Consider the following 56604-nt stretch of genomic DNA (forward strand, 5'->3'; position numbering starts at 1 on the left):
GGCGACCCGGGGTGAGCTGGCGACGAAGAGGCCGGTCAGCATCTCGCCGACGACGCCCGCCACGTAATAGCAATACATGAACGTCGCCTGGAGGTCGGGCAGCCCCATGACCTGCCCGCCCCCTCCATGCATCCGCTGTATCTGTTTCATGCCGCCGGTCATCGTCCGCACGCATCGCGCGATGGGCGGGTGGACCCAGGAGGGAAGCGAGGCCAGGGTTTCGAGCACGGCCGGTGTCTGGGAGACGAGCTCGGCCTCCGGGGGCGGCGCCTCGTCCCGCAGGGCCAGCCGCGCCCTTCGCGCGAAGGAGCGGGCACGGGCCTCCCAGCCCGGCTCCAGCGATACGAGGCTCCCCATTTCGTCCAGCAATGCACCGTGAAGTGCCCCGCGGGCCTCGTCCTCCAGCGTGTCCGCGATGCGGCACAGCAGGTAGGCCACCGTCACCGCCAGGTCCAGGGGCTCGGGCAACAGCGGGATGTTGAGCGCGAAGGTCCGGGAAACCTGGGGCAATTGCGTGCGACAGAATGATGCACCCTGCACCTTCATGCCTGCCTCCTTCGCGTGCGGCGCCGCGCTTCAATGGATAAGTCGTCAATGCCAGACATGGTGTCTGGGAACCGAGCGGGGGCCACGTGGGGGACACCGAGGTGGTGATAGCCGGGGGCGGGCCCGCGGGCTGCGCGGTGGCGGCGGCGCTCTCCGACCTGGGGTGGTCCGTCCTGCTGCTGGACGCGGGGGTGGACCGGCACAAGCAGCTCGCGGGCGAATTGCTCCACCCGCCCGGGGTGCGGGACCTGCGCGCGCTGGGCTTCGGGGACGTCGTGAATGGCTGGAAGGCCCACCCCGTGAGGGGCTTCGCGGTGCGCTTCCATGCCCCCGCCCGCACGCTCGTCCTGCCCTACGGTCGCGGGCTCACCGGCGTGTCGCTGGAGCACGCCGCCCTCACCCTGCCCCTGCAGGAGGCGGTGTCGCGGCGGCGCGGCGTCACCGTGCGCACCCGTGCGCGCGTGACGGCCGTGGAGCACAACTGCGAGCGCGGCGTGCGCCTGCGCTATTCGCACGAGGGCACCGAGCACACCGTGCACGCCCGGCTGCTGGTGGCCGCGGACGGACGCGCGTCGCCCGTGCGGCGGATGCTGGGCATCGCCGAGCACCACCAGCGCCTGTCCACCATGCTGGGCGTAACCGTGGACAGCGACTGCCTCACCCACCCCGAGCACGGCCACCAGTTCGTGGGCGGCGCCGTGCACGCGCTGGCGTACATCATCCAGCCCGGCGTGGCGCGCGTGATGGTGGACCTGCCGCTGGGCAGCACGGCCCGGACGCTGAAGGAACAACCGGAGTTGCTGCTCGCCCTGCCCTCGCGGCTGAGGGAGGCCGTCCGGCAGGCGCTGGAAGAGCGGCCCGCGGTGCGCATGGCCTCCAACGACGACTGGCTGGCGGAGACCGTCTGGATGGGGAGCGCCGTGCTCGTGGGCGACGCCGCCGCGTGCTGCCACCCGCTCACGGCCAGCGGCATGGCGTCGTGCTTCCACGACGCCCGCGCCCTCCAGGAGTCGCTGGACCGCCATCAGGGCCACGTCGCCCGCGCGCTGGAGCACTACGCGCACGCGCGGCGGCCCGCGCAGCGCACCCGCGTCGCGCTCGCGTCCGCGCTCTACAGCGCCTTCGCCAGGCAGGACGAGGGCATGCGCGCGCTGCGCATGGGCCTGCTGCACTACTGGGAGCACAGCCCCGGCGGCGCGCGCGCCTCCATGGCCCTGCTGTCCTCCGAGGAGCCCCGCATGCGGGTGATGGCCCGCGAGTACCTGCGCGTCGTCGCCCACGCCTTCGCCGCGATGCTCTCCCCGAAGGGAGCGGGGGGCAGCCTGCGGTCCGCCGCGCCGCTGTTGCGCTCCGCCGGACCGCCCTTGCGAGGCACCATGGCGAGCGCGGTGGAACAGGTGGGGAGCTGGCTCCATCGTCGCGTCCGCCGTCCCGTCTACACGCTGGCCCGGGCCGGCTGGGCTTCACCCAGGCGCGCCTTCGCATCCAACCGGTAGCCGCGGCCGCGCCAGTCCACCTCGCGAGACACCCGCGCGGACAGCGCCACGCCGGCCCCCAGCAGCGGCAGCACCGCCGGCACCCAGTAGTGCCGGGGCGCGACCCGGGGCCCGTGACAGGCCCGCTGGAGCCGCAGCTGGCTCCACACGGAGAAGCCGATGGGCACCGCCGCCAGGAGCGCCGGGCCCCAGGCCCTTCGCGCCACCGACGTCGCCAGCGCGCCCCACGACAGCCAGCTCACCGCGCCACGCACCCAGTGGGGCCGCGCGAAGGAGCCGGGGATGCCCGCCTCCGAGAAGAGGATCCACCGCCGGAAGATGCGCAGGAAGGCGGTAAGCCCCAGGCGCCCCGTGACGACGCGCAGGGGCGCGTGGACGACGCGGTTCTTCCACCCGGCCAGGTACAGCCGGCGCCCCAGGTACATGTCATCCACGAACTGCCCGGCGGCGCAGCGCACGCCCCCGATGGCCTCCAGCGCCTGGCGTCGGAACACCATCAACTGCCCCATGATGAAGGGCAGCGAGCCATCCGGCTCCGCGGTGCACGCGACCGACGCGCCGTACCACGCGTTCACCAGCAGCCCGTAGCCCACGTCGCCCGCCAGGGGCGCGTCCGCCGCCGCGTAGATGGGCGCGAACGTGGCGCCCGTTCCGCCGTCCTCCAGCAGCGCGCCCACCAGCGCCGTGAGCACCCCGGGCGAGGGCCGCGTGTCCGAATCACTGAAGGCCAGCAGCTGGCCCCGGGAGCGGGCCACGCCCACCTGCATCGCGTTGAGCTTGCCCGTCATGCCCGCCGGGGGCTCGCCCGCGACCAGCAGCTCCACCCGCCTCGCGCGCGTCGGGCGGGTGGCCACCTCCTCGCGGGTGGGGAGGAACGCCGGGTCGTCCTCGCTGTCGAAGACGAAGAGCACCTCCCACTCACCGGGATAGTCCAGCTCCAGCAGCGCGCGCACGTTCTCGCGCGCGTCCACGTCCAGGCCCCGGATGGGCCGGATGACCGTCACCGACGGTGGCTCGAAGCGCCTCTGGGGTGGGGCCTGCCGCCGCCGCAGGCCGGCCATCAGCGCCCGATGCCCGTGCACGAGCACGCCCAGCGCCGCCGCCGTCCATGCGAGATTTTGCGCGTTCATGGCCGCACCTCCGTCCCCTGCGCCCGTGGCCGCGAGCGCCTCCAGTGGCCGGGCCCCCACCAGTTGAAGTCCCCCATCAGCCGCATCATCGCGGGGACGATGAGCACCCGGACCAGCGTCGCATCCAGCGCGACCGCGATGGCCATGCCCAGGCCCATGGCCTTCACCACCACCACCGACGCCAGCGTGAAGGCCGCGAACACGGCCACCATGATGGCCGCCGCGCTGGTGATGAGGCCGCCGGTCCGCTCCAGCCCTTCGGCCACCGCGTGGGTGTTGTCGCCCGTGCGCAGGTACTCCTCGCGGATGCGGCTGAGCAGCAGCACCTCGTAGTCCATGGACAGGCCGAACAGCGCGCAGAACAACAGGATGGGCAGCGACGGTTCGATGGGCCCGGGCTCGAAGCGCAGCAGCCGGTGCAGGTGCCCCTCCTGGAAAATCCACACCAGGGCGCCGAACGAGCCGGCCAGCGACAAGAGGTTCATCAGGAGCGCCTTCAAGGGCAGCACCACGGAGCGCAGGAGCACGAAGAGGACGATGCACGTCATGCCCATCACGAACCCCACCGCCGCGGGCGTGTGGTGCTTCACGAAGGCCGCCGCGTCCACGTCCGCCGCGGTCTGCCCGCCCACCCACCACCGGCCATCGCCCACCGTGCGGTCCTCGCGCAGCGCGCGGACCAGGTCGCGCGCCTCCACGCTGCTGGGCGCCGACGACGTCAGCACCTGCATCACCGCCACGTTGCCGGTGATGTACGCGGCTCGCGCGGCCTGGACCTCCGGTGGAAGGAACTGGGGCGGCGCGGCGGCCATCCGCTGGACGGTCGCCCGGTCCATGCCGGGGCCCAGGTCCACCGCGCTCTCCACGCCGACGACGCCGGGCATCGAAGCCGCGCGGCGGCTGGCGTCGTACAGGGCGCCCGCGCGCTCCGGCGTGAGGGGATTGCCTCCCGGGAACTCCACCGCCACCAGGACGCGCGTGGCGGCCTCGCGGGGAAACAGGCGGGCCAGGGTCTCCGCGCCCTGGCGGGCCTCGGTGCCCTCGGGCAGCGCGGTGATGTCCGTGGCCGCCAGTTGCAGCCGGCGGAATGGTAGCCCCATGGCCAGCAGCAGCGTCAGCGTGGGCAACAGCACCCACCAGGGATGGCGCATCACCCAGGTGGCCAGCGCGTGCCATGCGCCGCCGCGCCCCTCCTTCCGGGAGAAGGGCAACCGTCCCCGGTCCACCCGGGGCCCCAGCCAGGCGAGCAGCGCGGGCAGCACGGTGAGCGCGAAGAGGACCGCGAAGGCCACCACCAGGGCCCCGCCCAAGCCCATGGCGCTCAGGTACGAGCCTCGGAAGAAGAGCAGGCCCCCCAACCCCACCGTGACGGCCAGCCCCGAGAACGCCACCGCGCGCCCGGCGGTGTCCAGCGTGCGCGTCAGGGCGTGCTCCGTGGAGAGGCCCAGGGCGAGCTCGGAGCGGAAGCGGCTCACGATGAAGAGCGAGTAGTCGATGGCCACGCCCAACCCGATGAGCGACACGACGTTGAGCGTGTACTGAGCCATGTTCGTGGCGTGCGACAGCAGCATCACGCCCGCCACGCCGCAGAGCACCGCCAGGCCGCCCACCACCAAGGGCAGCATCGCCGCCACCACCGTGCGGAACACCCACAGCAGGACCACCAGCGCCAGCGGGAAGGACAGCAACTCCGCGCGCAGCAGGTCGTGCTCCAGCAATTCATTGAGCGCGGCCAGGAAGGCCACCTTGCCCGTGAGCGTCGTCCGGAGGTCCGGGCTCTCCAGCGCCGCGCGCACGGCGGGGAACGCGGCGGTGGCCTCGCGCTCGCCGCCCTTGAGCCGCACCAGCGCCAGCAGGTCGTGGCCGGTCTTCGCCACGAAGCGGGCCCGGAAGGCCTCGGGCGCGCCAATGGGCGACACCACCGACGCGACCTCTGGCAGCCGCTCCACGCGCGACAGCACGGACGTCACCGCCTGGGCGAAGCGCGGCTCATCCGGGGTCCAGGTGTCGTGATGGAAGATGACGGCCAGGGTCTGGTCGTTCGACCCTGCGGCGGCACCGCGCGCGAGCGCCTCGGCCCTCGCGGATTCGATGCCTTCGATGGTGCCGGTGGTGAGGTCTCCGCCCCGGAGCAGGGCCCACACCGCAGCGGCGAGCAGCAGCAGCGCGCCTACCAGCACCCGGCCCCGGTGCCGGAACACGCCCATCGCCAGCCGGGCGAACAGGGACGGCTCGCCCCCCACCGGTGAGTCGTCCCCCCGCCCCGCCATGCACGTTCCCCCGTTCGCACGCCCCGCCCGTCACCAGGGAACTGGTGACGGAGGGAGCGCTTGGACAGGGGCTTCACCCTTGGGGGCCATCCGGAAGTGGACCGGCCTACTGGAAGGTCACCTTGCCGTCCCGTTGGTAGCAGACATGAGGCACGCCATCGGTGGGACGGATCGCCACGCTGGGCCGGGAGTTGTCCTGCACCGACCCGAGCTGCGTATAGGTCCAGAAGCCCTGCGCGTCCGTCGTTCCGAGCGCCAGCGACGTCCCATTGCGAAGAGCGATGACCGGCTTGCCTCCGCCGTAGGTCAGGTCCGCCGCGGAGTATTTGTAATCCACCGCCGAGACCCTCCGGGTGCTGGCCGAGGCAGGTATCCCCACCGTGATGTCCTCGATGGCGTTCCATTCGCCTTCGGAGATGTTGTTGGAGAGCGCCAGCAGGTGCGAGTCCGGTGCCCAGACCGTCGAGAGCCAGGGCCCGATGGAGCTGGTCTTCAACGGGAAGGACTCCACGGCCGAGCCCCGCAGGACCTGCAGCGACTGACTGACGTAGCCACTCGACGGCTGGTGCGTGATGAAGTGCAGCGCTCCGGCCGCGTCGAAGAGGGCGTCGCTCGTGAGCGCCTGGGAGGCGACGGAGAGCGGCACGGAGGACCACGTGTTCGCCCCCGTCCGGGTCGCGATCTTGACGCTCCCCGCGTTGCCGCTGCTGAAGACGATGACCGGCCGCTGCGCCTGCGCCGGGTTGAGCGCGATGCTGATGCGGGTCACGACCGAGGCGTCGACGTCCTCACGAACCCAGACACCATTGACGCGTGTGGCATAGCCCACCCGCATTGGCGAGGTGTTGATGTTGCCGGTGCCCTTGGAATAGGCGACATGCGGCGCGCCAGTGATCGGGTCGATGACCAGCTGGCTCTTCACGACGAAGACGCCCCCGTTGTTGAAGCCGGGGCCGTCAATCAACTCCGTCGTCCAGGCCGAGCCGTCCCAGCTCCCGTACCAGAGGCTGTTGTGGGTGTCGTTCGTGTAGATGACGTGGCCCTGGCCCGTGCTGTCGAACACGATGTCGCAGCTGCTGCCGGTGACATCCGGCCCCGTGTCGATGACGGAGCTGGAGGCGAGCGGCGCGGCCACCACGTTGAAGTGGAACGCGCCCTCCGCCGTCTTGCCGGACTCCGTCTCGACGGTGACGGAAAGGGAAGCCGTCCCCGCCGTGGGCAGCGTCCAGGTGACCCGCTCCTGGGAGGGCTCGATCGCACCCGCGTCGGCGCTCCAGCGCACGGACTTGATGGCTTCACCCGAGGCGACGACCCGGAAGCGCTCCGCCGTGCTCTCCACGTAGGGGCCCGCGCCGTCCTCGCGTTCAATCAGCAGCGCCACCGCGTCCGCACTTCGGGATTGGATGACCTCCACGGGGCGGGGCTCACGGCCGCAACCGGCGAGCAACGTCAGCCCCCCTAACATCAGGATCCTGGGGCCCCACATCTTCCGCATCGACATTCGAGTTCCTCTTTTCCGGGGGAGGCCACTCAAACGGATGCGTTCTTCGAAAGATTTATCAGAACCATTTTTCCAAGAAGTCCGCGTCATCCCGGCACGGGCATGCGCACCCCCGTGAGCTTCCGGTCCACCAACACGGAATGCAGCGCATGGATGCGTCCGCTGGCGTCCACGTCCACGCGAAGCACCATGCGCAGGGCCAACAGCGGGTCCCGTCCCGGCGGGTACACCGCCACCACGGCGGGCAGGCCATTGAGCATCCGCGCCTCCCACGCCACGGGCGGGCCTCGCATCTCCATCAACCGGCGCAGGAAGAGCATGACGCGCTGGGGGCCCACGATGGGCACGAGGGCCGCGCGCACCTTGCCGCCACCATCCGACAGTGCGCGCACATCCGAAGCCAGCAGCGCCTCCGCGGCGGCCACGTCTCCCGTCACCAGCGCGCCCAGGAAGGCCTCCAGCGAAGCCCGCGTGCGGGCCTGCACGTCGCGAGTGGGAACACACCGTGACTGGTCATACGTGGCCATCGCGGCACGGGCGCGGTGGTGCACGACCTTCACGTTCGCCTCGCTCATGCGCAGCGCTTCGGCCACTTCCAGCACCGAGTAATCAAAGACATCGCGCAGCAGCAGCACCGCGCGCTGCTTGGGCGACAGGGCCTCCAGCGCCAGGAGGAAGGCGAAGGAGACGCTCTCCAGCAATTCATAGCGCCCCTCCGTCGAGCCGCCGTCCGGGAGCCGCGCCTCCACCGAGGGAGGGACCTCTTCGTCCCCGGTCTCCACGGGAGAAGGCAGCCAGGGTCCGAGGTAGTCCTCACGCTGCCGCCGCCGCAGGTGGTCCCGGGACAGGTTCACCGCCACGCGGGTCAACCAGGGGCGCAGCGAGTCCAACCGCTTCGGTGGGGTCGCGAGCGCGCGCGCATAGACCTCCTGCACCAGGTCGTCCGCGTCCGCGGCCACGCCGGTCATCCGGTAACAGAGCCCCCAGAGAAAGCGCTCATGCTCACGCGCCGCCTGCCCCAGTGCACCTCGCGCCTGTGCATCCATCCCGTTCAAGCCCTCACGTTCCAACAATCCAAGAACCCCACCGGAGCCCCACATGGCCTGGTCCCAAGCCCCCGAACCTCCACCACGCCCCTCCGGGCCCGGACCGCGCCAAACCTGTCCGACTGTCGGACAAGTTTCCAAGGTCCGCAGCCAGCGCCCGGCGCTCCACCAAGGTCCCCAACCTGTCCGACAGGCCGCCGCCGACTGGATCCACGGTCTCCAACCTGTCCGACTGTCCGACAGGTTTCTTCGCTTCCCTGAAGCGGCGCGAAACCCTGCCGCGCTCCGCCAAACCTGTCCGACTGTCCGACAGCTTTTCCGCTGCCTGGAGGAGGAGGCCAGCCTTGGTCCGCCCAAACTTGTCCGGCTGTCGGACAGGTTTTCCGCGGACCGGAGGCGACAGGGGCCTGCCGCAGTCCGCCCAACTTGTCCGACTGTCCGACAGGTTTCTCCGTTGCTCGGAGGTGGCGGAGGTCCACCCAACTTGTCCGACTGTCCGACAGGTTTCTGCTCCGCGCCTCCGGAAGGGGCCCCTGGCCTGGATGCCCGGCCGCATCAAGTCCCCGCCGCACGGCGCTGAGTCGTCGCGGTGCGCGGCACCAGGGCCTGCTCCACGGCCTCGGCGCTCGCCAGGGATGCGTCCGCGAGCATTCCCTCCGCGCCCACCCAGTCACCCACGCGGAACAGTCCGCTCACGTGCGGCACCTCCACGGAGGGACGCCCGGCCAGCCCGCCGTTCACGGCCCGGGGCAGCCCAGCGCTGACGGTGAGCGAGGGCCGGTAGCGCCGCGCCACCACCTTCTCGCGCCAGCCCGGCTGGAGCGCGTCCATCACGGCTTCCAGTGCCGCCTCGCTCGCCTCCGTGTCCGCGCCGCCCAGGTACTTCGCCACGTGCACCATCGTTCCCCCTTCCGGGGCAAGCTTCGCGGAAGCCGAATGCACCGACGCGTACCAGGGCCCATCCAGCCCGAGAGCGAACAACGCATCCGGCCTCGACAGGGCCGACAGGCCCAGCTCCAAGGTCGCCGCATGGATGGGCACTGCCTCCCGCGCCTCCCGGGCGAGCACCGCGTCTCCCGGCATGAGCGCCGCCACGTCCGCGGGGCTCCCCGCCATCACCACCGCGTCCGCGCGGTGCACCGTGCCGTCCGCGAGCCGTACGCCCTCGACCCGCTTGCCTCCCTCCTGGAGAACGACAGCCTCTGCTCTCGCGGACAGCTCCAGCCGGGCACCCGCCTCGCGCCCCAGCCGCTCCACCGCGTCCACCAACGTGCTCCAGCCTCCGTCCACGTACAGCACGTTCGCGGCGGTCGCGCACTGGAGCTGCTTCAGCCCCGCCTCCGCGCTGAGCGCCTCGAAGTCCGCGCAGTACGAGGACACGCGGATCAGCGCGCCGACGAGCGCCCGGCTGTCCTTGCGCGTCAGGCGCGTCTCCAGCCACTCCCGCATCGGCATGGACGCCAACGGCTGCGTGTCGATGCGGGCCAGCCCCGCCAGCACCTTCGCCACCTCCAGCTTCGAGGCGAGCGACAACACGTCCGTCGTCATCAGCGTCACGGCCCCCCGAGGCAGCGTGTGCAGCCGGCCGCCGACCAGCGCATGGGAGCCCGTCTGATTCGGAATGCCTCCCGTGGGCCTCACGCCCAGGCGCTCCAGCACCCGATATGCCGCGCCCGCCCGGTACAGGGCATGCGGGCCCAGGTTGAAGCGGAAGCCCTCCACCTCCGTCGTCCTCGCCCGGCCTCCCAGGTGCTTGGAGCGCTCGTACACCGTCACCTCACAGCCGCCGCGCGCGAGCAGCGCCGCCGCCGTGAGCCCGCCCAGCCCCCCGCCCACCACGGCCACCTTCGTCGCCTGCATGTCCGTCCTCCGTCCCGGCGCCCGGCGCATTCCGGGCATCCATCGGCCACCACGAACGAGGACGAAAAAAGGTTACAGCGCCGGCCCCGTCAGGCGCCCCGGTCGACCGGCAGCCCCGAGCGCGCGAAGGAGAACACCAGCGACGTCTCGATGCGGCTCACCTCCGGACGGCTGGTGAAGGACTGGATGGTGAGCACGCGCAGGTGTTCCGTGTCCCGACACACGACGTGCACCAGGAAGTCCGTCGTGCCTCCCAGGCAGTAGACGGCCACCGTCTCCGGCAACGAACGCAGGTGGTCTCCGATGCTGCCGAAGTGCTCTCCCACGTGGAGCCGGAGCTGCACGCCGATGAGCGCCTGGAGCCCCAGCCCCAGCGGGCGAGGATCCAGCTCCGCCCGATAGGAGCGGATGACCCCGTCCGTCTCCAACCGCTTCACCCGCGCGAGGCATGACGAAGGGGCCAGCCCCACCTTCGCGGCCAGCTCCTTGTTGGACAGCCGTGCATTGTTCTGGAGGGCCTCCAGAATCGCGCGATCAATTCGGTCGAGTGCGGCCATTCGAGGCTCCCGGGCGAATTCCATTCGATGGATGCCGCTCAATCCTGGCCCGTATTCTGTCCGCATGCCACGACACAGAATCGCAGCATGCCTCGTCCTCCTGGCGGGCCCGGCCTTCGCGGCCCCCGCTTCGTCGCCGGAGAGCCTGCTCGCGCCCTGGTCCGGGCCTCATGGAGGCGTCCCACCGTTCGACCGCGCGCGGGTGGAGGACTTCGCTCCGGCGCTCGAAGCCGCCATGGCGCAGGCTCGCCGCGAGGTCGCCGCCATCGTGGACTCTAAGGAGCCACCCACCTTCGAGAACACCATCGCCGCGTACCAGGACTCCGGCCGGAGCTTCAATCGCGTCTACGAGGTCTACAACGCGTGGTCCTCGTTCGTGAGTTCACCGGAGTACCAGGCCGTGGAGCGCGAGATGGCACCGCGGCTGTCCGCGTTCTGGGATGAGGAGTCCCAGAACCGCAAGCTCTTCCGCCGCATCAAGGCGGTCCGGGACTCGGCCGCGAAGGCGAAGCTGACGCCGGAGCAGCAGCGCCTGGTGACGTCCTCCTACGATGACTTCGTGCGCTCGGGCGCCCTGCTGGACGCAGCGGGGGCGAAGCGAATGGCCGCGCTCAATCAGAAGCTCGCCACGCTCTACACGACGTTCAACCAGAACGTGCTCGCCGACGAGAAGCGCTTCACCCTCCTGGAGAACGAGGCGGACCTGGCGGGCCTGCCAGAGCCGCTGCGAAAGGCCGCGGCCGCGGAGGCCACGGCGCGCGGACAGCCGGGGAAGTGGGCCGTGGCCAATACCCGCTCGGTGGTGGCGGACTTCCTCACGTATTCGGAGCGGCGGGCGCTGCGCGAGAAGGTCTGGCGCAACTACGACAGCCGCGGCGACCACGGCGACGCGCATGACAACAACGCCGTCATCACGCAAATCCTCGCGGCGCGCGCGGAGCAGGCCAGACTCATGGGCTTCCCCACCCACGCGCACCGCCAACTCCAGCACGCGATGGTGAAGACGCCCGAGCGCGCGATGAAGCTGCTGGAGACGCTGTGGACGCCCGCGGTCGCGCGCGTGCGCGAAGAGGTCGCCGCGATGACTGTCATTGCCCGGAGCCAGGGCCAGGAGGAGCCCATCGCCCCGTGGGACTACCGCTACTACGCGGAGAAGGTGCGCAAGCAGGCGTATGACTTCGACGACAGCGAGGTGAAGCCCTACCTCCAGTTGGAGACCCTGCGCGAGGGCATGTTCTGGGTGGCGGGCCAGCTCTTCGGCTACACCTTCACGCCCGCGCCGGACGTGCCCGTCTACCACCCGGACGTGCGCGTCTTCGCGGTGAAGGACCGGGAGAGCGGCCGCGAGCGCGGGCTCCTCTACTTCGACCCCTACGCGCGCGAGGGCAAGTACAACGGAGGGCAGACGGAGACGTACCGCGTCCAGGAGCGCTTCCGGGGCGAGGTGCCGGCCCTGGTGGCCATCAGCATGCCGTTCGTGAAGCCGGGAGCGGGCAGCCCCGCGCTGCTCGGCTGGCGCGACGCGCAGACGCTGTTCCATGAGTTCGGCCACGCGCTGCACACGCTGAGCGGGGACGTGACGTACCCGTCGCTCGGGGGCAGCCGCGTGGTGAGCGACTACGCGGAGTTCCCGTCCAAGCTGTTCGAACATTGGCTCGCCACGCCGGAGGTGCTGAGCCGCTTCGCGCTGCATCACACGACGGGGCAGCCCATGCCGCGGGCGCTCGTGGCCCGCCTCCAGAAGGCGGCGACGTTCAACCAGGGCTTCTACACCGTGGACTTCCTCACCTCCGCGTTGGTGGAGATGAAGATGCATCTGGCGGGCGCGAAGCGCATCGACCCCGACGCCTTCGAGCGCGCCGTGCTCCGCCAGATGGGCGCGCCCGTGGAGGTCGGCATGCGCTTCCGCATGCCCCATTTCGGCCACGTCTTCGCCAGCAACGCCTACGCGGCGGGCTACTACCGCTACCTCTGGGCGGACATGCTGGCCTCGGATGCCTTCGAGGCCTTCCAGGAGGCCGGAGGTCCCTATGACGCGAAGGTGGCCGCGCGCCTGTATGAGCACGTGCTCTCCGTGGGCAACACCGTCGACCCGTTCGAGGGCTACCGGAAGTTTCGTGGAAAGGACGCGAGCCTCGACGCGCTGATGCGCGAGCGCGGCTTCGCGCCCGTACACTGAGGGCCATGATCGATCACACCGGCATTGGCGTCGCGGACGTCGCCCGCTCGGCGGCGTTCTACGACGCGGCGTTGGGGGCGCTCGGCCTGCGCCGCGCCATGCAGCTTCCCCAGGACACCGGAGCGGATGGCATTGGCTATGGCCGCGACTACCCCATCTTCTGGATCGACCGCTTCCATCCCCATGGCGTGAAGCAACACACGGCCTTCGCCGCCACCAGCCGCGCCCAGGTCGACGCCTTCCACGCGGCCGCGGTGGCGGCGGGCGGAACCGACAACGGGCCGCCCGGGCCGCGCGGCGCCCAGACGGGCTACCCCGCCGGTTACTACGCCGCCTTCGTGCTGGACCCGGACGGCAACAACATCGAAGCGGTCTTCCGGGAGCCGCCCCAGGGACTGTGACGGCGGCCTCACTGCACGGCGCGCGCGTACTGCCCCGGCGTGATGCCGACGATGCGCTTGAAGTGCCGGTTGAGCTGACTCTGGTCACAGAGCCCGACCTGGAGCGCGACCTCCGCGGGTGCCAGTCCCTGGGACAGCAGCCGCTGCGCTCGCGAGACGCGCAGGTGGGTGAGGTACGCGTGAGGCGGCATGCCCAGCGCCTCGCGGAAGGCGCGGCACAGGTGGAACCGGTTCCAGCCCACCTGATGGGCCAGCGACTCCAGGGTGATGCCCTCCGGGATGGCCTCGTGCAGGGCCTCCACCACGCGCTGGATGGGCCAGCGGTAACGCCGCTCCCCCGCGCCTGGATGCTCCAGACATCCGACCAGCGAGGAGAGGGCTTCGGCCAGGGCCGTCTGGAGCGAGAGCGCGCTGGAGCGTCCCTCCAGGCCCGCATCCAGCACGGCGTGGAGGCGCACGAAGTCGGCCGCCGAGGGCTGTGACGTTTCGAGTTGGAGTTGGCGCAGCCGCGCGGAGGCCGGCGCGCCCAGCGCCTCGCGGGCCTCGTCGACGAGGGACTCGTCGAAGGCGATGACCTGGAACCGGGCAGGTCCGTCCCGGCGTAGGTCCCGGTGCACCTCGCCCATCTGCTTGAGGTCGACCGTCCGGGGCGAGGAGGCGTGGACCTTGCCCCGCCCCCACCACTCCGAGTGCCCCCGCTGCGTCAGCGTCACGGAGAAACGCTCCTTCACGGAGCGCAGCAGCCGCCCGTCGGTCCGGTAGCGCACCAGCCGCAGGCCCGGCAGCTCCGGGAACAGGAAGGTCTGGATGGACAGGGGACCATCCACGACGGCGTAAGGGCGAGCGGTCACGGTTGGATTCTAGGGACGGGCCTCCCCCCTGGCTTGGGCGAAATTGACCTGCACGGCATGGCAACAACGCCCAAGCCCGGCGCGCCCCGGCATGGCCAAGTCTTGCATTGCACGCCCGGCCCTCCCTTCACCTGGCCGGGCAGGAAGGCGTCATGTCAGGCATCCAGGACAAGGTCATTGCCATCACCGGGGCCAGCAGCGGCATTGGCGAGGCGGCGGCGCTGCTGCTCGCCGGGCGCGAGGCGAAGGTCGTCCTTGGCGCGCGCCGGCTGGAGCGGTTGGAGCCGGTGGTGGAGCGCATCACGAAGGCGGGAGGAGAAGCCCTCTGCGCACGGACCGACGTGAAACGTCGCGAGGACGTCGACGGGCTCGTCCGCCTGGCCTGTGAGCGGTTTGGCAGGCTGGACGTGCTCATCAACAACGCGGGCAGCCTGGCGACCTCTCCGCTGGACGACCTGCGCGTCGACGACTGGGAGGACCTGGTCGACACCAACATCAAGGGGGTGCTGTACGGCATCGCCGCGGCGCTGCCGGTCTTCCGGCGGCAAGGCTTCGGGCACCTCATCAACACCGCGTCGACCTCGGCGCACCGGATCGTGCCCGGCCAGGCCGTGTACGCCGGGACCAAGTTCGCCGTACGAGCCATCTCCGAAGGCCTGCGCCAGGAGGCGGGTCCCAAGCTGCGGGTGACGGTCATCTCACCCGGGATGACCCGGACGAACTTCCTCGAGCACGTGAAGAACCCGGAGCTCCGGGCCAGGTTCGAGGAGGTCCGGGACAGGCTCGCGATCCCACCGGATGCGATTGCCCGGGCCATGGCCTACGCCATCGAGCAGCCCGCCGACGTGGACGTGGGTGAGGTGATTGTCCGTCCCACCGCGCAGGACTGAAGGCCGCGGCCGCGAGCCGGAAGGTGTCCGCCGAAAGCGAGCTGCCGTCCGCGACCGACACCGGCGCTCCGGCCGGGGCCCGGCGCGCCCGCTCCCCGTGCCTGGCGGAACGGAGGCGCGAGGCTCGCGTGTTTCACGACCTGGAGGGACCGTGGCACGCATGGAGTGCACGCACGCAGGCCAGGACACGGATGTGCTCTTCCGCTTCCTGGTCCAGAGCGCGAAGGACCGCGCCATCTTCGGCATCGACCTGCAAGGGCACATCATCAGCTGGAACACGGGCGCCGAGCACATCAAGGGCTGGCGCGCCGAGGAGGTCCTGGGCCAACACTTCGGCATGCTCTTTCCCGAGGAATACCGCCAGCAGGGACGTCCTCAGAAGGAGCTGAAGGAGGCCCTCGACACGGGGCACTTTCGAGGCGAGGAGCCCCGGCAGCGCAAGGACGGAAGCCTCTTCATCGCGGAGATAGACCTGTGGCTCCTGCGTGACGACGCGGGCCACCCCTGCGGGTTCGTGAAGGTCACGCAGGACGTCACCGAGCGCAGGCTGGCGGAGGTGGAACGCGAGGCGCTGCTTGCACGGGAGCGAGCCTCCCACGCCGAGGCGGAAGAGGAGCGCCACAAGCTCTACGCCATCTTCGAGCAGGCCCCCGTGGGCATCGCCATCTTCCGGGGCCCCCGGCACGTCATCCAGTTCGCCAACCCCGTCCAGTGCCGCTTCTGGGAGCGGACCAGGGAGGAGGTGGTCGGCAGGCCTCTCATCGAACTGCTGCCCGAGACGCTGGGGCCGTCCATCATCGCGAAGGCCTGCGACCCCGTCTTCCAGAAGGGAGAGTCCCGGGTCTTCATGGAGGAGCGCTTCGAGTTCACCCGCCCGGACACGGGCGAGCGGGTGGAGCGCTACTTCAACTACACGCACGTGCCCATGCGAGGCCGGGACGGCGCCGTCGAGGGGTTCATGGGAGTGGCCTGGGACACCACGGACGCGGTGAAGTCCCATCAGCGCGCGGCGGTCCTGACCCGGCAGCTCCAGGACCGCGTCGACTTCGAACAGCAGCTCATCGGCATCGTCAGCCATGACCTGCGCACCCCGCTCAATGCCATCCACCTGACGGTGAGCGCCATGGCCCGCCGCTACGAGCTCGACGCGCGCACCGCCCAGTCCGTGCTGCGCATCCAGTCCGCCGTGCACCGCGCGGGGCGGCTCGTGGGCGACCTGCTCGACTTCACCCAGGCCCGGCTGGGCGAGGGCATCCCCATCACGCCCCGGGCCTCGGACCTGAACCAGGTGACCCGGCAGGTGTTGGCTCAGGTGGATGCGGCGCACCCCGGCCGCACCCTGCGCGTGCAGGAGCGGGGCGACGCGACGGGCGTGTGGGACTCCGAGCGGATCGCCCAGGTGGTGCAGAACCTGGTCACCAACGCCCTCAAGTACAGCCCCGAAGCCAGCCCGGTGCAGGTGACGACGCGGGGCGAGGACGGATGGGTGTGCCTGTCCGTCCACAACCAGGGGCCGCCCATTCCGCCGGAGAAGCTGCCCCGCATCTTCGAGCCGCTCCAGCGCGCGACGTCGGAGGTGGACTCCACCTGCCGCAGCGTGGGGCTGGGGCTCTACATCGTGAAGCAGTTGGTGGAGGCCCACGGCGGCACCGTCGACGTCACCTCCACCCTCAAGCAGGGCACCACGTTCACCGTGCGCCTGCCCCGGCACGGGGACTCAGGAGGGCAGTGACTTCAGGAACGCCAGCAGCGCGGCGTTCACCTCCTCGGGGCGCTCCTGCTGAATCCAGTGGCCCGCGCCCGGAATGACGAGCACGTCCTGGAGCCGCGGCACCAGGGCCTTCATGGCGTCCAGCGGAGCGAAGGCGCGGCCCGGGTCCTTCTCCCCGGTGATGAACAGGGCGGGCTGCGGGATGATGGCCGTCGCCAGTTCGGGCAGCTCCTCCCAGTCTCGGTCCATGTTGCGGTAGCGATTGAGCCCGCCACGGAAGCCGCTGCGCTGAAGCTCCTTCGCGAAGTGCGCAAGGTCCTCCTCCGTGAGCCACGCGGGCAGCGACTCCGGCACCTGGAGGCCGGTGAGGAAGCCGTCGCCCTTGCGGCGTGACTTCACGGCCTCCGCCTGCGTGTCGAAGCCGGGGCTGCCGCCCAGCGTGATGCGGAGCGTCCTGGGGATGTCCGCTTCGAGCTCGGCCTCGGCGACGCCCGGCTCCTGGAAGTAGAGGATGTAGAACCACTTGTCCCCGAACACGTGCCGGAAGAGCTGGGTGGGCGGCATGGGCGTGCGGCCCAGGTGCGGCACGCTCATGCCCACGACGGCGCGGAAGCGGTCCGGGTGCAGCGCGGCGAGCGTCCACGCCATCGCGGAGCCCCAGTCGTGGCCCACCACCACGGCGGTCTTCTCTCCCAGCGCGTCCAGCAGGCCCACGAAGTCCGCCAGCAGGTGCTTCATGCTGTACGCCTCGATGGGCTCCGGCCGGTCGCTCTGGCCGTAGCCGCGAACGTCGGGAGCGACCGCGTGGTAGCCGGCGTCCGCGAGCGCCCGGAGCTGGTGGCGCCACGAGTACCCGGACTCCGGCCAGCCATGGAGGAACAGGACCAGCGGGCCCTGGCCGGCCTCGGCGAGGTGCAGGTGGATGCCATTCGTCCGGACGGTGCGGTGGGTGATGTCGGCCATGGGAGCGTTCTGCACGACGCGCCGCCTCCCTGCCATGCCCCGGACGACGGTGGGTTCGGATGATGACGGAGGGCATCGGGCCGGTGACACGAGTCACCAGGCACGGGCCCCGGCGCCTCTCCGCGTTGCCCGTGAAATCCATGGGTTGCCCATGGCCGCCGCGTCCCAGGGGGCTGGCACACCGGCTGCTATGGGGTCCCGCATCGCTTCACTGGAACCCAATCCCTTTCGAGGTCCCCCGCCATGGCCATCTCGCCCCTCCGCAGCCCCTCCGCCTCCGTGTCCCGCCTGCCGGTGCAGGACGCCGCCTCTCCCCGCCTCGCGGGTCGTCCGGGGGGCGTGGATGGGTTCTCCTCCGGCCAGAAGCCGGGCTCGCCGGGGCTCGCGGCGCTCCAGCAGGACGGCTTCGACATCGGCGCCGGCAAGGGCGCGGAGCTGGGCAAGTTGCTTCAGGACACGCTGTCCGCGCTGACGTCCATCGTGCAGTTGGTGGCGCAGGCCGTGCCGGGCGCCGCGCAGGCCGTCTCCGGAGCCCAGGGAGCCCAGGGCGCGCAGGGTGAGCAGGGCGTCCCGCGAAACAGGTGCGGCGCGGGTCCGCAGCCCTTCTCGGACAGCAGCTTCACGCCGCAGGACTCCAGCCGTCCTCCCGTGGCGCTCAACGGCAACACCGGCGTGGTGGGCCCCTCGGCGTCGCAGTCCCAGGCGTCCAACGGCAACACCGGCGTGGTGGGACCCACGACCTCCTCCTCGGGTGGCGGGACGAAACTGGGCGGCAACCTGCCCCCGGGGCTGGAGAAGTTCCGGGGCGCCATCGAGTCCGCGTCCGCCAAGACGGGCATGCCGGCGGAGATGCTGGCCGCGCAAATCTGGCAGGAGTCGCGCGGCAACCTGGAAGCCGTCTCCACCAACGGCGGCAACGGCCTGACGGACACCGGCCTGATGCAGGTCAACCCCAACACCTACGGGGAGCTGCAGGCGAAGCACCCGGAGCTCCAGGGCAAGAACCTCTCCGACCCGGAGACCAACATCCTGGCGGGCGCCTTCTACATGAAGGACATGAAGGAGCAGTTCGGCAGCGATGAGCTGGCCCTGCGCGCCTACAACTCCGGCCCCAACGGCGTGGACAAGAGCAACCCGGACGCCATCCCCGCCGGCACCGGCGACGCCACCTACGTGCAGAAGGTGAAGTCCTTCATGAACACGCTGGCCACCGGCCAGGGCACGCTGCCCGCGTAGGAGGCCGTGTCCATGACGCACCCGTGACGGAAGGATGGCACCCCCCGGGGGAAGGAGGCGGAGCCGGCGTCTAGCTTCCCCCTCATGACCTCTTCCTCCTTCCGTCCGGTCGTGTTGGCCGCGGTCTCCTCCTCCGCGCTGGTGCTGGGCGCGTGCGCGGGAGGCGCCGCAGCGACCCGCCCCGCGGAGTCCCTCTCCGTCCGGGAGCTGAACATCGTCGACGAGAACGGCCAGACGCGCATGCGCATCGCGGCGCCGATGCCCGACCCCCAGGGCCTCAAGCGCGCCGTCACCGCCTACGGCATCCAGTTCCTCAGCCCCACCGGGCAGGAGATTGGAGGCCTGGGGATGCTCGACTCCATTGGCGTCCGCGCGCTCTGCTTCGACAGCGAGGAGAGCTACGAGGCCATGTGCATGGGCCTGGAGAAGGAGAATCCCACCGTCACCTTCCGGAAGGACTGGAAGGAGCGCATCACGATGGGCGTGGTGGATGGCGTGGCGAGCATCGTCATCCACGACGCCCAGGGCACCCCGCGCCTCAAGCTGGAGGTGGACAAGGACGGGCAGGCGCGGACCGTCGGCGTGACGCCCGCGCCGGCCGCGCCCTGAGCCACGTCAGACCGACTCGGCCCGCGGTGCTCCGGGCAGGTGCACGCTGAAGCGCGCGCCGCCCAACGGCCCCTCCTCCACCAGGAGGGTGCCGCCGTGCTGGGTGACGATGGCGTGCACGATGGAGAGCCCCAGGCCGCTGCCGCTCGCCTTCGTCGTGAAGAAGGGCTCGAAGAGCCTCGCCCGCGACTCCACCGGCACGCCGGGCCCGCTGTCGTCCACGAAGAGCACCACCTCTTCCCTCCACGCGCTCGCGCTGAAGCGCACGCGGCCTCCCGCGGGCGTCGCCTCCAGCGCGTTGAGCGCCAGGTTCAGCAGCACCTGCCGCAGCCGCTCCTCCTCCCCCCACACGTCCAACGCGCCCGGCGGCTCCACCTCCAGCGTCACGCCGCGCTGCTCGGCCTGCCAGGCCAGGAGGCTGCCCACCCGCTCGAACAGCGGGGCCACCGCCACGGATTCCGACCTGAACTCGCGGGGACGGGCGAACTGGAGGAAGTCCTCGAGGATGTGGTCCAGGCGGCGGATTTCATCCCGCACCAGCAAGAGCGGCTCCAGGAGCGGCCCCTGGACGGACTCCTCCAGCCTGCGCACCCGCCGCTCCAGGACGGTGAGCTGCAGGCCGGCGGCGTTGAGGGGGTTGCGGATTTCATGCGTCAGGCCCGCGGTCAGCGTGCCCACCGCGGCCAGCTTCTCCGACACCTGCGCGCGCCGGGCCAGCGCCTGCTTCTCGCGGTGCAGCCGCACCTGGCGCAGCGCCTGCTCCAGCGTCACCAGCAGCTCCGGCGTGGCGCAGGGCTTGAGGAGGTACGCGCACGCGCCCGCGTGCACCGCGGCCACCGCCGCCTCCAGCATGCCCAGGCCCGTGAGCAGCACCACCTCTCCGTCCGGCACCAGCGCCTTGAGCCGGGGGGCCAGCCACGAGCCCTCTCCGTCCGGCAGCCGGACGTCCACCAGCGCCACGTCGAAGCCCGCCGGCGCCCGCTCCAGCGCCCCCGCGCAGCTCATCGCGCTGGAGACGACGTAGCCCTGGTCCTCCAGCAGCTCCTTCATGTTGTCCAGGAACGCCGCGTTGTCATCCACCACCAGCACCCGGGGACGCTCCCCCGCGCTCCCTGTCCCCGTCACGCGCGGTCTCCGTGCACGCGCTCCAGCGCGGCGAGCAGCGCCCCGGTGTCGAAGGGCTTGCGGACCCACCGGCCCTCGAAGTCCGCGGGCAGCGCCTCCGGGAAGGCCGTGACGACGAAGGGGGTGGTCGCGGGGAAGCGCTCCCGCACGCGGCGCAGCGCCTCGCCGTCCGGGCCGCCCGGCACGCGCAGGTCCACGAGCGCCGCGAAGGGGCGGACGGACTCGAGCCCCGCCACGTCCGGCACCGAGCGCGCGACCACGGCCGTGAAGCCGCGCTCGCGCAGCACCTCCGTGAGGTTGTCCGCGAGCTGGACGTCGTCCTCCACCAGCATGACGAGCCCGTCGCGGCGGGCCCGCGCGAGCAACTCCACCAGCGCGGGCACCGGCACCGGCTTGGGCAGCACCGCGAGCACACCCTCCGCGCGGGCCCGCGCGAGCTCGGCCTCGCCGGGGTGGGCGGTGACGACGATGGCCGCGAGCCCCGGGTCCCGCTGACGCAGGTGGTGCACCAGCGCGGCGCCATTCATCCCGGCCATGCACATGTCGGTGATGAGCACGTCGTAGCGCGTCTCGAGCGCGGCCTGGAGCGCGGCCTCGCCCCGGTCCACCACGGTGGCCTGGTGGCCCTCGTCCTCGAGGATCTCCGCCAGGTTCTCCGCGAAGGCCCGGTTGTCATCCACCAACAGGAAGCGGCCCATCAGGAAGGCTCCTGCGTCAGGGGAAGCTCCACCACGAAGCGGGCCCCTCCCGGCCCGGCTCCGGCTTCGGCGGGAGCGTATGCGATGCCGCCGCCGTGCCGCTCCAGGATGCGCCGCACGAGCGCCAGCCCCAGCCCCAGCCCGCGCGCCTTCGTGGTCATCAGCGGCTCGAAGACGCGCGCGCGGATGGCCGGGTCCAGCCCCGGGCCGCTGTCCTCCAGCACCAGGCGGACCCGCCGCGCCCCGTCCTCCGGGACGTCCGCCGTCAGCCGCACCTCGCCCTCGCGCTCGTCCAGCGCCTGCACCGCGTTCTGCAGCAGGTTCACGAAGACCTGCCGCAGCTGCACCGCGTCCCCTTCCAGCGGGGGCAGGGCCTCTAGGCCCTCCTCGCGCACGCGCACCCGAGGGGGCGGCGCGACGGCCTCCCGCGCGGAGGCCCAGACCTCCGCGAGCCGCAGCGGCGCGCGGACCAGCGGGCGGGAGCGGATCATGTCCAGCAGGCTGGTGACGATGTGGTTGGCGACCTCCACCTGTTCCCCGATGCGGTCCAGGTGCTTGGTCACGCGCGTGTCCTCCTTCGCGGAGGGGCGGCCCTTGAGGATGAAGAGCGAGGTCTCGATGACGCCCAGGGGGTTGCGCAGCTCGTGGCCGATGGAGCCCACGAGCTGGCCGAACGTCGCCAGCCGCTCGGCCCGGGCCGCCTGGGCCAGCAGGTCCTCGCGGTACGTGTGCAGCATGATGGCGAGCTCCAGGTCGAGGATCTTCCCCAGCGCCCGGTCCAGGCGGGCGGTCCGGGCGGGGTCGCCGCGCAGCGCCTCCTCCATCACCGCCGTCAGCTCCTGGCGCAGCAGGTTCATGGCGCCGAACATGTAGTGCTGCGGCAGGTGGATGCGCACGTGCACCCGCCCGATGCGGCAGCGGCGCTCGAAGTAGGCCTGGTCCCACGGCCCCAGCAGCAGCGACCCCATCCAGTCCTGGAGGGTCACCTTGAGGTGCCCCACCCGGCTCTCGCCTCCCTCCAGCGCCTCGCGCGCCCCCGGGTGTTCGAGGATGCGCCGGTAGAAGACATCCGCGATGCGCTCGAAGTGCGCGCAGGCGATGGGGTGCAGCTCCCGCAGGGCCTCCCCGTCAGTGGCGGAGAACCCCACGTAGCGCTGGAGCTCCTCCAGGATGTCGTCCGTCACGCCTCCAGGTCCGGCTTCCATGGCGAATCCCTTCCTTGCGCGCGGGGCCTCAAGACGCGGCCGGCTCCTCGTCCGGGCCGGCGCCCCCGCCGCCGTATTCCTTGAGCTTGTATTGGATCTTCCGCACGCTGATGCCCAGCACCTCCGCGGCGCGCGTGGTGGAGCCCTGCACCATCTCCAGCGTGCGGAGGATGGCCTCGCGTTCGATGGTGGCGAGCGTCGCGCCGGGGATGAGCCGGTCGCCGCTCCCGGCGCTGGGGCGGGGGCCGCGCAGCACGGGCGGCAGGTCGTCCGCCGTGAGCTCCTCGCCTCGCGCGAGCACCACGGCGCGCTCCACCGCGTTCTCCAGCTCGCGGATGTTGCCCGGCCAGTCGTGGCTCATCAGCGCCTCCAGCGTGCCGGGCGCCAGCCCCTTCACGGCCTTGCCGTGGACCCCGTTGCAGCGCTCGATGAAGTGGCTCGCCAGCGCGGGGATGTCCGCCTTGCGCCGGCGCAGGGGCGGCAGCGTCACCGCCACCACGTTGAGGCGGTAGTAGAGGTCCTCGCGGAAGCGGCCCGCCTTCACCTCCGCCTCCAGGTCGCGGTGGGTGGCCGCCACGATGCGCACGTCCACCTTCAGCGTCTGCGTGCCGCCCACGCGCTCGAACTCGCGGCCCTGCAGCACGCGAAGGAGCTTCACCTGCACGGCCGGGGAGATTTCGCCAATCTCGTCCAGGAACAGGGTGCCCCCGTCCGCCAGCTCGAAGCGGCCCTCCTTGCGCGCCAGGGCGCCGGTGAAGGCCCCCCGCTCGTGGCCGAACAGCTCGCTCTCCAGCAGGCCCTCGCTGAGCGCCGCGCAGTGCACCTTCACGAAGGGGCGCGCCTTGCGCGGGCTGAGCTCGTGCAGCGCCTGGGCCACCAGCTCCTTGCCCGTGCCGCTCTCCCCCAGGATGAGCACCGTGGCCCGCGTGGGGGCCGCCTGGTGGATGAGGGAGTAGACGCCCTGGAGTTCGGGCGCATCCCCGATGATGTTGCCCACGCGGAAGCGCTCCGCCACCCGCTCCCGCAGCTGCCGCGTCTCCTGCTTCAGCCGGCGCGTCTCCAGCGCCTTGGCCAGCACGACGAGCACGGCGTTCAAATCCAGCGGCTTGGTGAGGTAGCTCTCCGCACCCAGGCGCATGGCTTCCACCGCCGCCTCCACCGTGGCGAACGCCGTCATCATCACGAAGGCCGCGTCGCCGCCGTCCTCCTTCGCGCGGCGCAGCAGGGTGACGCCGTCCATGCGCGGCATCCGCACGTCGGTGAGCACCAGCGCGGGTGAGAAGTCCGGGAGCGCGGCGAGCGCCTCCACGCCGTCCGCGGCCTGCCGGACCTCGTACCCCTCTTCCGCAAGGAGGGTGGCCAGGGCGCGCCGCGCGTTCACCTCGTCATCCACGACCAGGATGCGTTCTGGGGCCATGATGTCCCTGCTTACCAGACCTGGACCCGGGGCATTCACGCGTCCACGTCCCGGGCCCGCGCGTCCGTGCACGTCAGGCAGCAGCGCGCCTCCGGGACGGCGAGCAGCCGCTGGCGGCCGATGGCGCCCCCACACCGCTCGCAGCAGCCGAAGCGACCCTGCTCGATGCGCTCGAGCGCCGCCTCCACCTCCTCCAGCTCGCGCGGCGGGAGGCACGCTGCCCGGGCGGGCGGGCGGGCCGCCACCGCCGCGTCCGCGCGCACCGTCCGCAGCGCGTCCCGGCGGGACAGGAGCATCCGCCGCGCCAGGGTCGTCATGGAGTCACCGTACATGGAGTCCTCGTTGCGCGCGGGCTTCAGGAGGCAGGGGGAAGCGACAGGGAGGCGGAGCGCTTGCGCCGCGCCGCGAGCACGCCCGGCGCCGCGAGCACCGCGACGGCCACCGTGACCAGCGCGGCGCCCGCCAGCTCCCGCACGCTCACGCCGGGCAGCCCCAGCCACGCGGCGAGCACGGCCGTCGCGCCCACGCCCGCGAACACACTGGAGGCGCGGTTGATGGGCACGGTGAAGGTGTTCTCCCGCGCATCCAGCAGCACCAGCCCCCCGAAGATGCCGCTGCCCTGGGAGAGCAGCCCCACGGCCAGCTCCACGGCCAGTGTGGGCCGCGTGAACATCCCGGTGAAGCCCTCGCGCAATTGCGCCGCCGCGCCCCCCACGCCCGCGAAGGCCCACAGCGACAGCAGGACGACGAGCGCGGGCGCGGCCACCATCTGCTCCTCCACGAAGTAGCGCTCGCGCGCGCCGGGCACGTGGTTCTTCGCCAGCCGGCTCATGAAGCGCAGCCGCACGAAGTAGCTGACGACGTACACCGCCCAGTCCACCCCCGCCACCAGCGACAGACGCGGCTCCGCGCCCGGCCCCGTCGCGACGAGCAGCGCCAGGAGGCTCACCCCCAGCGCGACGCGAGAAGGCCACGCGACGCTCCGGCCGCTCACCGCGTCCACCAGCGGCGCGAGCACCAGCACGCCGCCGCGCATCAGCAGCATCATGAAGACGATGGACGTCCCGTCGAAGGTGTACGCCAGCGTGGTGGTGGCGATGATGCCCGTGGTGCACAGGCCGGACAGGAAGGTCCAGCGCCCCGGCCAGGGCAGGCTCACCGGCCCGAAGCGCCGGCGCCCCGCGTGCTGGAAGGCGCCGCTCCACGCCAGGTACGCGAACATCCCCACGAGCGTGGCCAGCGCCGTGGAGGGCAGCAGCACGAAGCCGGGCAGCCCCGCGTCCATCCCCGGCAGCGCGCCCAGGCTCAGCGCCTTCGTCAGCGCGCTGTAGGGCAGGTAGCAGGCGAAGTACCCCAGCGCGAACCACCCGATGGCGACCGGGGCCTTGGGAGACGGGCTCATCGTCCTTCCGCCATGCACCCGGGGCAGCACCGGGCCTCGGGCACGACCCGGAGCCGCTCGGGTTCGATGAGCGCGCCGCAGTCCTCGCACCGGGGCAGGCCGTCCGGCGGCAGGTGCTCCAGCGCGCGCTCCAGCACCGCCAGGGCCCGCGCCTCGCGAGCGTCGAGCGCGTCGAGCAGCCGCGTCTCCTCCAGGGCCACCGCGCGGTCCACCCACTCCGGGGCCCCGGCGCCGGTGACCTCGCGCAGCAGCTCCCGGTGCTTGCGCCTCAGCTCCAGCAAGGCCCGCCACCGCTGGCGCAACAGCCGGTCCGCCTCTTCACGCGTGGCATTCATCGAGCATCCCTCCGTCTCCCGTATCGCGTCCCGGGCCCCCCACTTCGCGCGGCCCACGTCCGTTGCTCTACAGGATGCATGCCAGTCTTGTCCCGGGCCGTGCGCGGCGCGCCCCCGCAGGAGTTGCACGCGGGCCCCCGTGCACCGCGCAACGCTTGCGCCCCACCCGGCCCCTGGGGCCGGTGTCCCCACCGCGCATGGCGGATGCAGAGTCCGGCGAAGAGCCCGCGGCCGCCTTCGCGCGCCGCGCAGAAAGACGCCCATGCGCATCGCCTTCTTCGACACCCACCGCTTCGACCGCACCGCCTTCGAGGAGGCCAACGCCGCGTTCGGCCATGAGCTCACCTGGTTCGAGCCCCGCCTGACGCCGCAGACGGTGGGCCTGGCGGCGGGCTTCCCCGGGGTGTGCTCCTTCGTGAATGACCGGCTGGACGGCCCATGCCTCCAGGCGCTGGCGCAAGGGGGCACGCGGCTGGTGGCGCTGCGCTCGGCGGGCTTCAACCACGTGGACCTGGCGGAGGCCGCCCGGCTGGGGATGACCGTCGTGCGCGTCCCCGAGTACTCACCCGAGGCCGTGGCCGAGCACACCGCGGCGCTCGTGCTCGCGCTCAACCGCAAGGTGCACCGGGCCTACGCGCGGGTGCGCGAGTGGAACTTCTCGCTGGACGGGCTGGTGGGGTTCGACCTGCACGGCAAGACGGTGGCGCTGGTGGGGCTGGGGCGCATTGGCCGCGCCACCGCCCGCATCTTCCACGGCTTCGGCTGCCGGCTGCTCGCGGTGGATCCCCAGCTGAAGGACGAGGACGCGCGGCGGCTGCACCTGGAGACCGTGGCGCTCCCGGAGGCCCTGGCCCGGGCGGACATCCTCTCCTTGCACGTGCCCCTCACGCCCGGCACGCGCCACCTCATCGACGCGGCGGCGCTCGCGCGGATGAAGCCCGGGGCGATGCTCATCAACACCGGCCGCGGGGCGCTCATCGACAGCCAGGCCCTGCTGGCGGCGCTCAAGTCGGGCCACCTGGGGGCCGCGGGGCTGGACGTGTACGAGGAAGAGGAAGGCGTCTTCTTCCAGGACCTCTCCGGCCAGGTGCTCCAGGACGACGTACTCGCGCGCCTGCTCACCTTCCCCAACGTGCTCATCACCGCGCACCAGGCCTTCCTCACCCGTGAAGCGCTGGGCGCCATCGCTCGCACCACGCTTGAAAGCATCCGCCGCTTCGAGCGGGGCGAGCCCCTGGAGGCGACGGAGGTCCGGGCGGAGCAGGTGCTCCCGCGCTGAAGGCCCGGCCCGCCGCCGCCTCAACCGCCCACGGGCGCGCGCGCACGGCCTGACGCCCTGCCGCGCGGCACCAGCTTGCGCAGCTCCAGCACGCTCACCGGGATGAGCCCCAGGCCCAGGGCGAGCACGAGGTGCGCGGGGGCGAGCGGGACGAGCGAGAAGAACGCGGCGAGCATGGGCACCTCCGGCAGGGCGACCTGGAGCGCCAGCGTGTCGGCGACCACCGCGAGCAGCGCCCGGTTGGTGAACGACCCGACCTCCCAGTGGAGCATCCCGGCGCTGCGCGCGGCGAAGGCACGAAGCACCTGGCAGAACACCAGCACGGTGAACGTCAGGGTGCGCGCCTCCTCCAGGGACAGGTGCCGGAGCGCCCAGAGGAAGGTGCCCAGCGTGACGGTGGCGTCCAGCAGCCCCGTGGCCAGCACCGCCACCCACTCGCGCCGGCCCAGCATGGGCTCCTCCGGCCGCCGTGGCGGCCGCCGCATCACGTCCGGAGGGGCGGGGTCCATGACCAGCGCCAGGGCCGGCAGTCCGTCGGTGACGAGGTTCACCCAGAGCAGGTGCAGGGGCAGCAGCGGCAGGGGCAGCCCCAGCAGCGACGCGCCGAGCATCAGCACCAGCTCGCCGGCGTTGCCCGCCAGCAGGTAGACGAGCGTCTTGCGGATGTTCTCGTAGATGCCGCGCCCCTCGCGCACGGCCGCCACGATGCTCGCGAAGTTGTCGTCCGTGAGGATGAGGTCGGACGCCTCGCGGGTGACCTCCGCGCCGGTGCGGCCCATGGCGATGCCGATGTGCGCCTCGCGCAGGGCGGGCGCGTCGTTCACGCCGTCGCCCGTCATGGCGACCACCTCTCCGCGCGCCTTCCATCCGCGCACGATGTGGAGCTTCTGCTCCGCCGTCGCCCGCGCGTGCACGATGCCCTCCGGCGCCTCGCCCTCGCGCAAGAGGCCCAGCTCCCTCGCGATGGCCAGGGCCGTGGCGGGATGGTCGCCGGTGATCATCACCGTGCGCACCCCGGCCTCGCGCGCCGCGCGCACGGCCTCCACCGCTTCGGGCCGGGGCGGATCCGCGAGCCCCACCAGCCCCACCAGCGCGAGGTCCCGCTCTTCAGGGCCCTTCCCCTCCGCCACGGCCAGCACGCGCAGGGCGCGCCCCGCGAGCGAGGCCAGCGCCTCCGCCACGCCCGGAGGCACCTGCCGGCACAGCGGGAGGAGCACCTCCAGCGCGCCCTTCACGTAGAGCACGCCGTCCGAGCGCAGGACGCTCATGCGCCGCCGCTCCGAATCAAAGGGCTGCTCCGACACCCGGGGGCGCTCGCGCTCCACGTCCGGGCGCTCCACACCCCGGGCTCGCGCCGCCGCGAGCAGCGCCAGCTCCGTGGGGTCCCCGGCGCCGGGCTCCTGCCCCTGCCCCAGCTCCGCGTCGCAGCACGCCGCCGCCACCTCCAGCACGCGCTGCGCGGACTCCGGGGGCCACACCTCGCGCACCTCCATGATTCCCTGGGTGAGCGTGCCCGTCTTGTCCGTGCAGATGACGGTGGCCGAGCCGAGCGTCTCCACCGCCTGCATCCGCCGCACGAGCACGTGCCCCTTCACCATGCGCTGCACGCCCACCGCGAGCGCGAGCGTCACCACCGTGGGCAGCCCCTCCGGCACCGCCGCGACCGCGAGCGCCACCGCCGCGAGCAGCAGCGCCACGCCCGACTCCCCGCGCATCAACCCCAGCCCCGCGACCAGGGCCCCCACCCCCACGCACAGCACCAGCAGCATGCGGGTGACGCCCTCCAGGCGCTGCTGGAGCGGGGTCCGCGACACCTGCGCCGTGCGCACCAGGTGCGCGATGCGGCCCAGTTCCGTGTCCATGCCGGTGGCCGTCACCTCCGCCACCGCCGTGCCCGCCGCCACGGAGGTCCCCATGAAGACGCGGTCCCTGCGCTCCGCTAGCGGAGTGGAGTCCGGCAGCGCGCTCACCTGCTTGTCCACCGGCGCGCTCTCCCCCGTGAGCGCCGCCTCCAGCGTGAGCAGCGCGTGCGCCGACAGCAGCCGCGCGTCCGCCGCCACCACGTCCCCCGCCTCCAGCACCAGCGCATCCCCCGGCACCACCTGGGACGCCGGAATCACGGCGCTCACGCCGTCGCGCAGCACCCGCGCGTTGGGAGCGGTGAGCGCGCGCAGGGCCAGCACGGCGCGGTCCGCGCGGTACTCCTGGAGGAAGCCCACCAGCGCGTTGAGCACCACGATGGTGGCGATGGCCACTGCGTCCGCGCCCTCGCCCAGGAGCGCCGCCACGCCGCACGCGCCCAGCAGCAGCCACACCATGCCGGAGCGGAACTGGCGGCCCAGGAAGAGCCACGCGGATTGGGGCTGCTCGCGCGTCAGCGTATTGGGGCCGTGCAGGCGCAGGCGCGCCCCGGCCTCCCGCGAGTCCAGGCCCCAGCGAGGCTCCGGAGCCACCGCCGCCGCCGCCGCGCTCCCCACCGCGCTCATCGAGACACCGCCCGCGAGCCACGGCACGCCACGCGGTGGCGACGAGCGCCATGCCCACCACAGCCCCCTACGCGGTGGCCACGCTCATCACGGCGCGCCACGCGGTTGCCACGAGCGCCATGCCCACCACGGCCCCCTACGCGGTGGCCACACGCGCCACACTCGCCACGGCGCGCCACGCGGTGGCCTCGCTCGCCACGGCGCGCCACGCGGGGGCCTCGCTCGGGAATCAGCCAACCATGGAGGGTCATGACGATTGCTCCTGCGCCAGGGATGCCCCACCGGGTTGCGAAGCCCATGCCGTCAGGGGAGGCGTGAGCCGGGTCCCCCGGGAGGCGCAGCTTTTGCGCCCGCGACTCCGGGCGCCGCAACCCTTGCGCGGGCCGGGCCGGGGCGCCGGAGGGGCGCGGGACGGCACGCATCCTGAAGAGGCCTGGAAGCCATGGCGGGGCGCGCACCAGCGCGAGCCCACCCACCGGAAAGCCCCGGTGCGGCGCCTTCCCCCCGCCCGGAGCCTCGCCATGGCCATCGTCTGCGCAACCGACCTCTCCGAGGGTTCCCATCAGGCCGCGGAGGTGGCCGCGCGCGTCGCCGCCCGCCGCGGCCAGCCGCTCTGGCTCGTCCACCAGGTCCACCCGGATCAGCTCCGGGTCGCGGCCGAGCCCGTGCGCGAAGGCCTCAAGGCGCTGCTGCGCGAGGAGGCCCGGCGGCTGGAGCCGATGGGGGCGCGGGTGGAGTCCTCCCTGCTGGAGAGCGGCTCCTCGCGAGCCCTGGCCGTCTTCTGCGACGCGCACGAGGCGCGGCTGCTGGTGGTGGGGACGCCCCGCGAGGAGCCCGCCGCCCTGGGTTCGGGCGTCAGCCTGGAGCGCATCGCACGCAACTGCGCCGTGCCGCTGCTGCGGGTGCGTGACGCCGCCCCCTTCAAGGCCTGGCTCCAGGGGGAGCGCCCCCTGCGCGTGATGTTCGGGGTGGACCGCTCACGGGGCAGCGAGGCCGCCCGGCGCTGGCTGGAGGAGCTGGGCGCGGATGGCCCCATCGAGCTGCTGGCGGGGCATGTCTATTACGCCTTCGAGCAGTGCCGGCGCCTGGGACTGCCCACCCCCATGAACCTGGATGAGGTGGCGCCCCGCATCGAGGCCGTGCTCCACCGCGAGGTGGCCGCGCTGGCGGAGACGGGCCAGGGCAGCGCGCCGCGCGTGCACCTGCGCATGGCGGTGGGCCGCGCCGCGGACCACCTGGTGGACCTGGCCCGGGAGCAGGAGGCGGACCTGCTCGTGGTGGGCACGCACCCGCACAACGCCCTGGGCAACCTGGCCTCGGTGGCGCACCACGCCCTGCGGCTCGCGCCCATGTCGGCGGCGGTGGTACCGGTGAGCCCCGCGGCGTCCCGGGGCGAGGTGCCGCTGCCCCAGGTGCGGCGGCTGCTGGTGGCCACGGACCTGTCGCCGCTCGCGGACGAGACCCTCCCCTTCGCCTTCGCGCTGGCGCCCGCGGGCGCGGTGGTGCACCTGGTGACGGTGATTCCCGAGCGCGCCGGAGCGGAGCTCCACCGAGCCCTGAAGCAGCGCCTGCTGGAGCGCGTGCCGAGGGGACTGGACGCCCGGGAGGTCACCACGCGGCTGGAGGTCCTCCACGGCGAGGACGTGGCGCTCGCGCTCGTGCAGGCCGCGGAGCGGATGGACGCGGAGCTGCTCTGCCTGGGCTCGCGCGGCCACGGGGGCGTGAGGGAGGCCCTGCTCGGGTCGGTGGCGCGCAAGGTGCTCGCCCTGAGCCGCCGGCCCGTGCTGGTGCTGCGCCCCCCGCTGCGCTGAGAGCGCCAGGGGCCCGTCGCGAAGGCGCTAGAGACGAGCCGCGGCAGCCCCCGGGACTGCGTCCTCGTTCTCCACGGGGGTCTCCGAGCCCCGCCACGTCCAGGCGAAGGCGGCCAGGTTGAAGGCCATCATCGTCAGGGAGAAGAGCCACAGCCGCAGGCACACGGCGATGCCCGCGTGCAGCAGCAGTGTGGCCACCAGCCAGTGCCGCCGCAGCCGGGGGACCCAGAGCATCCCCGCGTAGCCCACCTCGATGAGCAGCGTGCCCCAGCAGGCGAGCTTCGCCAGCAGCGGGTAGGCCGCGAGCCAGGAGAAGTCGAAGGCCTGGAACTGCGGCTGCATCAGCGCGCGCCAGATGGCTTCGCCACTCCACCACTGGGCGCCCTGCGCCTTGGCCAGGCCGGTGTCCAGGTAGATGAAGCACAGGTGGACCTGGAGCGTGCGCAGCGCCACGCGGGCTCCAGACGACGGACCGGTGGAGACGCGGCCGGCTCGCGCGTCCAGGGACCAGCGCCCCGCGGACGGCATGAACACCAGGTAGAAGAAGAGCACGTGGAGCAGGGTGTCCACGCCGTAGAGCGACAGGTACGCGTTCGCGGACGTGAGGCCGTGCGTGAACCAGGTGAGCACCGCGAAGACGCGCGTGCGGTAGCCCAGCAGCAGGCCCCCCAGCCCCACCGCGTAGAGGACGAACACCGCGTACAGCGTGGTCATCGTGCTGACGCCCAGCGGCGCCAGGAGCCGCCCCAGCCACCCCAGGCTGGGCGCCCAGTCGCCCGCGCCCACATCGGTGATGACCCACTGGACGAGGCCGAAGTTGCCGTACAGCTCCGGCAGGTGCGGCCAGAGGATGGCGAGTTGGACGAGGGAGATGAGCGCGACGGCGATGCGCAGGAACGCGAGCCCGTCGGGCGCCACGGGCTCCAACCAGAAGCGCCGCGCGGAGGAGAAAAGACGGTTCATGGCGAGGCCTCGGCCCCCGGACCCTCTCGGCGGTCGAAGGTCCCGGTGTAGTGGAGCGTCCAGTCCGGCCGCTTCCCTGCGGCCCAGTCCTCCAGGGACGGGAGCACGTAGGACTGGGTGACGACGGTGACGCGGGAGGCCTCCGGATGGACGCCCAGCATCACCGCCGCCCACGACTGCGCCAGCACGTCCTGCGTCTTGCGGTTGGCGCGCAGGCCGGAGGCGACGATGCATTGGTAGCGCAGCCCCACCTCCAGCGACTCGGAGGCCAGGGGCTCGAACAGGGTGCGTCCGCCGGGCAGCGCCACGAAGAAACCGGTCCGCGTGTCGCTGGCCACCGAGGGCGCGAAGAAGCGGTAGTCGCTGATGACGCCGGACAGGCTCTGGTAGGTCCGGACGCCGCGGTCGAACGCGGCCTCCGACTTCGCGTGGGCCAGGTCCGTCCAGAGGAAGGAGCCCACCGCGGCCAGATGCAGCACCGCGATGCACGCCCAGAGGGCCGCCTGGCGCTCATCGCCCTCGGGCCGCGATGGGACGGTCCTCATGGCTACTTCAGGAACTGGTACGAGCCAGGGGTGATGTCCGCGAGGACGGCGTCGATGGCGAACGCCACGCGCTCCGACTTGGCGCCCGAGGCCTGCCCGGCCGCCGTGTTCGGATCCATCACCAGCCCCATGATGTTCGACTCCTCGTTGAGCACCACGTTCTGGGCGCTCGCCATGCGCCGCACATAGGCGAGGGGCAGCGAGCCGTAGAGGCGCGAGCCGTTGACCCCGCCCCGGGACGAGAACGTGGGCAACCGGATGTAGAACGTGTCCGGCGACACCTGGCGGATCTGCGCGACGATGGCGTCCACGTCCGCCTGCGTGAAGTCATGGGCCGGCGTGCGCGAGGACACGGACGCGAAGCTGATGGCGCTGGTGAGCGCCAAGCCCACCGTGGCGGCGACCGCCACCTTATTCCGAGACAGGATTTGTTTCATGGGGAGGACCTTCGGGTTGAATGCAGCGGCGGAAATGCGGCTGCTCCCCAGGTACGCCCCGGTGAAACATTATTCTCGCGCCCCGGGGTGCGCGGCGACCGGCCCCCTCACCCGGGGGAGGCAACCAGCGCGCGGATGGCCTACGGTGGGGGGCCATGAGCTTCGCCGACAAGATGCGCGCCTGGATGCCCCTGCACGAGAACGGGGTCAGCCGCGCGGCCCACTTCGTGGGGGCCTACCTCTTCACGTTCGCCCTGCTGGTGCCGCTGTGCTGGGTGCGCATTCCCGGCACGCCCCTCACCGCCGCGCACCTGCTGGTGGCCGCGGTGGCCGTGTACGCCCTGACGCTGGAGTGGACCGCCGGCCTGCTCATGGCCCTGCCGCTGGTGCCCACGCTGCTCGCCGCGGAGGCGGTGGCCCAGCTCCCCACGGGGACGGCCGCGGGCATCGCGGTGGGCGTGATGGTGTTCCGCTTCGCGATGGTGGTGGGCGCGCACGTCCTCTTCGAGAAGAAGACCCACGGCCTGTCGCTGGGCGGCCCGCAGCTCTTCTTCATCGAGCCCGTGTACCTGCTCACCCTGGTGCTCTTCTCGCTGGGCCTCAAGCAGGACCTGCGCGCGCGCGTGGCGGCCTCCAGCGTCTGACGTCATGGAAGGCCCCGGCATCCTCGTCCGGCGTCCCGCCGCGCGGTGGGGGCTGCTCACCTTGCTGTCGCTCCTCGTGCTCTGTGCCGTGCCCCTGTCCGGGGTGACGTCGCGGGGGACGCTGAAGGAGGGCTACACGGACCACGTGCGCCATCCGTACGTGGTCTGGGTGGGGCTGCATCGGGGGCTCCAGCCCCTCTACACCGCGTCGCTGGGCGAGCTTCGCGAGGGCGTCCCCTACCGACAGGCCATCGACCAGTGGCTGGAGGTGCCGTACGTCTATCCGCCCGGCGCGCTGGTGCTCTTCCTGCCCCTGGCGCTCGTGGGCGAGTGGGTGCCCCTGTCGCCCCAGGCCTTCGGGCAGGTGTGCCTGCTGTACCTGCTGGTCTTCGCGCACGTGGCGCTCTACGCGGCGCTGCGCCTTCTGGAGGGGCTCCCGGCGGGGGGACGCTGGGCGGTGGGGTTGCTCTGCTGGCTGGTGCTGATGCGGCTGGCGCTCCATGGCCAGTACGACGGCGCGTGGCTCGTCTGTGGAGTGCTGGCGTTGGCGGCGCTCGCGAAGGACCGGCCGGTGCTTGCCTTGCGCTGGCTGGCGCTCGCGGCGCTGTTGCACTACCGGGCGCTCGTCCTGGTCGCCGTGGGCGTGGTGGCGCTGTGGCGCGGGGTGCGGGGGCGGCCGGTGCGTCAGTGGCCGTGGGGCACGCTGCTCGGGGTGACGGTGGCGGGGGGCCTCTGCGTGCGCACGTTCCTGTGGATGGCGCCGCTGGCCGCGAAAACCGACGCGGCGACGCCTTCCATCCTGGGCGAGCCTGGCACCGTCGCCCTGGTGATGGGCTTGAGCGCGGCGGTGCTGGCGCTGTCGTGGCGTGGCGCGGACGGGCTGGTGACCGCGTCGGTGGGGCTGGGCGTGTTGCTCGCGGTCATCGACACGCGCCACTGGTGGCATGCGTCCGCGCTGATGCTGGTGCCCCTGTGCGTGGGCGTGCAGCGTGTTCCCCGCTGGCCCACGGCGGTGCGGCTGGGGCTCGTCGTCTGGGCGGGGGTGCTGGAGATGGCCGTGTGGTACGGCAATCCCCTCTGGTTGTTCCGCGACCTCAATCGCTTCCTGCGGCTGGTGTGAGGCGGAACCGCCGGCGGTGCGCTGACGCGGGGGAATGGTGGACCGGGGCCTCTACAGGCCCGTCGGATAGGTCTCCGGCGCTTCACCGCGCTCCCATCCGGCGGTGCGCTCCAGCGGTTCGAGCGCCCGCGTCTCGTCGATGTGCAACATCGCGTCGAACTGCTGCGGCAGCCGCGTGTGGAAGTAGTGGCTCCTGCGCTCCGTTTCAGGCCGGTAGATGACGCCGATGGCCCGCTGCAGGCGCCGCTCGCGGAGCGCCCCGGCGGCCTCGCCCAGCTCGCGGAGGTCCAGCAGGAAGCCCGGCAGGCCGACCTGATGGAAGAGGGACTCGCAGCTGCCCGCGAGCCCGTGGCGGACCTGCTTGCGCTCGGCGGCCCCGCCCCAGTTGGAGGCCGCGGTGACCGTGCCCCGGTACGTGCTGAAGCCGATGAGCCGCGTCGCTCGCGGGTGCCGCTGGCGCGTCAACTGTCCCAGGTTCACCTCGCCCGCCTCCCCCATCTCCGTCGCGCGCGCGTCCCCGACGTGCGAGTTGTGCGCCCAGACCACGATGCGGGCGGCCCCCAGCCGCCGCTTCAGGAAGCCCATCAGCGAATCCAGCGTGTCCGCCATGTGCGTGTCGCGCAGGTTCCAGGACGAGATGCGCCCATGGAACATGGACCGGTAGTACTCCTCCGCGTCCTGGACGACCCGCGCGTTCTGCTCCGCCTCGAACTGCGCGTCCTCCGCGATGAACCCGTCCCGGCGCAGCAGCGCTTCGCGCTCCCGTTGCAGCTCGCGGAGCTGGTCGACGACCTGCCGCTCGCAGTCCGGTGACAGGCCCAGGGACGTCGCGTGGCCGTAGTCCTGCGGGTCTTCGCCGAAGTGTTCGAAGCACGCGTAGCGGTTGCGGGCGCGCTTCGCGGCCTCTGGATCCGCCCGGTCCAGGTACTTCAGCACCGCGCCCATGGAGGCGTGGAGGCTGTAGAGGTCCAGCCCGTAGAACCCGACCTTCTCCCGCAGGGAGTGGCGGTCGTTGTGCGTCCGCAGCCAGCCCGCGAAGTCCAGCACGTCCGCGTTGCGCCACATCCACGCGGGGAAGCGCTGGAAGTCGGAGAGCGACTCCACCGCGTCCGCGTCGGTGCCCATGGCCCGCACGTAGCGGTTGATGCGGTACGCGTCCGGCCAGTCCGCCTCCACCGCGACGGCGTTGAAACCCTTCTCCTCGATGAGCCTCCGCGTCAGGAGCGCGCGCAGCCGGTAGAACTCGTGCGTGCCGTGGGTCGCCTCGCCCATCAGCACGCACGTCGCGTCCCCCACCAGGTCCATCAGGGGCCCGAAGTCCTCCCGCGTCCTCTGGAGCGGCTGCACGGAGTCCGCGAGCGCTCGCACCAGCAGTCCGTCGTCTCGGTGCGCCATGGTGTGTCTCCTCCCCTTTTCTTCAAGGGTTGGGTCGCGCACACCTGATGGAAGACAGCGGGCGGCCAGGCCAAGGCCCGTCCCACGGGTGCTCTCATCCTCAAAGAATCAAGCAACTCCCGCCTGGGCATGCCGATAACCTTCCCAAAGGAATCTTCATGACCCAGATCAAATCCCCCACGGGCTTCGTCTCCTCGCTGCAGACCGCCCTGAAGACGGCCAGCACGGCGGGCAAGGCAGTGGGCGCCCCGGTGCTCAAGAAGGCGCTCCAGGGCGCGGACGCGAGCCAGCTGAGCCCGCAGCAGAAGACCCAGGTGCGCGACGCCTTCGAGCAGGTGAAGCTGACCCCGAAGGCGCGTGAGCTCGCGGACAAGTTCGTGGGCGACGGCATTGGCCTCAAGCCGCCGAAGGACAGCGGCATGGTGAAGGTCATGATGGATGACCCGACCCGTGGCTCGAAGCTCCCGAGTTTCACGCCGCCGGATGGCGGCCGGGTGAAGATCCGCATGGATGACCCGACCGGTGGTGGCTTGAACCTGCCGGACTTCAAGCCGCAGGACGGCGGCCGGGTGAAGGTCATGATGGATGACCCGACCCGTGGCTCGAAGCTCCCGGACTTCACGCCGCCGGATGGCGGCCGGGTGAAGATCCGCATGGATGACCCGACCGGTGGTGGTTTGCAGCTGCCGGACTTCAAGCCGCCGGAGGACATCGGCGTGCTGAAGGTCATGATGGATGACCCCACCCGTGGCTCGAAGCTGCCGGACTTCACGCCGCCGGACGGTGGCCGGGTGAAGATCCGCATGGACGACCCGACCGGCGGCTTGAAGCTCCCGGACTTCAAGCCGCTGGATGGCGGCATCGTGAAGGTCAAGATGGACAGCCCGGTCTGAGCACCGGGCGGGTGAAGTCAGGGACCCCATGACGTCTCGCAAGAAGGTCGTGGTCATCGGCTCGCGCTCGGATGACGCCACCCGCTTCGTCGCCGAAGCGGTGGAGCGGCGCCGCGCGCGAGCCATCGTCCTGGAGACGGACCGGGTCCCGGACTCCGCCGCGTTGAGCTGGGAGGACGGCGAGGTGCACTGGGACGGTGAGTGTCTCAGCGACCTGCGCTCGTTCTACCTCAAGCTCGTGCGCCTCTCGCTCCCGGTCCCCGAGGCCGAGGCCCTGTCCGAGCGCAACTTCCCGCGCTGGCAGGAGCAGTACCTGGCGGAGCGGGAGCGCCAGTCGTTCCTCCACTCCGTGCTGCGTTCGCTCCACCGGCGCGGTGGCTCGTTCGTCAACCCGCTGGAGGCGGTGGAGCTGCACTACCTGAAGCTGCAACAGCTGGCCCTGCTGCGCCGCCACCGCGTCCCCATCCCCAGCACCCTGGCCACCGCCTCGCCGGACGCAGTGCGCGAGTTCGTCGCGCGCCACCGGGCCGTCATCTACAAGCCCCTGAGCGGCGGCGCGCTGGTGCGCAAGGTGGAGGAGGCGGACCTCACCGAGGAGCGGCTCCAACTGCTCGCCAACTGTCCGGTGCTGTTCCAGGAGCAGATCCAGGGCGACGAGTTCCGCGCCTACGTACTCGACGGCGAGCCCGTGTCCGCCTTCCACATCCCCACCGACGGCGTGGTGGACGCGAGGCAGAACCTGCACCGGGTGAAGCCCGCCCGCCTGCCGAAGGAGGCCTGGGCGGTGTGTCTCAAGGGCGCCCAAGCGCTGGGCATGGTCTTCACGGCGGTGGACCTGCGGCGCGGACCGGACGGCGCCTTCGTGGCGCTTGAATTCAACCCCACTCCCGCCATCTCCTTCTTCGATGACCCGCGCGACGGCAAAGTCATCTCCCGGCTCGCCAGCTACCTCGTCTCCAAGGCCTGAGCGCCCGAGCGGGTTCTTCATCACGGACTACGCCGAGAGCATCTTCGGCCCCGTCCCGCCCTCGAAGCCGGAGGTGTTCCCGGCGTCCGCGACCGCGTGGACGCGCCTGGCCTCCGTCTCCGAAGCCCTGCACGCCACGCTGCGCCGGGAGTTCATCGAAGGCGGACGGGTGCCGCACCTCTGCCTCACGGACGCCCTCTTCCCCGAGCGCGCCGAGGCGCTGCACCAGGCCCTGCGCGACGCGCGCTTCGTGCGCCACCACCACGGCCCCTATCCGCTGCACATCGCGCCGCTGCCTCAGCAGGAGCCCTCCGCCCTGACGGACTTCTGCGCGTGGCTCAAGAGCGCGGATGGCGCGGCCTTCCATGCAGCGCTGGTCGGCTGGCCCGAGCCGCTGGAGACGCGGCAGGTGCAGGTGTCGCGCATGGAGGTGGGCGAGTTCTTCCCGGAGCACCGGGACACAGACGAGGAGGGGCTCGCCGTCGTCTACAACTTCACGCGCCCGTGGGAGGACCGCTTCGGCGGCGTCCTCACCTTCCGGCATCCCGAGGTGGACGCGGACATGATGCGGGTCCCGCCGCTCTTCAACTCGGTGTTCATCTTCCGCGCGAGGGGCGCCCCCCACCGCGTGACGGAATGGACATCCGAGGCCCGGGGCCACCAGCGCTACTCCGTCACCGCGTTCATCCTCGCGAAGCGCTGAGGCACTCGCGGGCGGCGGCGCGGGCTAGACTCAGGGCCATGTCCCCACGCGCTGCCACGCTCTCTCCGTCCCGGCTCGCCGACGTGACCTCCGCCCTGCGAGGCCACGTCGAGCGCGGCGACCTTCCGGGCGTCGTCGCCCTGATTGCGCGCGGAGACACCGTGCACGTCGACGTGCTGGGCACGCAGGGCCTCACGCCTTCCGAGCCGCCCATGCGGCGGGACAGCCTGTTCCGGCTCGCGTCCATGGCCAAACCCATCACGGCGGTGGCCACGCTGATGCTCGTGGAGGACGGGAAGCTGTCGCTCGACGGCGCCGTCGACCCGTGGCTGCCGGAGTTGGCGGACCGCCGCGTCCTGCGAACGCCCGACGGGCCCGTGGACGACACCGTCCCCGCGAAGCGCGCCATCACCGTGCGGGACCTGCTCACGCTGCGCTGGGGCCTGGGCGCGGTGATGGCGCCTCCCGACAAGCACCCCATCCAGCGGGCCATGGCCGAGGCCCGTGTGACGCCCGGCTTCCACATGCTCACGGATCCGCCCGATGAGTTCATGCGGCGGCTGGGCTCGCTGCCGCTGCGGCATCAACCCGGAGAGCGGTGGGCCTACCACACCGGCTACGAGGTCCTGGGCGTGCTGGTCGCGCGTGCCTCGGGCATGCGCTTCGATGACTTCCTTCGCGAGCGGCTCTTCGTGCCGCTGGGCATGAAGGACACGGCCTTCACCGTGCCCCCGGAGAAGCGCGACCGGCTCACGACGGCCTACGCGCGCGACGATGCGTCCGGGAAGCTGGAAGCATGGGACTCACCGGCGGACAGCTTCTGGTCGCGCCAGCCCACCTTCCCTTCCGGAGGAGGCCAGGGTGGGCTGGTGTCCACGGCGGATGATCTCCTCGCGTTCTGCCGGATGCTGCTGGGTGGCGGCCAGCGCCTGCTGTCCTCCGCGAGCCTCCAGGAGATGCTGACGGACCAGATTCCGGAGGAGGTGAAGGCCGCCTCGCCCTTCTCCCCCGGCTTCTGGGATGCATCGGGGTGGGGCTTCGGCGGGTCCATCACCACGAAGCCGGATGGCGTCTCGCCCACCGCCGGCCGCTACGGTTGGGCCGGCGGCTACGGACCGATGTTCTTCATCGACCCCCAGCAGGACCTGACGGCCCTCCTCCTGACCCAGCGGCGGATGCAGTCCGGCGACCATGCCCTGGCCCTGGAGTTCTCCAGGGGCGCCTACCGGGCGCTGGAGGACTGAGGCGCGCGCTTCAGCGCGCCGCGGTGTCGGCCTGGGCGCTCGCGCTGGAAGGCGGGGTGGCGCCTCGCGCGACGGTGTCCAGGTTCGCGAGGCCGCGCTCGAACTCCTTGCCCAGCATCGTGTCCATGTTCACGACGAGCGACATCGCCTTGCCCATCAGGGTGTTCTCGCCCTCCATCGCCCAGCTCACGCGGGTGCCGCCGTTCTCCGGCGTGAGCGTGAAGGTGGCCTGGTTGGTGGCTTCGAACGGCTTGAAGAACTCCAGCTTGAGGACGACGCGCGCGCCGGGCTGGCTCTCCATGATGGTCATGCGCCCATCCCCGGACTCACCGCCGGCATAGGCGAAGCTGGCGCCCGGCCCTTCGTTGGGTCCGTCGAAGGACTTGGTCACGCCGGGCGCGGGCTCGGAGCGGAACGGGTTCCAGGTGTCGAACCGGTGCAGGTCGTTGATCTGCGCGAAGACGGTGGCCGGGGGCGCGGCCACGAGCGCGTTGCGCTCGATGCGGAAGCGGTCCGGACGGGTGGCGATGAAGGCGCCCAGCGCGACGACGAGGACGAGGACGGCGATTGCGATCTTGCTGGCCATGGGAGGCTCCCGGTTCGGAGGAAGACGTGCTCCCGGGTGACCGGGAGGGTTCATCTCCACGTCGAACGAGGGGCCTCGGAATCGACACGGCATTTCCGCCCGATTTTCCAGGGCCGGGGACGCACCCGGGAATACAGCTCACTTCACTGCGGGTCAGAGGGCCTGGAGCCGCGCCTTGTCCAGCTTCGCGGCGACGCCCACGCTGCGCCCGGCGAGGTTCGCGACGACGTACTGCACGGAGCTGCCCAGCACCTGTGCGCTCTCCGACAGGGTGAGCCCGTAGTCCTGCTCCAGCCACTGCGTCATGCCCTGCGTCGCGGAGCGAAGGGCGTCATCCAGTGAGCCCCCCTGCCCCAGCGTCATCAGGTGCGTGGGGGACTCCACGCGAGGCGTGGAGGGCGGCGGCTTGCCGTGCAGGACGTCCACGGTGAACTCGACGTCCATGGAGGTCTCCAGGGCGTACTGCGACGTCTCGCCATCGCCCTGCGCGGCGTGAGCGTCGCCCAGGTACAGGAGCGCTCCGGGCTGCGCCACGGGAAGGTAGACGGTGTTGCCCTCCACGACCTCGTTGAAGTCCATGTTGCCGCCGTAGCGGCCCGTGTCGCCGGTGGACAGGGGAGCGGAGCCGAAGCCGGGCGCCACGGCCAGGCCGCCCAGCATGGGCCGCAGCGGCACGGTGAAGGCCTTCAGGCGCTCCGTCGGGTTCTCCAGGGTCGCGACGCCGCGCGCGGGGTCGAGCTTCCAGCGAACGGGCTTGCCCAGGTCCGTCGCCTTCGCGGCGAGCCCCGGCGTGAGGGCGCGGCCCACGATGCCATCCAGGCTGTCCGCGAACGTGCGGTTCAACGTGAGGCGACGGATGCGGATGGCCAGCGTGTCGCCCGGGTTCGCGGTGGCGATGAAGAAGGGCCCCGTCTGCGGGTTGCCGAAGAGGGCGCGGGTGACGCCCTTCGAGTCCATGCCGCCGGAGTCGAGCGTCGAGGTCCGCACCGTGTCGCCCGGCCAGACGGTCAGCACCGGCGCGCGGTGCGCGGTGAACTCGTTGGACCACGAGGTGGGCGTGAAGTCATGCACACGAGGAGCGCCCGAGGGGCGCGAGGGAAGCAACCGGGCCGTGAAGGCATGGGAGGCGCGCGCCTTCGGGTTGTTGCTGTCCGGGTAGTCCGCGGTGCCACGCAGCGACTCACCGCTCACCTTGCCGTCGAAGACGTAGGTCTTCTGGCGTGAGTCCGTGACGACGAAGTGGACGGCATTGCCAGTGCGTTCTCCCTTCAGCGCATCGCCGTCCAGCTCACCGGAGAGGCGCTTCCCGTCGCGCTCCAGCGTGAGGAATTGATAGGCGGGGTTGCCCCACAGGTCGGTCGTCACGAGCCAGGACTCGGAGGCCGCGAGCGCTCCAGCAGGCAGACAGCAGAGGAGGACGGCGAGGGAACGGATCATGGGTTGGCGCAGTGTAGAGGAACGGTCCCAGGTCTGCGTCAGCGCAGCCTCTGGCCAAAGGTCCGCAGGCGATCGCGGGCCTTCAACAACTTCTCCCGGGGAATGGAGAACACCGCGCGCACGCGCTCCGGGTCGCCGCACCATGCGCCGCCGTTGAGCACCACGTGCGTGTGCTCGTAGACGACGCGCGGCAGGTTCTCCGGCGTCAACTTCACCCCGTCCACCGAGCGCCCCAGCCAGGCCGTCATCGGCGGCGCGAGGAACAGGCCTCCCGCCTCCGTGGCCTCCGCGCGGCCGTCATCCGGCAGCGCCTCCGCGATCAATGCCCGCTTCTCCGCGAGGTCGCGCCGCATCCGCGCCAGGTAGTTCCTCAGTGCCTTGTGCCGCGCGGCGTAGAGTAACTGCCCATCCGGCCCGCGTGCATGGGCCGCGTACAGGTATGCCGCCGCGCGCGCGGTGGGCGTGTGCAGGACTCCCGGGGCGCTGTCGCGCAGCGCCGCCACCAGCGCCCGGTCCTTCGTGGCCACCCAGCCCACGCGCAGACCCCCGGCCGCGAACTCCTTCGACAACCCGCCCAGCAGCACCGTCCGCGCGCCGATGCCGGGCACCGCCCCCTCCAGTGTCACCGGGCTGTGCACCGTCTCCGCCGTGGGGTTGGTGAGGTTCACCAGGCCGAAGATTTCATCCGAGATCCAGAGACAGCGCTGCTCCACCACGAACGTCGCCAGCGCCATCAACTCCTCATGCGACAGGTAGTGCCCCGTGGGGTTCGCCGGCTGCGACAGCACCACCGCGTCCGGCGTCGTCCCCCGCGCGCGGCGCGACAGCAGCGCGCCCAGCGGGCCGGACTCCACCTCGCACCCCGCCGCGAGGAACGTGGGCTCGAGCACGCCGTAACAGGGCGTCACCAGGAACACGCGCGGCGCCCGGCCCAGCCGCTGGCGCAGCGCCACGCCCAGGTGGTGCATGAGCGGCCAGACGCCCGGCGCCACCACGACGTCCTCGGGGGCATAGCGGGCGCCTCGCGTCTCCAGCAGGAAGGCCGCCACCGCCTCCGCCAGCCCCGTCTGCGCTCCGTCCGCGCGCGGCGCGACGCCCGCCGCGATGAGCCCCTCCACCAGCGGCAGCGGCATGGGGCCCTCGTTCTCGCCGTAGTCCAGGCGCACGAGCTCCGGGTCGTCCTCGCGGAAGAACTTCGGCGCGAACGCGGGCAGCTCCGACAGCCTCGCGATGCGGTTCGAGCGCGGCAGCGGCACCTCCGGCGCCCGGTGCGGCGAGGGCGGCTCCGGCTCCGCGAAGGCCATGCGGAAGGCGAGCAACTCCGAGAAGGTGCGCTCGTAGAACCACTCCGCCAGCACGCTGATGCGCGAGTACGTCACCTCCGCCGCCACCTCCAGGTCCGCGCGCAGCGGCTCTGGCACGGGGAGCAGCAGCGTCAGCTCCAGATCCGGCCACACCGCGTTCTTGATGAGGCCGTACAGGATGACCAGGTTGGACGCGTGCTGCGTCCGCGCGAGGAACTCGAAGAGGGTGCGCGGCTCCACGTCCCCGGTGATGTTGAAGAAGGCGCTCTCGTCCAGCACCACCCAGATGCCCCGGCGCGAGGCCTCCGCCACGATGTCGCGCAGCACCGCCAGGTTGGTGCGCTCGCCCGGCTCCACCGTCAGCAGCACGGCCTTCACGTCGAAGGCGCTCAGCAGGCGGCGGATCTCTCCCAGCGTGTTGTGCGTCACGGTGGCGCGCACGCCCGCCTTGTCCAGGGCGCGCGCGTAGAGCGGGTGCAGGCTGCGCGACACCAGCACCGTGTCCCCGGGGTCGCAGGTGGCGAGCAGGAAGGAATAGACGGCCTGCTCGCGCTCCGGCGCCACGAACAGCGAGTCCTCCGACAACCTCAGCCCGAAGTGGCGGTCCAGGTAGCGGGCCACCAGCCTGCGGAAGGACGCGTCGCCGGCCTCGTGCGCGTAGGGCAGGAAGGGCGCCTGGGACAGCCGCTCCGCGAGCGCCGTGACGAAGCCCAGCTGCTCCGCGGACGCCGCCCCCAGGTCCAGCTCCTCCTGGAGCGCCGCGATGCCCAGCGAGCGCAGCGCGGCGCGCAGGGCCAGCGTCTCCCGGGGCAGCGACAGGTGCGCTTCCCACACCGCCACCTCGTGCCAGATGGGGTGCCCCGCCTGCAGCCAGCCCAGCGCCGTCGCCGCGCGCAGCGGCTCCGGGCTGTGGGCCTCCATGAAGAACTCGAACTCCCGCCCGGTGCGCTGCTCCAGCGACACCAGCGGGCGGATGTCCGTGTCCGCCGCCTGCATCACCCGCCGGGCCACGCGCACGCGGGTGGTGAAGCCCCGCCGGGTGAACATCCGCGCGATGATGGCGCGGCCCGGACGCCCCGCCAGGTTCAACAGCAGCCGTCCTCCCGGCAACAGCCGCTCCGGCGCCTCGTTGAGCAGGCGCGCGATGAGCCCCAGGCCGAAGTGGTCCTCGTAGACGTTCTGCAACGAGGTGTAGTTGGACAAATCCAGGAGCGCCTGCTCATCCGCCTGCGCCAGCTCCGCGGGCAGCTCGTCGCCGCGCAGCACCTGCGGGATGCACCCGACGATGAAGTCCCACTCCGGCTTCCGCGGCAGGCTCAAGAGCAGGTCGCTCTCGCCAAAGGACAGCCGGGACACCAGCGCCTCGTCGCCGTTGAGCCACGCGTTGCACAGCCCCACCGCCGGGGCCTGCGGGTTCAGGTCCAGCCCCCGGATGCGCGAGAGCCCCGTGAACTTCGCCAGCGCGATGCAAATCCACCCGGAGCCGGAGCCCACCTCCACCAACTGCTTGCCGGCGTACTCGTCCAGCGGGACCTTCAAGAGCCCCTCCAGGAACGTGAACGCCCACGCCTCGGGCGCGAAGATGGACGGCGGAATCAAAAGCTCCAGCCGCTCCTGGGACGCGCCCACCGCCACCACCACCGACGCCAGCCGCAGCGGCGCGCCCTCGGGCTGGTCTCGCGACAGCTCCGCCAGCTCACGCAGCTCCGCCAGCGCCCGCGCACGCTCCTCCGGCCGGGCCAGCGCCTCCGAAAGCGTACGCAACTGGACAAAGGCTTCACGGGCTGACGCGGGATAGGTGGCCATGGCGCGCCCGACTGTCCGGGCCCGCATGCCCCCTGTCAACGACCGCATTCCGCGAATGACTGACGCGACGCAGTATCAATTTACAGATTGTCATTCCCAGTTTACATGGGAAATCTTGAGTCAAACGCCAGTAAGCAGCGCCCACCGGACGGCCCCTCTCGTCCGGTGAGGACGCCCCATGAAAAGACAGCCGCAACTGGCCCTGCTCGCGGTGTTCGCCGTCATCCTGTTACACGCGCCACCGGCAAAGGCTCAAATCGCCGCCGCGCATGTGTATCACAATCACATGCCCAACTTCTGGGCGTACTACGACCTGACCCAATACAACGCGACGCCGGTGGGTGGCCCCATCCGCTACGCGTATGACGGACAGGTCATCCAGATAAAGCAGTCACCTCCGGCCAACTACACCTATTTCCTGCCGTCGGGCGCGCCCATGCCGCACGACGACCTGGTGACGTACTACTCGCACCACGCGAAGGTGGGCGCGTATCAGTACTGGCCGCCGGACGTGGCGGCGGACATGAAGGCCAACGCCACCACGGGACAGATTCACGTCACCATGTCCGGCGCGGTGGTGAACAACGTCAATGACCTGGTCACCCGCCGCAACGTGTCCGGCTACGACAACGCCAACTGGGGCGCCAGCTGGAGGGACCGCTACACCAACCTGCGCACGCCCGCGGGCAACCGCTCGTTGGACCTCATCCACTTCACGGGCCACCACTCCATGGGGCCGTTGGTGGGGCCGGACTACTTCCTCAAGGACCTCATCTACCAGAGCGCCACGCTGTCCCAGCCGTACTTCCTGGGCAGCGGCTTCACGGCCTCCAAGGGCTTCTTCCCCACGGAGCTGGGCTTCAGCGAGCGGCTCATCCCCACGCTGGCGAAGCTGGGCGTGAAGTGGTCCGTCATCGGTGACAACCACTTCTCCCGCACGCTGAAGGACTACCCGTTCCTCAACGACCCGGGCTCGGACACGCTGGTGTCGCCGCCCAACCGCGCGGACCTCCAGAACACCAGCACCGTGGGCGCCTGGGTGAGCGAGTCCATGGCGCACGAGCAGCAGGTCATCCGCAACAAGTACCCCTTCGCCTCCACGCCGCACTGGGTGCGCTACGTGGACCCGGCCACGGGCGCCGAGTCGCGCGTCGTGGGCATCCCCGTCAACCAGAACGGCTCCTGGCTGGAGGGCTGGGAGGGACAGGCCACCGTGGACGTGGTGGGCCTGCGCAGTTTCGAGGGGCTGACGTCCCAGAAGCAGTTCTTCGTGCTCGCGCATGACGGCGACAACTCCGGCGGGCGCGCGGGCTCGCTCGACACGTGGCTCAACGGCCGCGCCGTCACCTGCACCGGCGGCGTGCAGTGCCTGGGCATCGACGAGTACCTGGTCAACAACACGCCCGTCTCCACGGACGTGGTGCACGTGCAGGACGGCTCGTGGGTGGACACGCGCGACTCCTCGTCCGACCCGCAGTGGCACCACTGGCGGCTGCCCTTCGGCATCTGGAAGGGGCAATTCCCGGCCTTCAATTCCGCCACCGGCCTCAACCTGGCGCCCAAGACGAATCTGAGCGGCGTGCAGGAGGGGATGACGGTGTCGCTGGAGCACGGCTGGCACTACCTGGAGCGCAACTTCGCGCTGCTCCAGGCCGCGATGAACTACGCGAAGACGGCCGAGCAGGTCTGGCTGGATGGACACCCCAACCACTGGAAGCCCACCACGGCGCTGGACTCGCAAATCACGCACGCGGGCAACCAGCTCAACCCGTGGATGCTGTCCTTCCCGGTGAAGGGCGACGCGGCGAACGACTGGGCGGGCGGCGCGAACCCCGCGGAGCTGGCCTGGTACTTCCTCCTGCCGGCCATGGACTCCGGCTTCGGCTACTACGACGAGAACGTGGACGACAACGTGAAGCCCACGCTGTCCTTCAACCAGTCGCTCTACTTCTCCAAGCCGTACGTGCAGGACCGGCTGGCGCAGGACCGCACGGGCCCGTCCGTCTGGTGGCCGCAGCGCTGGCCGTACAACCCGGGCAGCGCCAACACGGACAAGTCCGAAGGGTGGACGCTGCACCACTTCGACAACAACTTCGCCCTGTACACCTACGCGTTCGACGTGAGCGGCATCACCCGCATCAAGGCGCGCGTGCGCGTGCACACGGCGAAGAGCATCGACCCGTTGGACAACACGCCTCGCGTCTACGACCCGGTGGCGCTGAAAGCGGCGGGCGTGCCCGGCATCGACCCGTCGCGCGTGGGCGCGTGGGTGGACTACCCACTCCAGCGCCGTGAGCTGCGGCCGGTGATGAACGGCGTGGCGTGGCAGCCGGCGCACCTGCCGGTGATGCAGAAGGTGGCCGCGCAGGAGATTGGCGACCTCTACTACGTGTACCTCGGCGCCTACCGCGACCAACTGCTCGACTACTACATCGAGGCCACCGACTCGCGCGGCAACGTCACCCGGAGCGAGATCCAATCCGTCTACGTGGGCGCCGGGAAGTACCGGCAGGAGGGCGGCAAGTACATCGAGGACCTCAATGGCCCGGTGACGGGCACCTACCCGTTCCTCCGCGTGGACACCACGGCGCCGTCCGTGCCCACGGGGCTCGCGGCGACGCGCACGGACCGCTCCGTGACGCTGACGTGGACGGCCTCCACGGACAGCGTTGGCGTGACGGGCTACCAGGTGCTCCGCAATGGCACGCAGGTGGGCTCGCCCTCCACGACGGGCTACACGGACAGCGGTCTCACGGCGGGCACGGCGTACAGCTATACGGTGAAGGCGCGGGACGCGGCGGGCAACACGTCCGCCGCGAGCAGCGCGCTCTCCGTCACCACCCTGCCCCCGGACACCACGGCGCCGTCGGCGCCCTCGGGGCTCTCCGCGTCGGGGGTCACCAGTTCGTCGGTGGTGCTGAGCTGGACGGCCGCCACGGACAACTATGGCGTGAGTGATTACCTCGTGTTCCGCAATGGCACACAGGTGGCCGCGCCCACGGCGACGACGTACACGGACACGGGGCTGTCCTCGAGCACGACGTACAGCTACACCGTGAGGGCCCGTGACGCGGCGGGGAACACCTCCGTGGCGAGCAGCGCGCTCTCCGTCACCACCGGCCTGGGGTACACGACGACGGTCTATTACAAGAAGGGCTTCGCCACGCCGTACCTCCATTACCGTCCCGCGGGTGGCACGTGGACCACGGCCCCTGGTGTGCTGATGCCGGACGCGGAGGTGACGGGGTATGCGAAGTACACGGTGAACCTGGGCTCCGTGCAGCAGTTGGAGGCCGTGTTCAACAACGGCAGCGGCACGTGGGACAACAACAACGGCGTGAACTACCTGTTCCCCACGGGCACCTCCACGTTCAACGCGGGCGTCATCACGGCGGGCGCGCCGGTGAGCGACACCACGGCGCCGTCGGTGCCTTCGGGACTGACGGCTCCGTCGAAGTCCGCGACGACGGTGTCCCTGAGCTGGACCGCGTCCACGGACAACGTCGGCGTGACGGGATACCTGGTGTTCCGCAATGGCACACAGGTGGGCTCGCCCACGGCGACGACGTACACGGACAGCGGGCTGTCTTCCAACACGGCCTACAGCTACACGGTGAGGGCGCGCGACGCGGCGGGCAACACGTCCGCGGCGAGCACCGCGCTCTCCGTCACCACCAGCGCTGGCAACACGGCGACCGTCTATTACAAGAAGGGCTACGCAACGCCATACATCCACTCCCGTCCGGCGGGCGGCACGTGGACGACGGCGCCGGGCGTGGCCATGGCGGCGGCGGAGGTCTCCGGCTACGCGAAGCACACAGTGGACCTGGGTTCGGCCACACAGTTGGAGGCCGTGTTCAACAACGGCAGCGGCACGTGGGACAACAACGGGGGGCTCAACTACTTCTTCCCCGCGGGCACCTCCACGTTCAACGCGGGGACCATCTCCGCGGGTGCGCCGTCCCAGGACACCACGGCGCCCTCGGTGCCCACGGGCCTGACGGCCGCGTCGAAGACGGCGACCACCGTGTCCCTGACGTGGACGGCGTCCACCGACGCGAGCGGCATCGCGGGCTATGACGTGTATCGCAATGGGGCGCTGGTGGGCTCGCCCACGACGGCCAGCTTCACGGACACGGGGCTGACGGCGGGCACTGCGTACAGCTACACCGTGCGGGCGAAGGACACGGCGGGCAATGTGTCCGCGGCGAGCAGTGCGCTCTCCGTCACCACGTCCACCAGCGGGGCCACGGTTACGTTCAACGTCACGGCGAGCACCGTGGTGGGACAGAACGTGTACGTGGTGGGCAACGTCGCCGCGCTGGGGAGCTGGGCTCCGGCCAATGCCATCCTGCTGTCCGCGGCCAACTACCCCACGTGGAGCGCGGCCGTCGGGCTGCCGGGCTCCACGGCCATTGAGTACAAGTTCATCAAGAAGGACACCGCCAACAACGTCACCTGGGAGAGCGGCGCCAACCGCACCCTGACGACGCCGGCCACGGGCAGTTCGACCGTGAACGACACGTGGCGCTGAGGCCATGACTCCCTCACGGCGGGTCCGCGATAAGGGGCCCGCCGTGAGGTGCCGCGTCGGACGGGAACGACACCGGCGTCCCGGACATGCCGTCTGTCCTCGTGGATGAGAAGGCAAGAACGCAGGGAGCGCCCGGCGGCCGTGCGCCACGAACCTGTCCGACAGTCGGACAGGTTGGAGACGCCTCACGGAGGCGCCCGGCAGGCATTCCCGGGGGCTCCGACGGCGGGCCCTGGGTATTCGAGAACGGCTCGTGGGTCCGCCACGAGGTGTAGCGTCGGGCCACGGAGGGCAGCCGGTGACACCACGAATCGCTGTGATGGCGGATGACACGGATTGGCGGATGCCGGTGGGTGGACCCGGGCTGCTGCTGACGGTTCCCTCCTGGGGACACTGGCGGCGGCGCCCCCTGCTCCATGTGGAGGCCACCCGGCCCTACCTGCTGCGCATGATGCTGGGCGCGCAGCCGCTGTTCTGGATGCGGGTGGATGACTGGTGGAACGGGTGCGCCTGGCTGCGCGGCCCGGCGAAGCTCGCGGGCGCGTTCCCCCACATCACGGCCGAGGAGGCCCGGCGTCCCCCGGATCCAGGGTCGCCCGGGTGGTGGGCCGCGTGGAACCAGTGGTGGGTCCACCAGTTCGAGACGTCCGAGCCATCCCTGCTCCACTCGGGGCGCTGGTGCATGCGGCCACTCCAGACAACTCCCGTCAGCAAGGCCCAGGGCTACTCCACGGTCCCCATCCTCGGGACGGGAGTGCTACCGGAGCCCCCATGCGGGCTCGACGCTGCGTTGCGGTTCCCTCCCTTCCGCGCGGAGGACTGGTCCTGGGCGGAAGCTGGCGCCCTCCCGGAGCGCAGTGGCGGGGTGATGTCGCTGCGCGCACCGTCACCCCAGGACGACGGCCGGGTGAAGGCCTGGCGCAAGCACGCACGGGACGGAACGCTTCCGCCGGTCCTCCTGAGCTACTTCGCCCTGGCCGAGCGCTGGCTGGTGGTGGATGGCCACGACCGGCTGCACGCGGCGCTGCTGGAAGGCCTCGAGCCACCACTCCTCGGTATCTGGCCATTCACCGAGATACCCGTGGTGGAGGACCTGGCCACGCTGTTCCGCCAGGACGGCGCCATGAAGGCGGCGGAGCCGCGCCTGCGCGCGAGGCCCGGTGAAGTCGACGCGGTCAACCGCGGCCTCCTGCGCGAACACGAAACGGTTCACCGGCTCGCGGTCACGCGCGCGTTCCCCTTACGAGGCGGCGCCGCGGCGTGGATGGCGGAGGCCACCGCGTGGCGGAAGTGGTCGGGAGTCACGGTCCAGCCAGACGACTGGGCAGCATTCGTCAGCGAGCTGGATTGACGGCGGGGCTCCAATTCCCACCGGGTGCCGACATTGAACAATGCCTGGCTTCCTGCCACCATCCCCGGAGTACCACCGGCTGGATGGGGGGTGAGACATGCCAACGATTGGAGTCTTCGTCAGCGTCAACACCTATTACCATGGGACACTCGGGCCCCAGGCCCTGAATGGCGTGGACCAGACCACCATCACGAGCGTCAATCTCCAGGCGGGCCAGGACGTCTTCAAGGCATCGCAGAACTCCTTTCTGAGGGCGGAAGACTGGTTCAATCTCCGCTTCGGCATGAGAGTCGAGTTCGAGTCCCATCAACACAACGGAGCCTCCTGGGCCCGGCTGGCACGAATCGTGGAGCCCGGCTTCGGGCCCATTCCGAAGCACACCCATACCAACGTCGACTCCCATTCCGACTCCGGCTCTGACTCCGAGATGAAGGAGGAGGAACTCCCCGAGCCGGTGATCCATACCGGAAAGGTCATCTCGCTCGTGCGGAACGGCTACATCGTCCAATTGCCAGGCATGGATTCGGTGCTCATCCGGCATGAACAGCTCGCCAAAGCCTCCGTGAACGACTTCATCGATTTCACAGCCACCGACAAGCAGGGGAACGTCATCACGGATGGCAGGTTCAATCGGGACGAATACATCATCACTTCCGCCAGCCGTTCGCAGAAGGGACCCACTGACACCGAGGCCATCATCCTGGTGCTCTGGCATGACTTCCAGGGCGAAAACCATGGCTCGAAATTCTCGGGGGCAGTGAAGGAAACGTTCAAACAGCGGAACCGGAAGGTCAAATGCGTCCAGGCCGTGACGACCTATCAGGACTCACTCGAGGCGCTCGCCCGAGCCCGAGCCGGCCGCGCGGTCTCAAAGCTGGTCATCGCGACCCATGGATGTGCCGGACAGCTCTGGCTGGGCGGATGTGGCCCGTCCGTGAATGACAGACAGTTGATTGAGAATGCAATGGGCCGCGAGCAGAACCGCGGATTCCTTGCTCCCGAGAAGGTCGGCGCCGACATCCAGGAACTGCTGGGCCCTGCCAGCATCATCATCGCGGCTTGCGGCCAGAACGACCCTGAAGTGTTGACCACGTTCGCCCAGGCCGCGAACGCTCCGGTCTGGGCCGCGGAGGGAACCATCTACCTGAACGTCGACAACACCCCCAACAAGAACCACACCATCAAGTCGGAGGAAGGCGCGGCCTACCTGTACCGGCCCGATGGCTCCAGAACGAAGCTGAAGAACCGGTTCTCCCTCAGGGACTGAGCGGAAGCGCGGGAGAGCTCACCGCTCCGGCGCGGCCGGGGTCAGCAGCAGGTCGGACAGGCCGGGCTTGGAGCGCCGCAGCAGGTCCTCCAGCGAGTACTTGTCCAACGTGGCGAGGAACGCGTCACGCGCCTCCGCCAGCACGCCCTTGAGCCCGCAGGCCGGCGCGATGGGGCACGTGTTGCGCTCCTTGTCGAAGCACTCCACCAGGTGGAAGTCCGGCTCGGCCGCGCGCACCACCTTGCCCAGCCGGATGTCTCCCGGGGCCTTCGCCAGCAACACGCCGCCGGCCCGCCCCGGCTTCACCTCCACGTGTCCCTCCTGCGCCAGCGTCTGCACCACGCGCACCAGGTGGTGCTTGGAGATGCCGTAGGCGTCCGCCATCTCCTGCGTGGACGACGGCCGCCCCGGACGTGCCGCCAGGTACATGAGGACGCGCAGCGAGTAGTCGGCGTGAAGGGTCAGGTGCAAGTCAGGCGGCTCCGGCGACGGGCCCCGCTCGCGGAACGCTCGGCAGGAAGGCATCCGCGTGGATGTCCCTCAGCGAGAACCCCGCGAGAAAGAGCTTCTTGCGCAGGGATAGCACCGCTTCGGGGTTGCCGCAGAGGAACGCCCGCCAGCCCAGGGGGCGCTTTGGGAGACAGCCAACGACCTTCGCCTCCAGGGCCCCCTCCTCCACCTCCCCTCCTCCCGCCAGCACGACGGGCCGGTAGGTGAGGTTCGGATGGCTCGCCGCCAGGGCCCTCAGCGCGTCCACGAGGTACAGCCCGCCCGGGTCCTTCGCCCCGTGGAACAGGTGGATGGGGCCGGTGTGGCCCGCCTCCAGCGCGTCCCGCAGGATGCCATACAGCGGCGCGAGCCCCGTGCCCGTCCCCGCCAGCAGCAGCGGCGCCTCCGGCTGCCCGGGCACGTAGAAGCAGTCCCCGGCCGGCCCCTGCAGGTGCACCGGGTCGCCGTGTCTGACTTCACGCGCGAACCAGCCGCTCATGGCGCCCCCGGGCACGAGCCGCACGTGCAGCTCCAACCGGCCCTCGCGAGGCAGGCTCGCCAGCGAATAGCTGCGCGCGAGCCCGTCCGCGCGCACCACCGTGACGTACTGCCCCGCGCGATAGTCGAGCGGGGACTCCACCTCCAGCCGCACCGCGAACACGTCCCCGCTGAGCGACTCCAGGTCCACCACGCGCGCGGGGACGCGCAGCTCCGACGCCCCCGCCACCTCCAGCGCGGTGCCCGCCGGGGGCCGGCACGTGCACGCGAGGAAGTAGCCCCGCGCCCGCAGCGTGTCCTTGAGCCCCACCTGCGCCGCCTCGGGCACCGCGCCCGAGGTGGCTCGCATCAGGCAGGACTGGCAGGCCCCCGCCCGGCACGCATGAGGCACGCGCACGCCCTGGCGCAAGAGGCCGTCCAGCACCGTCTCTCCGGGCTCCAGCGGATACCACTCGGATTCATGCCGCACCTTCGCCATGGCGTGCCTCCTGACGGCTGCTTCAGCGGTTCAACACGTCCGCACGCGCCCCTTCGGCGACGGCCATCACCTGGCCCACCAGGTCCGCGGGCACGCCCAGCTCCTCCAGCGTCTCCTTCAGGTGCCCCGCCACCGCGTCGAAGTGCATCTCGTTCAGCCCGCGCTCCACCAGGTGCTTGTGTCCCGCGCGCATGTCCTTGCCCGAGTAGCTCGCCGGCCCACCGGTCACCATCGTCAGGAACGCCTTCTGCTTCGCGGCCTGGCGCTCCATGTCCACGTCCTCGAAGAAGTGGCTGATGCGCTCGTCCGCCAGCACCTTCCGGTAGAAGACGTCCACCGCCGCCGCCATCGCCGGCTCTCCACCCAGCTTCTCGTACACGCTCGTCATGGCTTCGCTGCCTTTCCGGGCCCACGCCCCAAAAGATGCATTCTGAATGCATCTTTAAGGATGCCGCCGTCAACACCCCGGGGTTCCGGGCATCGGGCCAGCTTCTCGCGCATGTGCCATCGGCTGATGCCGACGGGCGTGGGGGCTTCAGGCGGGCAGCAGGCCGCGCGCCCGGCGCACCACGCGCTCCATGCCGCTCTTCACGTAGTCCAGCGGCAGGGAGCGGTTCACGGGCGTGGGCCGGTAACCCAGGGACCCCAGGTGCTTGCGCAGCGCATGGTTGGCGCGCAGCGCGCGCAGGTGCCGGGCCGTCTCGCGGGTGTTGAAGATGATGGACAGCGACACGGAGACATCCTCCGCGCCGTTCTTCACGTAGTGCGGCGCCACGAAGGGGATGTGCAGCGCGTCCCCGGGCCCGAAGGCGTAGCGCACCGCCGTCTCATCGAAGGTCTCGCGGTAGCTGACCTTGGAGCCGGAGCGCGCGACGAAGGCCTCCAGGTCCGGCGCGGGGACCACCTGTTCGTCCCACGCCTTCGAGATGTGCACCGCCTTGCTGCCCCGGAACTGCATCAGCAGCGTGGAGTAGCGGTCCAGGTGGAAGGGCGTGACGCTGCCGGGGGACGCGATGAAGAGGTAGAGCATTGGATCCACGGCCTGGGTGCCCACGCCCTGCGCGCGCATCAGGTCCTCCACCTCCGACAGCAGCGCGCGGTACAGCTCATGGAAGCTGGGGTCCTGCTCCGGCGCGCGCAGCATGATGTACGAGTTGCTCGTCATCATGTTCTCCACGGTGTCCTTCAGCGACAGGCCGGTGCGGTAGTCCACGTGCGCGCGGTCGAAGTCCGCGTCCTTGGGCACCAGGCCGGAGCTGAAGAACACGTTCTCGGAAGGCAGTCGCTGCACCACGCCCGCCAGGTTCTCCAGCTCCAGCGCGGGGTGCCCCAGCAGCGTGTGACGGCACCGGAAGGACTCACGGTCGAACTGCAACGGCGACCCGACGGACTCGAAGATGCGCTTCACGGAGATGAGCTCCTTGCCGCCTTCAGCGGCAGGTGTTCACCCGATGCCAGCAGAGCGCGCACGGACGTTCAAATTGGGGCGTTTTGCCCCGTGCTTCCGTGGGGCAATTTGCCCCGCGCTCCTCTGAAGCGTGCCGGCTGCCTGGTCGCCCTGCCGTCGCCCTGGCGGGAGGGGCAAGCGCGGCCGGGAATCATGCCCATGTTTCCTCCATCACCTCGATGGGAGGAAGAGACATGGCGTTGGAGACAATCCTGTTGTGGGCGGTCATTGGCCTCATCGCCGGATGGCTCGCGTCCGCGGTGGTGGGCGGTGGCTACGGCCTGATTGGCGACATCGTCGTGGGCGTGGTGGGCGCGTTCCTGGGAGGCTTCATCCTCCGGGCGCTCGGCACGGGAGCCCCATTCGGCGGCATCGCGGGCACCATCTTCGTGGCGTTCATCGGAGCGGTGGTGCTGCTGCTGATACTGCGGCTCATCCATTCGAGCACGGTCCGAAGGGTCTGATCCGCGCGGCCTGAACGCCGCGGTGGTTTCTTCTCGCGCGGGGCGCACTGCGTCCCGCGCGAGTCGTGCTTTCGGGCCTGATGACGCCAGACACCAGGGGCCTGACGGCAGTCATCAGCGAGGCGGCCTTCGGCTCCCTCCGTCCCGTCCATCCCCTGAAGAATTCCAAGCGGTTACCTCGTCGAGCAGCGTGTGGGGCGCGTGGCATGCGCCGTGCTTTAGCCCCCCACATCGCTGAACCGGACGGCTTCTTCTGGCCGCCCCATCCAATCTCCGAGGAACACCGCCATGGCGCTCTCCCCCCTGTCGAAGTCGTCCGTTGCCAGCTCCTCCTTCTCCCCCCGCACGTCCGCCGCGGAGCTCTCCAGCCCGGTTGCGAGCCCCACGGCGGTGACGGCGAAGAACGGCCCGGGTTCGCTCCAGGGGATGTTCCAGGCGGATGGCTTCGACGCTCCGGCCGGCGTGGGCAGGAAGGGCGCGCTCCAGGGTGGCAACCCCATGGAGCAACTGGCGGAGATGGTCCAGATGCTGACGCAGTTGGTGCAGATGCTCGGCGGGATGAACGGCGCCGGTGCGCAGCAGGGCGCCGCGGCTCCGGGCATCGAGGGCGCGGCCGGCGCGGCGCAGGGCGGCGTGCCGGACCTGGGCGGTGACTCCTTCGGCGGCGTGCCGGACCTGGGCGGCGAGGGCGCGAGCGCCAACACCCTGCCCCCCGAGCAGGACGCCGCGTCCGCCGCGGCACCGGCCCCCGCGGCCCCCCAGAAGGACGCGGCCGTCGCCGGTCCCCAGTCCGTGGGGGACTCGAGCGCGGCGAAGGGCAAGAACACCATCACCCTCAACAACGACGGCGACAAGCCGATGACGGTGAACTTCACCCCCAACGCGGGCGAGAAGGCCATCGACTCCGTCACGCTGAAGCCGGGTGAGAGCCGCACGGTGCAGTTCCCGGACAACTGGTCCGGCAACTTCCGCACCGACAAGGGCGACGGCAAGAACGCCACGCTCGGTGAAGTGAAGTTCGACGGTGG

General features: G+C 71.1%; 48 protein-coding genes (2 of these 48 only partly in view). 20 read left to right on the forward strand and 28 right to left on the reverse strand.

The features are described 5' to 3' along the window. Window positions 1-546, reverse strand: the 5' portion of a protein-coding gene (locus JYJ93_RS34020) for a phytoene/squalene synthase family protein (RefSeq protein ID WP_206798681.1). It extends 501 nt beyond the left edge of the window; 546 of the gene's 1047 nt are visible here — the first part of the coding sequence; it begins with the start codon at window positions 544-546; the stop codon falls past the left edge of the window. Between the two features lie 86 nt (window positions 547-632). Between JYJ93_RS34020 and JYJ93_RS34025 the strand changes: the two genes are divergently transcribed. Beyond that, a complete protein-coding gene (locus tag JYJ93_RS34025) occupies window positions 633-2042 on the forward strand; it encodes an NAD(P)/FAD-dependent oxidoreductase (protein WP_206798682.1) in 1410 nt (469 codons plus the stop codon). Here the strand turns inward: JYJ93_RS34025 and JYJ93_RS34030 are convergent. The 6 genes from JYJ93_RS34030 to JYJ93_RS34055 all read right to left on the reverse strand — a co-directional run bounded on the left by JYJ93_RS34030 (window position 1982) and on the right by JYJ93_RS34055 (window position 10406). Further along, window positions 1982-3172 carry a glycosyltransferase gene (locus tag JYJ93_RS34030; RefSeq protein WP_206798683.1) on the reverse strand — a complete coding sequence of 397 codons (1191 nt, stop codon included), beginning with the start codon at window positions 3170-3172 and terminating at the stop codon, window positions 1982-1984. The two genes, JYJ93_RS34025 and JYJ93_RS34030, sit on opposite strands and share 61 nt — an antisense overlap. Beyond that, the gene (locus JYJ93_RS34035) at window positions 3169-5442 is read right to left on the reverse strand and encodes an MMPL family transporter (protein WP_206798684.1); all 2274 of its coding nucleotides are present in this window, start codon (window positions 5440-5442) and stop codon (window positions 3169-3171) included. Before JYJ93_RS34035 ends, JYJ93_RS34030 begins: the two co-directional genes overlap by 4 nt. Window positions 5443-5548: 106 nt before the next feature. Then, window positions 5549-6943 carry a hypothetical protein gene (locus JYJ93_RS34040; RefSeq protein WP_206798685.1) on the reverse strand — a complete coding sequence of 465 codons (1395 nt, stop codon included), beginning with the start codon at window positions 6941-6943 and terminating at the stop codon, window positions 5549-5551. 86 nt (window positions 6944-7029) lie between these two features. Continuing rightward, the gene (locus tag JYJ93_RS34045) at window positions 7030-7989 is read right to left on the reverse strand and encodes a sigma-70 family RNA polymerase sigma factor (RefSeq protein ID WP_206800589.1); all 960 of its coding nucleotides are present in this window, start codon (window positions 7987-7989) and stop codon (window positions 7030-7032) included. A gap of 555 nt (window positions 7990-8544) precedes the next feature. After that, window positions 8545-9849, reverse strand: a complete 1305-nt coding sequence (locus tag JYJ93_RS34050) for an FAD-dependent oxidoreductase (protein ID WP_206798686.1) — start codon at window positions 9847-9849, stop codon at window positions 8545-8547. A gap of 89 nt (window positions 9850-9938) precedes the next feature. Next, window positions 9939-10406: an Lrp/AsnC family transcriptional regulator gene (locus JYJ93_RS34055; RefSeq protein WP_206798687.1), complete on the reverse strand. Its 468-nt coding sequence runs from the start codon at window positions 10404-10406 to the stop codon at window positions 9939-9941. A 64-nt stretch (window positions 10407-10470) separates the two neighbouring features. Between JYJ93_RS34055 and JYJ93_RS34060 the strand changes: the two genes are divergently transcribed. Both JYJ93_RS34060 and JYJ93_RS34065 read left to right on the forward strand, forming a co-directional pair. Further along, window positions 10471-12585: a M3 family metallopeptidase gene (locus JYJ93_RS34060; RefSeq protein ID WP_242544032.1), complete on the forward strand. Its 2115-nt coding sequence runs from the start codon at window positions 10471-10473 to the stop codon at window positions 12583-12585. 5 nt (window positions 12586-12590) lie between these two features. Next, window positions 12591-12986: a VOC family protein gene (locus JYJ93_RS34065; protein WP_206798688.1), complete on the forward strand. Its 396-nt coding sequence runs from the start codon at window positions 12591-12593 to the stop codon at window positions 12984-12986. Between the two features lie 8 nt (window positions 12987-12994). Here JYJ93_RS34065 and JYJ93_RS34070 read toward each other — a convergent pair whose 3' ends face one another. Beyond that, window positions 12995-13837, reverse strand: coding sequence for an AraC family transcriptional regulator (locus tag JYJ93_RS34070; RefSeq protein ID WP_206798689.1), 843 nt, complete (start codon window positions 13835-13837; stop codon window positions 12995-12997). Between the two features lie 152 nt (window positions 13838-13989). On the opposite strand from JYJ93_RS34070, the gene JYJ93_RS34075 reads away from it, so the two are divergent. Together JYJ93_RS34075 and JYJ93_RS34080 are read left to right on the forward strand one after the other, a co-directional pair. Beyond that, a complete protein-coding gene (locus JYJ93_RS34075) occupies window positions 13990-14727 on the forward strand; it encodes an SDR family oxidoreductase (protein ID WP_206798690.1) in 738 nt (245 codons plus the stop codon). Between the two features lie 160 nt (window positions 14728-14887). Continuing rightward, window positions 14888-16459 carry a PAS domain-containing sensor histidine kinase gene (locus JYJ93_RS34080; RefSeq protein ID WP_242544851.1) on the forward strand — a complete coding sequence of 524 codons (1572 nt, stop codon included), beginning with the start codon at window positions 14888-14890 and terminating at the stop codon, window positions 16457-16459. Here JYJ93_RS34080 and JYJ93_RS34085 read toward each other — a convergent pair. Further along, window positions 16445-17401: an alpha/beta hydrolase gene (locus JYJ93_RS34085; protein ID WP_206798692.1), complete on the reverse strand. Its 957-nt coding sequence runs from the start codon at window positions 17399-17401 to the stop codon at window positions 16445-16447. The genes JYJ93_RS34080 and JYJ93_RS34085 overlap by 15 nt on opposite strands. Before the next feature lie 243 nt (window positions 17402-17644). Here JYJ93_RS34085 and JYJ93_RS34090 point away from each other — a divergent pair, with 243 nt between their 5' ends. Next, the gene (locus tag JYJ93_RS34090) at window positions 17645-18637 is read left to right on the forward strand and encodes a transglycosylase SLT domain-containing protein (protein WP_206798693.1); all 993 of its coding nucleotides are present in this window, start codon (window positions 17645-17647) and stop codon (window positions 18635-18637) included. Between the two features lie 84 nt (window positions 18638-18721). After that, window positions 18722-19246: a hypothetical protein gene (locus JYJ93_RS34095; RefSeq protein WP_206798694.1), complete on the forward strand. Its 525-nt coding sequence runs from the start codon at window positions 18722-18724 to the stop codon at window positions 19244-19246. Window positions 19247-19252: 6 nt separating this feature from the next. Here JYJ93_RS34095 and JYJ93_RS34100 read toward each other — a convergent pair whose 3' ends face one another. The 7 genes from JYJ93_RS34100 to JYJ93_RS34130 all read right to left on the reverse strand — a co-directional run bounded on the left by JYJ93_RS34100 (window position 19253) and on the right by JYJ93_RS34130 (window position 25428). Further along, window positions 19253-20296: an ATP-binding protein gene (locus JYJ93_RS34100; RefSeq protein WP_206800592.1), complete on the reverse strand. Its 1044-nt coding sequence runs from the start codon at window positions 20294-20296 to the stop codon at window positions 19253-19255. A 71-nt stretch (window positions 20297-20367) separates the two neighbouring features. Next, complete coding sequence (locus JYJ93_RS34105) at window positions 20368-21069, reverse strand: response regulator (protein WP_206798695.1); 702 nt, start codon at window positions 21067-21069, stop codon at window positions 20368-20370. Beyond that, window positions 21069-22253 (reverse strand): protoglobin domain-containing protein, encoded by a 1185-nt coding sequence (locus tag JYJ93_RS34110; RefSeq protein ID WP_206800593.1) that lies wholly within the window; start codon window positions 22251-22253, stop codon window positions 21069-21071. Before JYJ93_RS34110 ends, JYJ93_RS34105 begins: the two co-directional genes overlap by 1 nt. Before the next feature lie 49 nt (window positions 22254-22302). After that, window positions 22303-23691 carry a sigma-54 dependent transcriptional regulator gene (locus JYJ93_RS34115; RefSeq protein ID WP_206798696.1) on the reverse strand — a complete coding sequence of 463 codons (1389 nt, stop codon included), beginning with the start codon at window positions 23689-23691 and terminating at the stop codon, window positions 22303-22305. 35 nt (window positions 23692-23726) lie between these two features. After that, a complete protein-coding gene (locus JYJ93_RS34120; protein ID WP_206798697.1) occupies window positions 23727-24023 on the reverse strand; it encodes a TraR/DksA C4-type zinc finger protein in 297 nt (98 codons plus the stop codon). Between the two features lie 23 nt (window positions 24024-24046). Then, on the reverse strand, window positions 24047-25093 hold the full coding sequence (locus tag JYJ93_RS34125; protein ID WP_206798698.1) for a hypothetical protein: 1047 nt from the start codon (window positions 25091-25093) through the stop codon (window positions 24047-24049). Continuing rightward, the gene (locus JYJ93_RS34130; protein WP_206798699.1) at window positions 25090-25428 is read right to left on the reverse strand and encodes a hypothetical protein; all 339 of its coding nucleotides are present in this window, start codon (window positions 25426-25428) and stop codon (window positions 25090-25092) included. Before JYJ93_RS34130 ends, JYJ93_RS34125 begins: the two co-directional genes overlap by 4 nt. Window positions 25429-25690: 262 nt before the next feature. Between JYJ93_RS34130 and JYJ93_RS34135 the strand changes: the two genes are divergently transcribed. Beyond that, the gene (locus tag JYJ93_RS34135) at window positions 25691-26707 is read left to right on the forward strand and encodes a 2-hydroxyacid dehydrogenase (protein ID WP_206798700.1); all 1017 of its coding nucleotides are present in this window, start codon (window positions 25691-25693) and stop codon (window positions 26705-26707) included. A gap of 20 nt (window positions 26708-26727) precedes the next feature. Here the strand turns inward: JYJ93_RS34135 and JYJ93_RS34140 are convergent, their stop codons facing one another. Beyond that, a complete protein-coding gene (locus JYJ93_RS34140) occupies window positions 26728-29193 on the reverse strand; it encodes a cation-translocating P-type ATPase (protein WP_206798701.1) in 2466 nt (821 codons plus the stop codon). 521 nt (window positions 29194-29714) lie between these two features. On the opposite strand from JYJ93_RS34140, the gene JYJ93_RS34145 reads away from it, so the two are divergent. Further along, entirely contained in the window at window positions 29715-31004 is a 1290-nt protein-coding gene (locus JYJ93_RS34145) for a universal stress protein (protein ID WP_206798702.1), read from the forward strand. Between the two features lie 27 nt (window positions 31005-31031). On the opposite strand, the gene JYJ93_RS34150 is transcribed toward JYJ93_RS34145, so the two are convergent. From JYJ93_RS34150 to JYJ93_RS34160, 3 genes are read right to left on the reverse strand one after another with little or no spacing between them, the layout of a single operon-like run. After that, a complete protein-coding gene (locus JYJ93_RS34150) occupies window positions 31032-31967 on the reverse strand; it encodes an HTTM domain-containing protein (RefSeq protein WP_206798703.1) in 936 nt (311 codons plus the stop codon). Then, a complete protein-coding gene (locus JYJ93_RS34155; RefSeq protein WP_206798704.1) occupies window positions 31964-32512 on the reverse strand; it encodes a hypothetical protein in 549 nt (182 codons plus the stop codon). Before JYJ93_RS34155 ends, JYJ93_RS34150 begins: the two co-directional genes overlap by 4 nt. A 2-nt stretch (window positions 32513-32514) precedes the next feature. Next, window positions 32515-32949 carry a hypothetical protein gene (locus tag JYJ93_RS34160; RefSeq protein ID WP_206798705.1) on the reverse strand — a complete coding sequence of 145 codons (435 nt, stop codon included), beginning with the start codon at window positions 32947-32949 and terminating at the stop codon, window positions 32515-32517. A 155-nt stretch (window positions 32950-33104) separates the two neighbouring features. On the opposite strand from JYJ93_RS34160, the gene JYJ93_RS34165 reads away from it, so the two are divergent. Both JYJ93_RS34165 and JYJ93_RS40710 read left to right on the forward strand, forming a co-directional pair. Then, a complete protein-coding gene (locus JYJ93_RS34165) occupies window positions 33105-33593 on the forward strand; it encodes an Mpo1-like protein (RefSeq protein ID WP_206798706.1) in 489 nt (162 codons plus the stop codon). Window positions 33594-33597: 4 nt separating this feature from the next. Beyond that, window positions 33598-34713, forward strand: coding sequence for a hypothetical protein (locus JYJ93_RS40710; protein ID WP_206798707.1), 1116 nt, complete (start codon window positions 33598-33600; stop codon window positions 34711-34713). Window positions 34714-34764: 51 nt separating this feature from the next. On the opposite strand, the gene JYJ93_RS34175 is transcribed toward JYJ93_RS40710, so the two are convergent. Next, the gene (locus tag JYJ93_RS34175) at window positions 34765-36108 is read right to left on the reverse strand and encodes an erythromycin esterase family protein (protein WP_206798708.1); all 1344 of its coding nucleotides are present in this window, start codon (window positions 36106-36108) and stop codon (window positions 34765-34767) included. A gap of 158 nt (window positions 36109-36266) precedes the next feature. Here JYJ93_RS34175 and JYJ93_RS34180 point away from each other — a divergent pair, with 158 nt between their 5' ends. The 4 genes from JYJ93_RS34180 (at window position 36267) to JYJ93_RS34195 (ending at window position 39915) form a co-directional block, all read left to right on the forward strand. Beyond that, on the forward strand, window positions 36267-37001 hold the full coding sequence (locus tag JYJ93_RS34180; RefSeq protein ID WP_206798709.1) for a hypothetical protein: 735 nt from the start codon (window positions 36267-36269) through the stop codon (window positions 36999-37001). A 28-nt stretch (window positions 37002-37029) separates the two neighbouring features. Continuing rightward, complete coding sequence (locus JYJ93_RS34185) at window positions 37030-37968, forward strand: hypothetical protein (RefSeq protein ID WP_206798710.1); 939 nt, start codon at window positions 37030-37032, stop codon at window positions 37966-37968. 73 nt (window positions 37969-38041) lie between these two features. Further along, window positions 38042-38671, forward strand: a complete 630-nt coding sequence (locus JYJ93_RS34190) for a 2OG-Fe(II) oxygenase (protein ID WP_269013072.1) — start codon at window positions 38042-38044, stop codon at window positions 38669-38671. A gap of 38 nt (window positions 38672-38709) precedes the next feature. Then, window positions 38710-39915, forward strand: coding sequence for a serine hydrolase domain-containing protein (locus tag JYJ93_RS34195; RefSeq protein ID WP_206798712.1), 1206 nt, complete (start codon window positions 38710-38712; stop codon window positions 39913-39915). Window positions 39916-39925: 10 nt separating this feature from the next. On the opposite strand, the gene JYJ93_RS34200 is transcribed toward JYJ93_RS34195, so the two are convergent. The 3 genes from JYJ93_RS34200 to JYJ93_RS34210 all read right to left on the reverse strand — a co-directional run bounded on the left by JYJ93_RS34200 (window position 39926) and on the right by JYJ93_RS34210 (window position 45048). Next, a complete protein-coding gene (locus JYJ93_RS34200) occupies window positions 39926-40501 on the reverse strand; it encodes an SRPBCC family protein (RefSeq protein WP_206798713.1) in 576 nt (191 codons plus the stop codon). A 153-nt stretch (window positions 40502-40654) separates the two neighbouring features. Continuing rightward, entirely contained in the window at window positions 40655-41938 is a 1284-nt protein-coding gene (locus tag JYJ93_RS34205) for an acetamidase/formamidase family protein (RefSeq protein ID WP_206798714.1), read from the reverse strand. A gap of 38 nt (window positions 41939-41976) precedes the next feature. After that, window positions 41977-45048, reverse strand: coding sequence for an aminotransferase class I/II-fold pyridoxal phosphate-dependent enzyme (locus JYJ93_RS34210; protein WP_206798715.1), 3072 nt, complete (start codon window positions 45046-45048; stop codon window positions 41977-41979). Window positions 45049-45226: 178 nt separating this feature from the next. Here JYJ93_RS34210 and JYJ93_RS34215 point away from each other — a divergent pair, with 178 nt between their 5' ends. From JYJ93_RS34215 to JYJ93_RS34225, 3 genes are all read left to right on the forward strand, one after another. After that, a complete protein-coding gene (locus tag JYJ93_RS34215) occupies window positions 45227-49582 on the forward strand; it encodes a carbohydrate binding domain-containing protein (RefSeq protein WP_206798716.1) in 4356 nt (1451 codons plus the stop codon). Window positions 49583-49901: 319 nt separating this feature from the next. After that, complete coding sequence (locus tag JYJ93_RS34220; protein WP_242544034.1) at window positions 49902-50933, forward strand: hypothetical protein; 1032 nt, start codon at window positions 49902-49904, stop codon at window positions 50931-50933. A gap of 97 nt (window positions 50934-51030) precedes the next feature. Further along, window positions 51031-52200 (forward strand): hypothetical protein, encoded by a 1170-nt coding sequence (locus JYJ93_RS34225; protein ID WP_206798717.1) that lies wholly within the window; start codon window positions 51031-51033, stop codon window positions 52198-52200. Window positions 52201-52218: 18 nt separating this feature from the next. Here the strand turns inward: JYJ93_RS34225 and JYJ93_RS34230 are convergent, their stop codons facing one another. From JYJ93_RS34230 to JYJ93_RS34245, 4 genes are all read right to left on the reverse strand, one after another. Continuing rightward, the gene (locus tag JYJ93_RS34230) at window positions 52219-52671 is read right to left on the reverse strand and encodes an Rrf2 family transcriptional regulator (protein ID WP_206798718.1); all 453 of its coding nucleotides are present in this window, start codon (window positions 52669-52671) and stop codon (window positions 52219-52221) included. Window position 52672: 1 nt separating this feature from the next. Continuing rightward, window positions 52673-53665: a 2Fe-2S iron-sulfur cluster-binding protein gene (locus tag JYJ93_RS34235; protein ID WP_206798719.1), complete on the reverse strand. Its 993-nt coding sequence runs from the start codon at window positions 53663-53665 to the stop codon at window positions 52673-52675. A gap of 22 nt (window positions 53666-53687) precedes the next feature. Continuing rightward, window positions 53688-54053, reverse strand: a complete 366-nt coding sequence (locus JYJ93_RS34240; protein ID WP_206798720.1) for a group 1 truncated hemoglobin — start codon at window positions 54051-54053, stop codon at window positions 53688-53690. Between the two features lie 147 nt (window positions 54054-54200). Continuing rightward, window positions 54201-55073, reverse strand: a complete 873-nt coding sequence (locus JYJ93_RS34245; protein WP_206798721.1) for a cupin domain-containing protein — start codon at window positions 55071-55073, stop codon at window positions 54201-54203. Between the two features lie 233 nt (window positions 55074-55306). Between JYJ93_RS34245 and JYJ93_RS34250 the strand changes: the two genes are divergently transcribed. Together JYJ93_RS34250 and JYJ93_RS34255 are read left to right on the forward strand one after the other, a co-directional pair. After that, window positions 55307-55576 (forward strand): GlsB/YeaQ/YmgE family stress response membrane protein, encoded by a 270-nt coding sequence (locus JYJ93_RS34250; RefSeq protein ID WP_014394573.1) that lies wholly within the window; start codon window positions 55307-55309, stop codon window positions 55574-55576. 288 nt (window positions 55577-55864) lie between these two features. Next, window positions 55865-56604: the 5' portion of a hypothetical protein gene (locus JYJ93_RS34255; protein ID WP_206798722.1), read on the forward strand. It continues 325 nt past the right edge of the window; only the first 740 of its 1065 coding nucleotides appear in the window; it begins with the start codon at window positions 55865-55867; the stop codon falls past the right edge of the window.

The organism is Corallococcus sp. NCSPR001, assembly GCF_017309135.1.
GTDB lineage: Bacteria > Myxococcota > Myxococcia > Myxococcales > Myxococcaceae > Corallococcus.

What these genes read in the sequence shown, in the direction of transcription:
- JYJ93_RS34030 (WP_206798683.1), bottom strand. Translation starts at nt 3,172, where the DNA reads ATGAACGCGCAAAATCTCGCATGGACGGCGGCGGCGCTGGGCGTGCTC.
- JYJ93_RS34035 (WP_206798684.1), bottom strand. Translation starts at nt 5,442, where the DNA reads ATGGCGGGGCGGGGGGACGACTCACCGGTGGGGGGCGAGCCGTCCCTG.
- JYJ93_RS34040 (WP_206798685.1), bottom strand. Translation starts at nt 6,943, where the DNA reads ATGTCGATGCGGAAGATGTGGGGCCCCAGGATCCTGATGTTAGGGGGG.
- JYJ93_RS34045 (WP_206800589.1), bottom strand. Translation starts at nt 7,989, where the DNA reads ATGGATGCACAGGCGCGAGGTGCACTGGGGCAGGCGGCGCGTGAGCAT.
- JYJ93_RS34050 (WP_206798686.1), bottom strand. Translation starts at nt 9,849, where the DNA reads ATGCAGGCGACGAAGGTGGCCGTGGTGGGCGGGGGGCTGGGCGGGCTC.
- JYJ93_RS34055 (WP_206798687.1), bottom strand. Translation starts at nt 10,406, where the DNA reads ATGGCCGCACTCGACCGAATTGATCGCGCGATTCTGGAGGCCCTCCAG.
- JYJ93_RS34060 (WP_242544032.1), top strand. Translation starts at nt 10,471, where the DNA reads ATGCCACGACACAGAATCGCAGCATGCCTCGTCCTCCTGGCGGGCCCG.
- JYJ93_RS34065 (WP_206798688.1), top strand. Translation starts at nt 12,591, where the DNA reads ATGATCGATCACACCGGCATTGGCGTCGCGGACGTCGCCCGCTCGGCG.
- JYJ93_RS34075 (WP_206798690.1), top strand. Translation starts at nt 13,990, where the DNA reads ATGTCAGGCATCCAGGACAAGGTCATTGCCATCACCGGGGCCAGCAGC.
- JYJ93_RS34080 (WP_242544851.1), top strand. Translation starts at nt 14,888, where the DNA reads ATGGAGTGCACGCACGCAGGCCAGGACACGGATGTGCTCTTCCGCTTC.
- JYJ93_RS34085 (WP_206798692.1), bottom strand. Translation starts at nt 17,401, where the DNA reads ATGGCCGACATCACCCACCGCACCGTCCGGACGAATGGCATCCACCTG.
- JYJ93_RS34090 (WP_206798693.1), top strand. Translation starts at nt 17,645, where the DNA reads ATGGCCATCTCGCCCCTCCGCAGCCCCTCCGCCTCCGTGTCCCGCCTG.
- JYJ93_RS34095 (WP_206798694.1), top strand. Translation starts at nt 18,722, where the DNA reads ATGACCTCTTCCTCCTTCCGTCCGGTCGTGTTGGCCGCGGTCTCCTCC.
- JYJ93_RS34100 (WP_206800592.1), bottom strand. Translation starts at nt 20,296, where the DNA reads ATGAAGGAGCTGCTGGAGGACCAGGGCTACGTCGTCTCCAGCGCGATG.
- JYJ93_RS34105 (WP_206798695.1), bottom strand. Translation starts at nt 21,069, where the DNA reads ATGGGCCGCTTCCTGTTGGTGGATGACAACCGGGCCTTCGCGGAGAAC.
- JYJ93_RS34115 (WP_206798696.1), bottom strand. Translation starts at nt 23,691, where the DNA reads ATGGCCCCAGAACGCATCCTGGTCGTGGATGACGAGGTGAACGCGCGG.
- JYJ93_RS34120 (WP_206798697.1), bottom strand. Translation starts at nt 24,023, where the DNA reads ATGTACGGTGACTCCATGACGACCCTGGCGCGGCGGATGCTCCTGTCC.
- JYJ93_RS34125 (WP_206798698.1), bottom strand. Translation starts at nt 25,093, where the DNA reads ATGAGCCCGTCTCCCAAGGCCCCGGTCGCCATCGGGTGGTTCGCGCTG.
- JYJ93_RS34130 (WP_206798699.1), bottom strand. Translation starts at nt 25,428, where the DNA reads ATGAATGCCACGCGTGAAGAGGCGGACCGGCTGTTGCGCCAGCGGTGG.
- JYJ93_RS34135 (WP_206798700.1), top strand. Translation starts at nt 25,691, where the DNA reads ATGCGCATCGCCTTCTTCGACACCCACCGCTTCGACCGCACCGCCTTC.
- JYJ93_RS34140 (WP_206798701.1), bottom strand. Translation starts at nt 29,193, where the DNA reads ATGAGCGCGGTGGGGAGCGCGGCGGCGGCGGCGGTGGCTCCGGAGCCT.
- JYJ93_RS34145 (WP_206798702.1), top strand. Translation starts at nt 29,715, where the DNA reads ATGGCCATCGTCTGCGCAACCGACCTCTCCGAGGGTTCCCATCAGGCC.
- JYJ93_RS34150 (WP_206798703.1), bottom strand. Translation starts at nt 31,967, where the DNA reads ATGAACCGTCTTTTCTCCTCCGCGCGGCGCTTCTGGTTGGAGCCCGTG.
- JYJ93_RS34155 (WP_206798704.1), bottom strand. Translation starts at nt 32,512, where the DNA reads ATGAGGACCGTCCCATCGCGGCCCGAGGGCGATGAGCGCCAGGCGGCC.
- JYJ93_RS34160 (WP_206798705.1), bottom strand. Translation starts at nt 32,949, where the DNA reads ATGAAACAAATCCTGTCTCGGAATAAGGTGGCGGTCGCCGCCACGGTG.
- JYJ93_RS34165 (WP_206798706.1), top strand. Translation starts at nt 33,105, where the DNA reads ATGAGCTTCGCCGACAAGATGCGCGCCTGGATGCCCCTGCACGAGAAC.
- JYJ93_RS40710 (WP_206798707.1), top strand. Translation starts at nt 33,598, where the DNA reads ATGGAAGGCCCCGGCATCCTCGTCCGGCGTCCCGCCGCGCGGTGGGGG.
- JYJ93_RS34175 (WP_206798708.1), bottom strand. Translation starts at nt 36,108, where the DNA reads ATGGCGCACCGAGACGACGGACTGCTGGTGCGAGCGCTCGCGGACTCC.
- JYJ93_RS34180 (WP_206798709.1), top strand. Translation starts at nt 36,267, where the DNA reads ATGACCCAGATCAAATCCCCCACGGGCTTCGTCTCCTCGCTGCAGACC.
- JYJ93_RS34185 (WP_206798710.1), top strand. Translation starts at nt 37,030, where the DNA reads ATGACGTCTCGCAAGAAGGTCGTGGTCATCGGCTCGCGCTCGGATGAC.
- JYJ93_RS34195 (WP_206798712.1), top strand. Translation starts at nt 38,710, where the DNA reads ATGTCCCCACGCGCTGCCACGCTCTCTCCGTCCCGGCTCGCCGACGTG.
- JYJ93_RS34200 (WP_206798713.1), bottom strand. Translation starts at nt 40,501, where the DNA reads ATGGCCAGCAAGATCGCAATCGCCGTCCTCGTCCTCGTCGTCGCGCTG.
- JYJ93_RS34205 (WP_206798714.1), bottom strand. Translation starts at nt 41,938, where the DNA reads ATGATCCGTTCCCTCGCCGTCCTCCTCTGCTGTCTGCCTGCTGGAGCG.
- JYJ93_RS34210 (WP_206798715.1), bottom strand. Translation starts at nt 45,048, where the DNA reads ATGGCCACCTATCCCGCGTCAGCCCGTGAAGCCTTTGTCCAGTTGCGT.
- JYJ93_RS34215 (WP_206798716.1), top strand. Translation starts at nt 45,227, where the DNA reads ATGAAAAGACAGCCGCAACTGGCCCTGCTCGCGGTGTTCGCCGTCATC.
- JYJ93_RS34220 (WP_242544034.1), top strand. Translation starts at nt 49,902, where the DNA reads ATGGCGGATGACACGGATTGGCGGATGCCGGTGGGTGGACCCGGGCTG.
- JYJ93_RS34225 (WP_206798717.1), top strand. Translation starts at nt 51,031, where the DNA reads ATGCCAACGATTGGAGTCTTCGTCAGCGTCAACACCTATTACCATGGG.
- JYJ93_RS34235 (WP_206798719.1), bottom strand. Translation starts at nt 53,665, where the DNA reads ATGGCGAAGGTGCGGCATGAATCCGAGTGGTATCCGCTGGAGCCCGGA.
- JYJ93_RS34240 (WP_206798720.1), bottom strand. Translation starts at nt 54,053, where the DNA reads ATGACGAGCGTGTACGAGAAGCTGGGTGGAGAGCCGGCGATGGCGGCG.
- JYJ93_RS34250 (WP_014394573.1), top strand. Translation starts at nt 55,307, where the DNA reads ATGGCGTTGGAGACAATCCTGTTGTGGGCGGTCATTGGCCTCATCGCC.